52 protein-coding genes, 1 tRNA gene and 2 pseudogenes (1 of these 55 running past the window's edge) are annotated in these 56,271 nt (G+C 68.5%); 32 read left to right on the top strand and 23 right to left on the bottom strand.

What is annotated here, in order from left to right; translation table 11 throughout:
• Window positions 1-105 precede the first annotated feature (105 nt).
• The 7 genes from IPG65_RS09650 to fdnG form a co-directional block, all read right to left on the bottom strand.
• A tRNA-Sec gene (locus IPG65_RS09650) sits at window positions 106-201 on the bottom strand.
• A gap of 71 nt (window positions 202-272) precedes the next feature.
• On the bottom strand, window positions 273-2,411 hold the full coding sequence (gene selB, locus IPG65_RS09645; protein ID WP_293188991.1) for a selenocysteine-specific translation elongation factor: 2,139 nt from the start codon (window positions 2,409-2,411) through the stop codon (window positions 273-275).
• Between the two features lie 94 nt (window positions 2,412-2,505).
• Window positions 2,506-3,930, bottom strand: coding sequence for an L-seryl-tRNA(Sec) selenium transferase (gene selA, locus IPG65_RS09640; protein WP_293188990.1), 1,425 nt, complete (start codon window positions 3,928-3,930; stop codon window positions 2,506-2,508).
• Entirely contained in the window at window positions 3,927-4,868 is a 942-nt protein-coding gene (fdhE, locus tag IPG65_RS09635) for a formate dehydrogenase accessory protein FdhE (protein WP_293188989.1), read from the bottom strand. The genes selA and fdhE overlap by 4 nt, the downstream gene beginning before the upstream one ends.
• Window positions 4,869-4,951: 83 nt before the next feature.
• Window positions 4,952-5,578 carry a formate dehydrogenase subunit gamma gene (locus IPG65_RS09630; protein ID WP_293188988.1) on the bottom strand — a complete coding sequence of 209 codons (627 nt, stop codon included), beginning with the start codon at window positions 5,576-5,578 and terminating at the stop codon, window positions 4,952-4,954.
• Window positions 5,575-6,513 (bottom strand): formate dehydrogenase subunit beta, encoded by a 939-nt coding sequence (fdxH, locus tag IPG65_RS09625; RefSeq protein ID WP_293188987.1) that lies wholly within the window; start codon window positions 6,511-6,513, stop codon window positions 5,575-5,577. Before fdxH ends, IPG65_RS09630 begins: the two co-directional genes overlap by 4 nt.
• Before the next feature lie 88 nt (window positions 6,514-6,601).
• The gene (fdnG, locus tag IPG65_RS09620) at window positions 6,602-9,667 is read right to left on the bottom strand and encodes a formate dehydrogenase-N subunit alpha (protein ID WP_293188986.1); all 3,066 of its coding nucleotides are present in this window, start codon (window positions 9,665-9,667) and stop codon (window positions 6,602-6,604) included.
• 198 nt (window positions 9,668-9,865) lie between these two features.
• On the opposite strand from fdnG, the gene fdhD reads away from it, so the two are divergent.
• On the top strand, window positions 9,866-10,681 hold the full coding sequence (gene fdhD, locus IPG65_RS09615; RefSeq protein ID WP_293188985.1) for a formate dehydrogenase accessory sulfurtransferase FdhD: 816 nt from the start codon (window positions 9,866-9,868) through the stop codon (window positions 10,679-10,681).
• Between the two features lies 1 nt (window position 10,682).
• Here fdhD and IPG65_RS09610 read toward each other — a convergent pair whose 3' ends face one another.
• Both IPG65_RS09610 and IPG65_RS09605 read right to left on the bottom strand, forming a co-directional pair.
• A complete protein-coding gene (locus IPG65_RS09610) occupies window positions 10,683-11,024 on the bottom strand; it encodes a hypothetical protein (RefSeq protein WP_293188984.1) in 342 nt (113 codons plus the stop codon).
• Between the two features lie 174 nt (window positions 11,025-11,198).
• Window positions 11,199-11,591 (bottom strand): hypothetical protein, encoded by a 393-nt coding sequence (locus IPG65_RS09605; RefSeq protein WP_293188983.1) that lies wholly within the window; start codon window positions 11,589-11,591, stop codon window positions 11,199-11,201.
• 122 nt (window positions 11,592-11,713) lie between these two features.
• Here IPG65_RS09605 and IPG65_RS09600 point away from each other — a divergent pair, with 122 nt between their 5' ends.
• The gene (locus tag IPG65_RS09600) at window positions 11,714-11,992 is read left to right on the top strand and encodes a helix-turn-helix transcriptional regulator (protein ID WP_293190036.1); all 279 of its coding nucleotides are present in this window, start codon (window positions 11,714-11,716) and stop codon (window positions 11,990-11,992) included.
• Window positions 11,993-12,079: 87 nt separating this feature from the next.
• On the opposite strand, the gene ureG is transcribed toward IPG65_RS09600, so the two are convergent.
• The 3 genes from ureG to ureE are packed head-to-tail and all read right to left on the bottom strand — an operon-like array spanning window position 12,080 to window position 13,941.
• Window positions 12,080-12,733 (bottom strand): urease accessory protein UreG, encoded by a 654-nt coding sequence (ureG, locus tag IPG65_RS09595; RefSeq protein WP_293188982.1) that lies wholly within the window; start codon window positions 12,731-12,733, stop codon window positions 12,080-12,082.
• A 4-nt stretch (window positions 12,734-12,737) separates the two neighbouring features.
• On the bottom strand, window positions 12,738-13,448 hold the full coding sequence (locus tag IPG65_RS09590; RefSeq protein ID WP_293190034.1) for an urease accessory protein UreF: 711 nt from the start codon (window positions 13,446-13,448) through the stop codon (window positions 12,738-12,740).
• Window positions 13,426-13,941: an urease accessory protein UreE gene (ureE, locus tag IPG65_RS09585; protein ID WP_293188981.1), complete on the bottom strand. Its 516-nt coding sequence runs from the start codon at window positions 13,939-13,941 to the stop codon at window positions 13,426-13,428. The genes IPG65_RS09590 and ureE overlap by 23 nt, the downstream gene beginning before the upstream one ends.
• 66 nt (window positions 13,942-14,007) lie before the next feature.
• Between ureE and IPG65_RS09580 the strand changes: the two genes are divergently transcribed.
• The 8 genes and pseudogenes from IPG65_RS09580 to IPG65_RS09540 all read left to right on the top strand — a co-directional run bounded on the left by IPG65_RS09580 (window position 14,008) and on the right by IPG65_RS09540 (window position 23,786).
• A complete protein-coding gene (locus IPG65_RS09580; protein ID WP_293188980.1) occupies window positions 14,008-14,235 on the top strand; it encodes an AbrB/MazE/SpoVT family DNA-binding domain-containing protein in 228 nt (75 codons plus the stop codon).
• Window positions 14,232-14,633 carry a type II toxin-antitoxin system death-on-curing family toxin gene (locus IPG65_RS09575; protein ID WP_293188979.1) on the top strand — a complete coding sequence of 134 codons (402 nt, stop codon included), beginning with the start codon at window positions 14,232-14,234 and terminating at the stop codon, window positions 14,631-14,633. The genes IPG65_RS09580 and IPG65_RS09575 overlap by 4 nt, the downstream gene beginning before the upstream one ends.
• Window positions 14,630-16,999, top strand: coding sequence for an EcoAI/FtnUII family type I restriction enzme subunit R (gene hsdR, locus IPG65_RS09570; protein WP_293188978.1), 2,370 nt, complete (start codon window positions 14,630-14,632; stop codon window positions 16,997-16,999). Before IPG65_RS09575 ends, hsdR begins: the two co-directional genes overlap by 4 nt.
• A 15-nt stretch (window positions 17,000-17,014) precedes the next feature.
• Window positions 17,015-18,594, top strand: a pseudogene (locus IPG65_RS19335) (class I SAM-dependent DNA methyltransferase).
• Window positions 18,591-19,829, top strand: a complete 1,239-nt coding sequence (locus IPG65_RS09555) for a PDDEXK nuclease domain-containing protein (RefSeq protein WP_293188976.1) — start codon at window positions 18,591-18,593, stop codon at window positions 19,827-19,829. The pseudogene IPG65_RS19335 and the gene IPG65_RS09555 overlap by 4 nt, the downstream one beginning before the upstream one ends.
• Complete coding sequence (locus IPG65_RS09550) at window positions 19,826-20,968, top strand: restriction endonuclease subunit S (protein ID WP_293188975.1); 1,143 nt, start codon at window positions 19,826-19,828, stop codon at window positions 20,966-20,968. The genes IPG65_RS09555 and IPG65_RS09550 overlap by 4 nt, the downstream gene beginning before the upstream one ends.
• A 25-nt stretch (window positions 20,969-20,993) precedes the next feature.
• Window positions 20,994-22,316, top strand: coding sequence for a hypothetical protein (locus tag IPG65_RS09545; protein WP_293188974.1), 1,323 nt, complete (start codon window positions 20,994-20,996; stop codon window positions 22,314-22,316).
• A 21-nt stretch (window positions 22,317-22,337) separates the two neighbouring features.
• Window positions 22,338-23,786, top strand: coding sequence for a Fic family protein (locus tag IPG65_RS09540; protein WP_293188973.1), 1,449 nt, complete (start codon window positions 22,338-22,340; stop codon window positions 23,784-23,786).
• Between the two features lie 52 nt (window positions 23,787-23,838).
• Here the strand turns inward: IPG65_RS09540 and ureC are convergent, their stop codons facing one another.
• The 5 genes from ureC to ureA all read right to left on the bottom strand — a co-directional run bounded on the left by ureC (window position 23,839) and on the right by ureA (window position 27,440).
• Window positions 23,839-25,587: an urease subunit alpha gene (gene ureC, locus IPG65_RS09535; protein WP_293188972.1), complete on the bottom strand. Its 1,749-nt coding sequence runs from the start codon at window positions 25,585-25,587 to the stop codon at window positions 23,839-23,841.
• Window positions 25,588-25,591: 4 nt separating this feature from the next.
• Window positions 25,592-26,083 carry a DUF4440 domain-containing protein gene (locus IPG65_RS09530; protein WP_293188971.1) on the bottom strand — a complete coding sequence of 164 codons (492 nt, stop codon included), beginning with the start codon at window positions 26,081-26,083 and terminating at the stop codon, window positions 25,592-25,594.
• An 83-nt stretch (window positions 26,084-26,166) separates the two neighbouring features.
• A complete protein-coding gene (locus IPG65_RS09525; protein WP_293188970.1) occupies window positions 26,167-26,472 on the bottom strand; it encodes an urease subunit beta in 306 nt (101 codons plus the stop codon).
• Between the two features lie 13 nt (window positions 26,473-26,485).
• Complete coding sequence (locus tag IPG65_RS09520; RefSeq protein WP_293188969.1) at window positions 26,486-27,073, bottom strand: HupE/UreJ family protein; 588 nt, start codon at window positions 27,071-27,073, stop codon at window positions 26,486-26,488.
• A 64-nt stretch (window positions 27,074-27,137) separates the two neighbouring features.
• A complete protein-coding gene (gene ureA, locus IPG65_RS09515; RefSeq protein WP_293190030.1) occupies window positions 27,138-27,440 on the bottom strand; it encodes an urease subunit gamma in 303 nt (100 codons plus the stop codon).
• Window positions 27,441-27,690: 250 nt separating this feature from the next.
• On the opposite strand from ureA, the gene urtA reads away from it, so the two are divergent.
• The 14 genes from urtA to IPG65_RS09445 all read left to right on the top strand — a co-directional run bounded on the left by urtA (window position 27,691) and on the right by IPG65_RS09445 (window position 41,038).
• Complete coding sequence (urtA, locus tag IPG65_RS09510) at window positions 27,691-28,968, top strand: urea ABC transporter substrate-binding protein (RefSeq protein ID WP_293188968.1); 1,278 nt, start codon at window positions 27,691-27,693, stop codon at window positions 28,966-28,968.
• Between the two features lie 185 nt (window positions 28,969-29,153).
• The gene (gene urtB, locus IPG65_RS09505; protein ID WP_293190028.1) at window positions 29,154-30,665 is read left to right on the top strand and encodes an urea ABC transporter permease subunit UrtB; all 1,512 of its coding nucleotides are present in this window, start codon (window positions 29,154-29,156) and stop codon (window positions 30,663-30,665) included.
• The gene (urtC, locus tag IPG65_RS09500; RefSeq protein ID WP_293188967.1) at window positions 30,662-31,846 is read left to right on the top strand and encodes an urea ABC transporter permease subunit UrtC; all 1,185 of its coding nucleotides are present in this window, start codon (window positions 30,662-30,664) and stop codon (window positions 31,844-31,846) included. Before urtB ends, urtC begins: the two co-directional genes overlap by 4 nt.
• Entirely contained in the window at window positions 31,843-32,718 is an 876-nt protein-coding gene (gene urtD, locus IPG65_RS09495; RefSeq protein WP_293188966.1) for an urea ABC transporter ATP-binding protein UrtD, read from the top strand. Before urtC ends, urtD begins: the two co-directional genes overlap by 4 nt.
• Before the next feature lie 73 nt (window positions 32,719-32,791).
• Window positions 32,792-33,496: an urea ABC transporter ATP-binding subunit UrtE gene (urtE, locus tag IPG65_RS09490; RefSeq protein ID WP_293188965.1), complete on the top strand. Its 705-nt coding sequence runs from the start codon at window positions 32,792-32,794 to the stop codon at window positions 33,494-33,496.
• 108 nt (window positions 33,497-33,604) lie between these two features.
• Complete coding sequence (bfr, locus tag IPG65_RS09485; RefSeq protein ID WP_293188964.1) at window positions 33,605-34,081, top strand: bacterioferritin; 477 nt, start codon at window positions 33,605-33,607, stop codon at window positions 34,079-34,081.
• 332 nt (window positions 34,082-34,413) lie between these two features.
• Window positions 34,414-36,582 carry a TonB-dependent siderophore receptor gene (locus tag IPG65_RS09480; RefSeq protein ID WP_293190026.1) on the top strand — a complete coding sequence of 723 codons (2,169 nt, stop codon included), beginning with the start codon at window positions 34,414-34,416 and terminating at the stop codon, window positions 36,580-36,582.
• Window positions 36,583-36,653: 71 nt separating this feature from the next.
• Window positions 36,654-37,343, top strand: coding sequence for a Fe2+-dependent dioxygenase (locus IPG65_RS09475; RefSeq protein ID WP_293188963.1), 690 nt, complete (start codon window positions 36,654-36,656; stop codon window positions 37,341-37,343).
• A 56-nt stretch (window positions 37,344-37,399) separates the two neighbouring features.
• On the top strand, window positions 37,400-38,551 hold the full coding sequence (locus IPG65_RS09470) for an alpha-hydroxy acid oxidase (protein WP_293188962.1): 1,152 nt from the start codon (window positions 37,400-37,402) through the stop codon (window positions 38,549-38,551).
• Window positions 38,552-38,567: 16 nt separating this feature from the next.
• Window positions 38,568-38,792 carry a (2Fe-2S)-binding protein gene (locus IPG65_RS09465; protein WP_293188961.1) on the top strand — a complete coding sequence of 75 codons (225 nt, stop codon included), beginning with the start codon at window positions 38,568-38,570 and terminating at the stop codon, window positions 38,790-38,792.
• A gap of 172 nt (window positions 38,793-38,964) precedes the next feature.
• Window positions 38,965-39,672, top strand: coding sequence for an energy transducer TonB (locus IPG65_RS09460; protein ID WP_293188960.1), 708 nt, complete (start codon window positions 38,965-38,967; stop codon window positions 39,670-39,672).
• 7 nt (window positions 39,673-39,679) lie between these two features.
• The gene (locus tag IPG65_RS09455; protein WP_293188959.1) at window positions 39,680-40,396 is read left to right on the top strand and encodes a MotA/TolQ/ExbB proton channel family protein; all 717 of its coding nucleotides are present in this window, start codon (window positions 39,680-39,682) and stop codon (window positions 40,394-40,396) included.
• A gap of 4 nt (window positions 40,397-40,400) precedes the next feature.
• The gene (locus IPG65_RS09450) at window positions 40,401-40,823 is read left to right on the top strand and encodes a biopolymer transporter ExbD (protein ID WP_293188958.1); all 423 of its coding nucleotides are present in this window, start codon (window positions 40,401-40,403) and stop codon (window positions 40,821-40,823) included.
• Window positions 40,824-40,831: 8 nt separating this feature from the next.
• On the top strand, window positions 40,832-41,038 hold the full coding sequence (locus tag IPG65_RS09445; protein ID WP_293188957.1) for a hemin uptake protein HemP: 207 nt from the start codon (window positions 40,832-40,834) through the stop codon (window positions 41,036-41,038).
• 243 nt (window positions 41,039-41,281) lie between these two features.
• Here the strand turns inward: IPG65_RS09445 and IPG65_RS09440 are convergent, their stop codons facing one another.
• Window positions 41,282-42,112: an urease accessory protein UreD gene (locus tag IPG65_RS09440; protein WP_293188956.1), complete on the bottom strand. Its 831-nt coding sequence runs from the start codon at window positions 42,110-42,112 to the stop codon at window positions 41,282-41,284.
• Between the two features lie 172 nt (window positions 42,113-42,284).
• Window positions 42,285-43,400, bottom strand: a complete 1,116-nt coding sequence (gene apbC / locus IPG65_RS09435) for an iron-sulfur cluster carrier protein ApbC (RefSeq protein ID WP_293190024.1) — start codon at window positions 43,398-43,400, stop codon at window positions 42,285-42,287.
• A 102-nt stretch (window positions 43,401-43,502) separates the two neighbouring features.
• Between apbC and IPG65_RS09430 the strand changes: the two genes are divergently transcribed.
• The 3 genes from IPG65_RS09430 (at window position 43,503) to IPG65_RS09420 (ending at window position 48,693) form a co-directional block, all read left to right on the top strand.
• Complete coding sequence (locus tag IPG65_RS09430) at window positions 43,503-44,660, top strand: patatin-like phospholipase family protein (RefSeq protein WP_293190022.1); 1,158 nt, start codon at window positions 43,503-43,505, stop codon at window positions 44,658-44,660.
• A gap of 85 nt (window positions 44,661-44,745) precedes the next feature.
• Window positions 44,746-46,830, top strand: a complete 2,085-nt coding sequence (metG, locus tag IPG65_RS09425) for a methionine--tRNA ligase (protein WP_293188955.1) — start codon at window positions 44,746-44,748, stop codon at window positions 46,828-46,830.
• 168 nt (window positions 46,831-46,998) lie between these two features.
• Complete coding sequence (locus IPG65_RS09420; protein WP_293188954.1) at window positions 46,999-48,693, top strand: SulP family inorganic anion transporter; 1,695 nt, start codon at window positions 46,999-47,001, stop codon at window positions 48,691-48,693.
• Window positions 48,694-48,709: 16 nt separating this feature from the next.
• Here IPG65_RS09420 and panB read toward each other — a convergent pair whose 3' ends face one another.
• Window positions 48,710-49,600: a 3-methyl-2-oxobutanoate hydroxymethyltransferase gene (panB, locus tag IPG65_RS09415; protein ID WP_293188953.1), complete on the bottom strand. Its 891-nt coding sequence runs from the start codon at window positions 49,598-49,600 to the stop codon at window positions 48,710-48,712.
• Window positions 49,601-49,649: 49 nt separating this feature from the next.
• The gene (locus tag IPG65_RS09410) at window positions 49,650-50,168 is read right to left on the bottom strand and encodes an outer membrane protein assembly factor BamE (RefSeq protein WP_293188952.1); all 519 of its coding nucleotides are present in this window, start codon (window positions 50,166-50,168) and stop codon (window positions 49,650-49,652) included.
• A 94-nt stretch (window positions 50,169-50,262) separates the two neighbouring features.
• Here IPG65_RS09410 and IPG65_RS09405 point away from each other — a divergent pair, with 94 nt between their 5' ends.
• The 4 genes and pseudogenes from IPG65_RS09405 (at window position 50,263) to panD (ending at window position 53,462) form a co-directional block, all read left to right on the top strand.
• Entirely contained in the window at window positions 50,263-50,484 is a 222-nt protein-coding gene (locus IPG65_RS09405) for a DUF3460 family protein (RefSeq protein WP_293188951.1), read from the top strand.
• 96 nt (window positions 50,485-50,580) lie between these two features.
• Window positions 50,581-51,432, top strand: a complete 852-nt coding sequence (locus IPG65_RS09400) for a ScpA family protein (RefSeq protein WP_293188950.1) — start codon at window positions 50,581-50,583, stop codon at window positions 51,430-51,432.
• A 37-nt stretch (window positions 51,433-51,469) separates the two neighbouring features.
• A pseudogene (nadB, locus tag IPG65_RS09395) lies at window positions 51,470-53,045 on the top strand (L-aspartate oxidase).
• A 36-nt stretch (window positions 53,046-53,081) separates the two neighbouring features.
• Window positions 53,082-53,462, top strand: coding sequence for an aspartate 1-decarboxylase (gene panD / locus IPG65_RS09390; RefSeq protein WP_293188949.1), 381 nt, complete (start codon window positions 53,082-53,084; stop codon window positions 53,460-53,462).
• 79 nt (window positions 53,463-53,541) lie between these two features.
• Here panD and nadA read toward each other — a convergent pair whose 3' ends face one another.
• Window positions 53,542-54,660, bottom strand: a complete 1,119-nt coding sequence (nadA, locus tag IPG65_RS09385; RefSeq protein WP_293188948.1) for a quinolinate synthase NadA — start codon at window positions 54,658-54,660, stop codon at window positions 53,542-53,544.
• Window positions 54,657-55,526 (bottom strand): carboxylating nicotinate-nucleotide diphosphorylase, encoded by an 870-nt coding sequence (nadC, locus tag IPG65_RS09380; RefSeq protein ID WP_293188947.1) that lies wholly within the window; start codon window positions 55,524-55,526, stop codon window positions 54,657-54,659. Before nadC ends, nadA begins: the two co-directional genes overlap by 4 nt.
• 139 nt (window positions 55,527-55,665) lie before the next feature.
• Here nadC and panC point away from each other — a divergent pair, with 139 nt between their 5' ends.
• A protein-coding gene (panC, locus tag IPG65_RS09375; RefSeq protein ID WP_293188946.1) for a pantoate--beta-alanine ligase crosses the window boundary here: on the top strand, window positions 55,666-56,271 show its 5' portion. Its footprint extends 249 nt past the window's final position; the window shows 606 of its 855 coding nt (coding positions 1-606); the start codon lies at window positions 55,666-55,668; its stop codon lies off the right edge, out of view.

Here is a 56,271-nt window from a genome sequence, read left to right as displayed (position 1 = left end):
ATCGCTGCAAATCGGAAGTTTGTTCCCACTGCTCCAAACAAGCGCTCCAACAACCAATCAACCGCGCGGGTATCGGCCAGGCCCCCAATCCGTCTTTGCGTGTATTGGCGGAAAGCAGCCGGAGTCGAACCGACCAGGAAGCGGCTGGCGCCCCCTACCGGGTTTGAAGCCCGGGCGCACCACCGGGTGCGTTTGCTCTCCTGAAGAAGCCAACCCCAGGCGGCTTCGCCGCTCTGAGATGGGTGCGCCTGTGCGGCGCGACGAAGCGGATTCTAGGGGCCCGTGACGGTCCCCTCCCGCGCCCAACGCGTATTCGGCCGCAACAGGTGCGCGTCGCCCACGCGGCGGGTGTAGCCGATGCGGTCGAAAAACTCGAGAATCTGGATGGCGCGCTTGCGGCCAAGCTGCACGGCGTCGCGGAACGCGCGGGCCTCGACGGCGCCGGGGGGCAAGCGCGGACCTTGTCGCCCCCTCTCCCCAGCCCTCTCCCGCGAGGGGAGCGGGGGCGACGCCCCGGCGTCCCTGGCCTGGGCAGAGAGGCTGGCGAAGGTGTCCGCCAGTTCGGCCATGCGTTCGGCCGGGTAGAACAGGTCCTTCACCACCTGGTGGAGCGCGCCCAGCCGGGCCTGCTTGCGCAGCAGGCCGCGCACGGCGTCTTCGCGCGCGCCGGTCTGGCGCGCCAGGTCGCGTACCCAGGGCGGGTCGTTGCCGCCAGCCAGCAGCAGCGGGTGCAGGCGGTCGGCCAGGGCCTGTTCGGCCTCGCTCAGGCTGACGCGGTGGCCGGGCAGGTGCAGCCAGTGGCCGGTGCGCTCCAGCACGGGGCGGCCCTCGGCGTCGCGTTCGGCCAGCAGGCGGTCGATCCAGGCCTGCCAGCCTTGCACGGGCAGGCGCGCGAAGCTGGCCTGGGCGCCGCCGGACTGTGACGCGAGGGCCGGGAAGGCCATGCGCTGCAGGCGGGCGCCGTTCAGGCCGGGTTCGTCGGGGGCGCGGGCGTGGTGGCGCTCCAGCGCGCCGGTGATGCGATCGCGCACGGCGGCCCAGGCGGCGGGGGCCAGCCACAGTTCGTCGGCATCGCCGGCTATCGATCCCGCGAGCGGGCCGGGCTGGCCGATGGCGAACGCAGGCGCATCGTCCCCCGCCCAGCCGGGCGCGGGCAGGCGGCCCAGCAAGCGGGCCAGCGCGCTGCGCGTGAGGCCGGCCGGTACCACGGCCAGCAGGGGGCGCGCGTCGCCGGTGGCCGCCAGGGTGTCGAGGGCGTCGAGCCACTGCATGCGCTCGGCGCTGCGGCGGCGGCGCTCGGGCGCCAGGGGGTCGAGCACGGCGCCGCCGCCCACGGTGCGCGTGCCCTGCGCGTTGCGCACGATGAAGCGGTCGCCGGGCACGACGAACACGGGCACGTCGAAGACGAGCTGCACGCGCGCCTCGGTGCCGGGGGCGACCGTGTCGGCCTGCAGCGGCACGGCGTGCGCCTGCCGGTGCGCGGCGCCCAGGTGCACGTGCAGCGGCGTCCACGAGCCGAGGGGCGCGGCCCCCGGCAGCAGGCGCAGGCGCACGTCGATGCGCTGGGTGGGCTGCAGCACGCGGGCGTCGGCGATCCAGTCGCCGCGGGCGATCTCGTGCTTGTCGATGCCGGCCAGGTTGAGGGCGACGCGCTGGCCGGCGCGGCCGGCCTCGCCGGCGCGGTTCTGCGCGTGCAGGCCGCGGATGCGCACGCCGCGGCCGGTGGCCGAGTGGGTGAGCGTGTCGCCCACCCGCACGCTGCCACCGAAGACGGTGCCGGTGACGACGGTGCCGTGGCCGGCCAGGGTGAAGACGCGGTCGACGGCCAGGCGGAACAGGCCGTCGCCGCGGCGGCGCTGCCGCGCCTCCCAGGCGCGGGCCTGGGTGAAGAGGTGCTCGCGCAGCGCCTCGATGCCGAGGCCGGCGGCGTCCACCTCGGGGGCGAGGGCGGTCTCGAAGAGGGGCGCGCCGCGCAGGGGTGATGCGGCCAGCAGCGCGGCGATCTCGGCGCGCACGGCGGCGATGCGGTCGGCATCGGCGCGGTCGCACTTGGTCAGGGCCACGGTGCCCTGGGTGATGCCGAACAGCAGGGCGATGGCCAGGTGCTCGCGCGTCTGCGGCATCACGCCGTCGTCGGCGGCGACGACCAGCAGCGCATGGTCGATGCCCGCCGCGCCAGCGGCCATGGTGTGGACGAACTTCTCGTGGCCGGGCACGTCGATGACGCCCAGAACCTGCGCGCTCTCGCCGCCCTGCCCGCCTTCGGGCGGCACGGGCAGGTAGGCGTAGCCCAGCTCGATGGAGATGCCGCGCGCCTTCTCTTCCTTCAGGCGGTCGGTGTCCACGCCGGTGAGCGCGCGCACCAGCGTGGTCTTGCCGTGGTCGATGTGGCCGGCGGTGCCGATGATCATGCGTGCAGTCTTCCGAATGCTATAAAATCAATAGCTGTTGGCGCAATGATGACGCTGGCTGAAGGCCGATTTCTCTTGAAAACCGCCGCTCGCGTCAGGCCGGGGCGAGCGCCGCTTGCAACGCGCTCAGCTGCGCGGCGAAAGCGGCTTCGTCGGGTGCTTCGAGGCAGCGCAGGTCCAGCCACAGCGACTGGTCGGCGATGCGGCCGATCACCGGGCGCGGCAGGCTGCGCAGCGCGGCTTCGAGCCGGGCGAGCTGGCGGCCGGCGCGCTTGCCCTCGCGCGGGGCGATGCGCAGGCCGACGCTGGGCAGCGTCTCGACCGGCAGGGCGCCGCTGCCGATCTGGCTGGACATGGGCGCGGCGCTCACGTCGAAATCGGGCGCCACGGCCTGCTGGACCAGGGGCTGCAGCCGTTCGGCCTGCGCCTGCATCCGCGCGCGCGGGCGGGTGAACAGGCGCAGCGTGGTCAGCCGCTCGGCCAGGTGCTCGGGCGCAAGGTACAGGCGCAGCACCGGCTCCAGCGCGGCCAGGGTGAGCTTGCCCACGCGCAGCGCGCGCTTGAGCGGGTTCTTCTTGATTTTGGCGATCAGGTCCTGGCGGCCGACGATCAGGCCGGCCTGCGGGCCGCCGAGCAGCTTGTCACCGCTGAAGGTGACGAGGTCGGCGCCGGCGGCCACCACCGAGCGCACGGTGGGCTCGTGCGGCAAGCCCCACTGCGCCATGTCGACCAGCGTGCCTGACCCCAGGTCCACCGCCAGCGGCAGGCCGCGCGCGTGGGCGATGGCCGCCACTTCGGCCTCGCTCACGGCCTTGGTGAAGCCGCTGACGGCGTAGTTGCTGGTGTGCACCTTCATCAGCAGCGCGGTGCGGTCGGTGATGGCCTCGGCGTAGTCCTTGGCGTGGGTGCGGTTGGTGGTGCCCACCTCGACCAGCCGGGCGCCGGCGCGCGACATGATGTCGGGGATGCGGAAGGCGCCGCCGATCTCGACCAGTTCGCCGCGCGAGACGATCACTTCCTTGCGCTGGGCCAGTGCATTGAGCGTGAGCAGCACGGCGGCGGCGTTGTTGTTGACGACGGTGGCGGCCTCGGCGCCGGTCAGCTCGCGCAGCAGGCCGTCCACGAGGTCGTCGCGGTCGCCGCGGCCGCCGGTGGTCAGGTCGAATTCCAGGTTGGCCGGCGCGGTGAGCGCGCGCACCACCGACCGCACCGCCTCGTCGGGCAGCAGCGCGCGGCCCAGGTTGGTGTGCAGCACGGTGCCGGTGAGGTTGAACACGGCCTTCAGGCGCGGCGCGAAGCGCGCGGCCAGGCGGCGCTCGCAGGCGGCGGCGAGGGCGTGGTCGGCGATGGCCTCGGCCGTCAGTTGGCCGGCCAGGGCCTGCGGGCGCAGGGTGTCGAACTCGGCGCGCAGGGCATCGGCGAGGGCGCTCTGGCCGTAGCGCCCGGCCAGGGCGCGCATCGCGTCGGTGGCCAAGGCCCGGTCCACCGAGGGCAGGCGCGGCGGCGCTGGACTGCTCATACCGCCAGCGGCCTTTCGATGGCCAGCAGCGGGTTGCCGCTGGCGCGCGAGAAGGCCGTGTCGCCCATCAGCAGATCGAGCGTGAGGCTGGCGAGGTCGTCGGCCAGGGGCTCGGCGTAGGGGTCTTTTTCCTGGCTGACGAGCTTGCGGTAGGTGTGGCACTGGCTGCAGGTCTCGGCCTGCACCACTTCGCCGATCCTGCCGTCGGCGTCTTCGGCGCTCTGGTAGCGCACGCCCTGGGTCGATTCGCAATGGCTGCACTTGACGCGCACCATGTGCCATTCGGTGGCGCACAGGCCGCAGTGCAGGTAGCGGTGGCCGGCGATGTTGCCGCCGATGCGCAGCACGCTCGCCACGGGCGCGCTGCCGCACACGGGGCACAGGGTGGCGGGCTCGGTGTAGGGCACGGCTTTTTCGGGAACGGCGGCCGCGCGCACCGCGAAGACCACTTGCAGCGCCGCCATCACGAGCGGAGCGGCCGCCAGATCCTCGCGGCCGATGTTGTCGGCCAGCGCCTGGCGGGCCAGGGCATCGAGCGCGCCGTCGCCGGCGGCGGCCAGGCTGTCGAGCACGGGCCGCAGCGGCGCGGGCACGGCGGCGTCGGCCTGCAGGTCGGCCAGCAGCGCGCGCAGCGTGTCGCGCCACGGTCCGGGCAGCGCGTCGGAGGCCGGCATCAGCGGCATGCCGTGGGCGCCGGCGCGCTCGATCACGTCGGCGGACGGCGCCTGCGCGGCCGGGGCCTGCGCCGCCACGCGCTGCTGTGCCTGCACCAGACGCGCGGCGAAGCGCAGGTAGTCGGCGATGGGATGGCCGTCGGCCAATTGCGCCAGCCGCGCGGCGCGCTCCTGGAAGAGCGCGGCCGGCTGCGGCAGGCGCACGCGCGGAAAACTCACATGGTCGAGGGCCTCGATTTCGCCGGGCTGGAGGATGCGTTGCACAGAAGTTCTTCCTTGGTCCGAAAACGAAGATACCGCCCTGAGGCGGTATCCGAGGGTATCACCGGGCGCTTGCGAAAGACGCGTCAGGAGTTGTCGCCGGTCATCTTGCGGTACCAGCCGCGGTGATGCTGCTTGGCCCAGGCGCGCGTGACGGTGCCGTAGAGCATGGCGCGGATGGTGCCGCGCGTCCAGATGGCGGCATACACGTGCATGATGATCAGGCCGATCATCCACACGCCGGCCGCGGCATGCACCACCGAGGCGATGCGCACCACCGTGATGGGCGGCGTCCACCACGCGCGCCACATGAACACGCCGCTGGCGGTGATGGCCAGCATGCCGGCCACCAGCCCCCAGAACAGCACTTTCTGGCCGCCGTTGTACTTGCCCTGTTCGGGCATGTCGTGGTCGTTGCCGTCCACCATCTTGTTGACGTTCTTCAGCCACTCGACGTCGCGCTTCTCGATCATGTTCAGCCGCCAGAAGCGGAAGAACATCATGATGAAGAAGAACATCATCACGAGCCCGACATAGGGGTGCAGGATGCGCGTCCACGGCCCGCCGCCGAACAGGTGCACCAGCGGGAAGAAGGCCGGGTGGAAGAAGGCCAGGCCCGAGAGCACCAGCAGGATGAAGCAGATGCCGACGATCCAGTGGTTGGCGCGCTCGGAGGCGTTGTAGCGCTGCAGGTCGCGAGGGTTGCGGTTCATCGCACGTTCTCCTTGTCAGCGTCCGCGGCGGCCAGGGCCTCGCGGTCCTTGCGCTCCATCTCGTCCTCGAGTTCCTTCGACACGTCGTTGGGCCCCTTGGTGATGTAGTGGAACAGGCTGCCCACCGCGGCCACGCCCAGCGCGGCCACCGCCAGGGGCTTGGACATGCCCTTCCACAGCGCGACCATCGGGCTGATCTTCGGCTCCTTGGGCAGGCCCGCATACAGCCCCGGCTTGTCGGCATGGTGCAGCACGTACATGACGTGCGTACCGCCGACGCCGGCCGGGTCGTACAGGCCCGCCTGCGCGAAGCCGCGCTCCTTCAGGTCGGCGATGCGCTCATCGGCGTGGTCCTTCATCGCCTTCTTGGTGCCGAAGACGATGGCGCCCGTGGGACAGGTCTTGACGCACGCGGGCTCCTGCCCCACGGCCACGCGGTCGGAGCACAGCGTGCATTTGTAGGCTTTGTTGTCCTTCTTGCTGATGCGCGGCACGTTGAACGGGCAGCCGGTCACGCAGTAGCCGCAGCCGATGCAGTTCTCCTCGTGGAAATCCACGATGCCGTTGGTGTACTGCACGATGGCACCGGGCGAAGGGCAGGCCTTCAGGCAGCCCGGGTCCTCGCAGTGCATGCAGCCGTCCTTGCGGATCAGCCATTCGAGGTTGCCGCTGTCCTCGTTCTCGTATTCGGTGAAGCGCATCACCGTCCACGCGTTCTCGGTCAGGTCGTTCGGGTTGTCGTAGACGCCGTGGTTCTCGCCGGGCTCCTGGCGCAGGTCGTTCCACTCCATGCAGGCGGTCTGGCAGGCCTTGCAGCCGATGCACTTGGAGACATCGATCAGCTTGGCCACGTCGCCCGACTGCGGCGAGCGCACCTGCGGCGGCGGCGTGGTGGTGGCCGAGCGCCGCTTGATATCAAGGGATTGCAGGGACATATCAGTACCGCCCGGCCGTTCCGAAGGTACTGAGCGCCCCCTTGGGGGGCAGCGAACGAAGTGAGCGTGGGGGCTTCATTTTTTTCTCCTAGACCTTCTCGACCTTCACGAGGAAGGTCTTGAATTCCGGTGTATTGGTGTTGCCGTCGCCGACGAAAGGAGTCAGCGTATTGGCCAGGAAGCCGGGCTTGGTCACGCCCTTGAAGCCCCAGTGGATGGGAATGCCCACGTGGTGCACGTTGCGGCCCTCGATCTTCATCGGCTTGATGCGCTTGGTGACCACTGCCACGGCCTTGATGAAGCCGCGCTTGGAGCTGACCTTCACGCGGTCGCCCGCCTTGATGCCCAGCTCGCCCGCCATCGCCTCGCCGATCTCGACGAATTGCTCGGGCTGGGTGATGGCATTGACCAGCGCGTGCTTGGTCCAGTAGTGGAAGTGCTCGGTCAGGCGGTAAGTGGTGCCCACGTGCGGGAAGTCCGCCGCCTTGCCAAAGGTCTCCCAGATGTGGGGGAACACCCGCGCGGCCGGTGAACTGGTGGCCTTGGCGTTGTCCGGGTACATCGGGTTGAAGCCCAGCGGCGTGTCGAAGGGCTCGTAGTGGGTCGGGAACGGCCCCTCGTTGAGCCCCTTGCGGGCGAAAAAGCGCGCCACGCCCTCGGGGTTCATGATGAACGGGCCGGCGCCGGTTTCGGGCGCCAGGCCGACGCCCATGTCGGGCACGTCGGCACCCGCCCACGCCTTGCCGTTCCATTCGATCAGCTTGCGGTGCGGGTTGAAGGCTTTGCCCTTCAGGTCGGCCGAGGCGCGGTTGTAGAGCACGCGGCGGTTGGCGGGCCAGGCCCAGGCCCAGTTCAGCGTGTTGCCGATGCCCGTGGGGTCGGCGTTGTCGCGCCGGCCCATCTGGTTGCCCGCCTGCGTCCAGGCGCCGGCATAGATCCAGCAGCCGCTGGCCGTGGTGCCATCGTCGCGCAACTCGCCAAAGCCCGACACTTGCTGGCCGGCGGGGCGCAGCACCTTGGTGGGGTCTTTGGGGTCGGTCAGATCGACGAGCGCCTTGCCGTTGTATTCCTTGGCGATTTCCTCGGAACTCGGGTGGTCGGGCTCGGCGTAGGGCCAGTCGATCTTCAGGATCGGGTCGGCATAGGCGCCGCCTTCCTTCTTGTAGAGCGCGGTCAGGCGGTGGTGCAGGGCCGACATGATGGCCACGTCGGTCTTGGCCTCGCCCGGGGGCTCGGCCGCCTTCCAGTGCCACTGCAGCACGCGCGAGGAGCTGACCACGGCGCCTTCTTCCTCGGCGAAGCAGGTCGTCGGCAGGCGGAACACCTCGGTTTGCACGGACGCGGTGTCGATGTCGTTGAACTCGCCGAAATTGCGCCAGAACTCGGAGGTCTCGGTCGCCAGCGGGTCCATGATGACCAGGAACTTGAGCTTGGCCAGGCCGTCGCGCACGCGCCCGCTGTTGGCCAGCGCCGCGATGGGGTTGAAGCCCTGCGCGATATAGCCGTTGACCTTGCCCTCGTTCATGAGTTGGAAGAACTGCAGCATGTCGTACTGCTTGTCCAGCTTGGGCAGGTAGTCGTAGCCCCAGTGGTTCTCGGCCGTCGCGTTGGCGCCGTACCAGGACTTCATCAGGCTGACGTGGAACTTGGGGTAGTTCTGCCAGTAGCTCATCTGCCCGGCGCGCAAAGGCTTTTGCGTGCGCGCGGCGATGTAGGCCGGGTAGTCCTGCTCCTTCTCATTGGGCAGCGTCAGGTAGCCCGGCAGGCTGGCCGACAGCAGGCCCAGGTCCGTCAGGCCCTGGATGTTGGAGTGCCCGCGCAGCGCATTCATGCCGCCGCCGGCCACGCCCATGTTGCCGCACAGCAGTTGCACCATGGCGGCGCAGCGCAGAATCTGCGCGCCGATGGAATGCTGCGTCCAGCCCAGCGCATACAGGATGGTCGCGGCGCGGCCCGGCACGGCGGTGGACGCGAACTTCTCGCACACGTGCAGGAACTTGGCCTGGGGCGTGCCGCAGGCGCTCTCGACCTTCTCGGGCGTGTAGCTGGCGTAGTGCTTCTTCAGCAACTGGTAGACGCAGCGCGGATCCTGCAGCGTCGGGTCGGTCTTGACGTACCCGTCTTCGCCCAGCTCGTAGTCCCAGCTCTTCTTGTCGTAGGTGCGCTTCTGTTCGTCGTAGCCCGAGAAGATGCCATCGACGAACTGGTAGTCGTCGCGCACGATGAAGCTGAAGTCCGTGTAGTTGTGGACGTACTCGTGGTGGATCTTGTCGTGGGTCAGCAGGTAATTGATCATCCCGCCGAGGAAGACGATGTCGCTGCCCGAACGGATGGGCGCGTAGAAGTCCGCCACCGAGGCCGAGCGGTTGAAGCGCGGGTCCACCACCATGAAGTGCGCCTTGTTGTGCGCCTTCGCTTCGGTCACCCACTTGAATCCGCAGGGGTGCGCTTCGGCGGCATTGCCGCCCATGATCAAAATAACGTCCGCGTTCTTGATGTCGACCCAATGGTTCGTCATCGCTCCACGGCCAAACGTCGGGGCAAGACCTGCCACCGTCGGGCCGTGTCAAACACGGGCTTGGTTATCGAATGCCAGCAGGCCCCAGGAACGGGCCACTTTGTGGGTGATGTAGCCGGCCTCGTTGCTGGCGGCCGAGGCGGCCAGCATGCCGGTGGAGAGCCAGCGGTTGACCTTCAGGCCATCCGCCGTCGTCTCCTGGAAGTTGGCGTCGCGGTCCGCCTTGAGCAGCTTGGCGATGCGGGTGAGCGCGTCGTCCCACGAGATGCGCTGCCACTTGTCGGAGCCCGGCGCGCGGTACTCGGGGTACAGCAGGCGGTTGGGGCTGTTGATGAAGTCCAGCAGGCCCGCGCCCTTGGGGCACAGCGTGCCGCGGTTGACGGGGTGGTCGGGGTCGCCCTCGACGTGGATCACCGACGCCTTGGCGTTCTTGGAGCCATCGCCTAGCGCGTACATCAGGATGCCGCAGCCGACCGAGCAGTACGTGCAGGTCTGGCGTGTGACGGTGGTGGCGGCGAGCTTGTACTGACGGACCTCGGCCAGCGCGGTGGCCGGCGAGAAACCCATCAGCGCCAAGCTCGAGCCCGCCAGGGTGGAGCCAGTCACTTTCATGAACTGGCGGCGGGAGAGTTGCATCGTGGCGGCCTTTTTTTTTGGTAGCTGGAGTGTGCCGAACCATTCTAGAGTGAAACAACAAAATGACAACTCCGCAGTGGACCAGCGGCGGCCGGCGCTCATCCATGCGGTCTAATGGCCCCTGCCTCGGGATCGGCGCGCAACGCTTCCGCGCATCCCGCACGATCGACCGCCGTGAAATCGCAGTCCGCCCTCCGCATGTCGCAAAACCCCTCCGACCACACCGGCAGCATTGCCCAGACCGTCACGCGCCACCGGCACGGCAGCGCCCGCCAAGCCGCCGACCACGTCGTCGAGGAACTCCCCGTCGCGCTGGTCTTCAACGGCATCTCGCATGCCGTGATGATGGCCACGCCCATCGATCTGGAGGTGTTCGCCCTGGGCTTCGCGCTCAGCGAAGGCATCGTCGAGGGCATGCCGGACGTCTTCGACATCGAGGCGGTCTGCGCCGCCGACAGCGCCGAGGTGCGGCTGACCGTCTCCCAGCAGGCCTTCGCGGCGCTCAAGGGCCGACGGCGCGCGCTGGCGGGCCGCAGCGGCTGCGGCGTGTGCGGCGTCGAGAGCATTGCGCTGCTGGACTTGCATCCCCCGCGCATCGGCGCCGCTGGCGCCGCCGCGGCCATCGACGCCAGCGCCATCGAGCGCGCGGCGCGCGATCTGCCCGCGCACCAAAGGCTGATGCGCGAGACCGGCGGCATCCACGCCGCAGCCTGGTGCGACCGCGACGGGGCGGTACTGGACGTGTTCGAGGACGTGGGCAGGCACAACGCGCTCGACAAGCTGATCGGCCAGCTCGCCCGCGAGCAGACCGACACGCGCTCGGGCTTCGTGTTCCTGTCCAGCCGCGCGAGCTACGAACTGGTGCGCAAGGCGGCGCGCAGGGACATCCCGATGATCGCGACGATCTCGGCCCCCACGTCCCTGGCGATCAAGGTCGCACGGCAAGCGGGGATCCGGCTGCTGGGCTTCTGCCGCGGGGACGGCTTCGTCGAATACGTGTCGCCCCAGGGCTGAATCAGCCCGTACCGAGCTTTCTTTTGGCCAGCCAGCCCAATGCCAGCATCACGGGAAAAAGGGCCAGGGGATGGTTTGCGGGTACGGGCACGTTCAGGTTGCCAACGATGGTTTGGCTGGGAATGATCCCAAACGCCGCCGCTTGCCGACTTCCGTGGGTCTCCGGTCCGCCGGGAAGATCAGAGCCATAGGTGAACGTGACGCTTGACGGGCTTGACGTGCCCAGCACGTAGGCACCACCTTCAGGCGAGGTGATCGCGTCCGTCTGAATTCTGGCAACACTGGGCGATCCGCTGATTTGCAGCGTGCCAGGGTTGGCGGCGTTGTCGGCAGGTCGGTTCAAGGATGCGATCCGCGTCCAGGCGGTGCCATTCGATTTGAACTCGATGAACTCCTACCGCGTGATGGAATGTCCCGTTGATTCGGCATCTGCCGCGACCCACTCGAAAGCAAACAAGTTGCCGCTTGCGTCCGAGACCTGGATATTGGAGATTTCAACGACGCCTCCACGGCGGCCCTAGATGATGGGCTGGCCCGCAATCCCGAGATAGCCGGTACGCCCGAAGGATGCGGGATCGAAACTGATTGGCGAAGCAGCTACACCGTAAGTGGCCGCCTCAGGCTCACCATTGGTGTACTTGAGCCGAAAGCGCAGTTTTCGTCCATTCAGGAGATCGATGGTGATGGGTTGCCCGTTGCCTGTAGACATGGCTTGCGCGGCGTCGTAATCGGACAAGTCGATCCATTCGATCTCGCTCGCCCTTGGGGCCGCGTCGGTGGCCCTGGATGTTCCCGCCGCCTGGGCGAAATGCCCAAAGGACACCAGCGCCAGCGCAACATGCCTGAGCGAACCCACGCCATCCCCGGCCCATCGCTGATGCACCGATTTGTTGGAGATCGAAACCCTCATTGAGAACCCCTTTCATGGAAACGTTGTGATGACTCGCCTCGAGCGCCGGGTCAGGGGCTTCACGCTTCAGATGTGAAGCAAACTCCGTGGATGCAAATGTATCAAACATCCATGCTGTCGAGGTGTCAGCCAAGCCTCAACCGCCCACGTCGTTGCCGAATTCAGACGATTTGCGTGAAATCCTTGCGTACTGGCTGCGCCTGCGCCGTGTGGAGAAGGGATGGTCCCAGGAGCGCCTGGCACTGGAGTGCGAATTGGACCGGACCTACGTCTCAGCGGTGGAGCGCATGCGCTGGAACGTCTCGCTGTCCAACCTCGAGCGTTTCGCCAAAGCCTTGGGCGTGCCGCCCTGGACACTCCTCGCACCTCCGCGGCAGCTTTCTCAAGATGCGTTGAAGTGAGTACGGCGTGAACCAGGTTGGGATGAACATCCTGAGTGCCCGCCCCTACTTCGGCCGCTCACGCCGCCCGGCCCGAGCCCGCGCGGCTCACCCCGACTGACCCGCCCGCAACATGCCGCGCTGCTCGATGAACGCCACCACGTCGGCCAGGCCGCTCAGCGTCTTCAGGTTGGTCATCACGAACGGCTTCGCGCCGCGCATGCGCTCGGTGTCGGCGCGCATCACGTCCAGGCTGGCGCCCACGTGCGGCGCCAGGTCGGTCTTGTTGATGACGAACAGGTCGCTCTTGGTGATGCCGGGACCGCCCTTGCGCGGGATCTTTTCGCCAGCGGCGACGTCGATCACATAGATCGTCAAATCGCTCAGCTCGGGGCTGAAGGTGGCGGCCAGGTTGTCGCCGCCGCTCTCGACGAACACCACGTCGGCGTCCGGAAACTGCGCCAGCATGCGGTCGATGGCCTCCAGGTTGATGGAGGCGTCCTCGCGGATGGCGGTGTGCGGGCAGCCGCCCGTCTCCACGCCCATGATGCGCTCGGCCGGCAGCGCGCCGGCCACGGTGAGCAGGCGCTGGTCTTCCTTGGTGTAGATGTCGTTGGTGATGGCGACGAGGTCGTACTTCTCGCGCATCGCCTTGCACAGCATCTCCAGCAGCGTGGTCTTGCCGGAGCCGACGGGGCCGCCGATGCCCACGCGCAGCGGCGGCAACTTCTTCGTGCGGTTCGGGATGTGGTGCAGGGCCATGGATTCAACTCCGGAAAAGGCGGGAATACTGGGTTTCGTGCCGCGCCGAGAGGATGGCGAGCATCGGGCTGAAGGCCTGCCGCGTATCGTCGGTGCGGGCCAGCGCGTCGTCCACCGCGGCGGGGATTTCGCGCGCCAGCCGCGCCAGGATGCGCTGGCCGGCGCTCTGGCCCAGCGGCACGGCCTTGACGGCGGCGGCGGTCATGTTCTCGGCCCAGCCGAAGGCGAAGGCCAGGCAGCCGTCCACCACGCTGGCGCCGCTCCTCGCGGCGGCGAAGGCGAAGGCGACCGGGTAGGTGACGGGCAGGCCATCGAAGCAGGCGGCGGCGTCTTCGTGGTGCAGCTTGAGCCATTCGACGAAGGAGCGGCCCATTTGCTCGGTCTGCAGCAGGAATTCGGCGGACTCGCGCGTGGCGAGCACCCAGGCGTTGAGCGCGCGGATGCGTTCGCCGCCGCCGGCCGGCCAGGCGCGGATGCCTTCGGCCACCACGGCCAGATCGCCCGGCGCCAGGCTCAGGCGCAACTGGTCGACCAGCCAACCGGCGGCGGTGGCCTCGCTGTCCACGCCAGCCCACTCGACGGCGGCCTCCAGGCCCTCGGAATACGAGAAGCCGCCGACGGGCAGCGCGGGCGAGGCCAGCCAGATCAGTTGCAGCAGGCCGTGCGCGCCGAGCGATGCCGGGGCGCGGTCGTCAGTGGGCGTGACCGTGGTCATGCCCATGGTGGTGATGGCCGTGGCCGTCGTTCGTCACGTGGCCGCCGTAGGCGCCGCCCTCGGGTTCGAAGGGCGCCTGCACCTCGCTGACGATCAGGTGCATGGCGCGCAGCATGTCGGCCAGCACGTGGTCGGGCTCGATCTGCAGGTGCTCGGGCGTGAGCTCGATCGGCACGTGCCGGTTGCCCAGGTGGTAGGCGGCGCGCGTCAGGTCGAAGGGCGTGCCATGCTCGCGGCAGTGCGTGATGCGCAGCACCGTCTGCTTTGCCGCGATCACGCGAATCAGCGAGCCGTCCTCGGCCACCAGCACGTCGCCCCCGCGCACGGCGGTGCCGCGCGGCAGGAACACGCCGATCTGCCGGCCCAGCGAATCGGTGGCGTCAAAACGGCTCTTCTGCCGCACGTCCCAGTCGAGTTCGACCGTGGCGGCGCGTTTGAGCAGCACGGGCGCGAGGCCGCGGCCCTGGGGCATGCGTTTGTTGACGGTGAGCATGGGCTTGCGGAGAGATTGGAGCGCCGATAATATAACGATTGTTATAACTTCAGTGCAGGGGCCACCATGTCCGCCATCAAACTGACCCAGATCGGGAATTCCGTCGGCGTGATCTTTCCCAAGGAGATGCTGACCAAGATGAACGTTGGCAAGGGTGATGTGGTGTATGTCACCGAGATGGCCGAAGGCGGATACCACCTGACGCCCTACGACGCCGAGTTCGAACAGCAGATGGAGATCGCCCGTGGCGTGATGAAGAAGCGCCGCAACGTGCTGCGCGAGTTGGCCAAGTGAGCGGCGCGGCCCATCCAGCCTGGGTGTGGTTGAGCGAGCGCCTCGTCCATGCGGCGCATGAAGAGCAACTGGCGGAACACGGCGGACCTGGCGGCGTGCGCGATGCGGGCATGCTGGCTTCAGCGCTGAGCCGGCCGCAGCAACGCGCGCATTACGGCGCGCCCGACGCGGCGGAACTGGCGGCCTGCTACGCATTCGGCATCGCCCGCAACCACCCTTTCGTCGATGGCAACAAGCGCACGGCCTTCGTGGCGCTCGAAGTGTTTTTGGATCTCAACGGCTTTTGTTTGGAAGCCGACGACGAGGACTGCGTACGGGTCATGCTGAATTTGGCAGCCGGAGAGTTGGAAGAAGACGCGCTTGCCGCATGGATTCGCATGCGCAGGAAAGCGCGATGACCGAAGCAGATACCTGCCGCGAGTTCGTCACCCCCAAGCTGGTCGAGGCCGGCTGGGGCAACGCGCCCCATGCCATCGGCGAGCAACGCAGCTTCACCCATGGCCGCATCATCGTCGCGGGCGGCAAGGTGCGGCGCGGCCCGCAACGGCGCGCCGACTACCTGCTGTACTACCGCCGCGACGTTCCACTGGCCGTGGTCGAGGCCAAGGAGGCGAGCCTGCCCGCTGAAACCGGCGTGCAGCAGGCGCGCGAGTACGCCGAAATGCTCGGCCTCAAGTTTGCCTATGCGACCAACGGCCACCGCATCATCGAGATCGACTACACGGCAGGCACCGAGCGCGAGGTGGACCGCTACGCCACGCCGGAAGAGCTGTTTTCCCGCCTGACAGCCGCCACGCACCTGCCACAAGCCGCCACGCCGCACCTGCTGGAACCCTTCAATCTGGTCTCCGGCAAAGTGCCGCGCTACTACCAGCAGATCGCCATCCAGCGTGTGATCGAGGCCGTCCTGCTGGGCCAAAAGCGCATCCTCGCCACGCTGGCCACCGGCACCGGCAAGACCTGCGTGGCGTTCCAGATCTGCTGGAAGCTGTGGAACAGCCGATGGAACCGCACCGGTGAATACCGCCGCCCCAAAATCCTGTTCCTGGCCGACCGCAACATCCTGGTCGACGACCCGATGGCCAAGATGTTCGCGCCCTTCGGCGACGCCAGGCACAAGATCTCGGCCGGCGACGCCCGCCAGAGCCGGGACATGTACTTCGGCATCTACCAGGCGCTCGCCACCGCCAACGCCGACGTGTTCCGCCAGTACCGCCCCGACTTCTTCGACCTCATCATCATCGATGAATGCCACCGCGGTTCCAGCCGAGACCAAAGCGCATGGCGCGCGGTGCTCGACTACTTTTCACCCGCCGTGCAGTTCGGCATGACGGCCACGCCGTTGCGCGAAGAAGCGCGCGACAGCTACGACTACTTCGGCAACCCCGTCTACACCTACAGCCTGCGCCAAGGCATCGAGGACGGCTTTCTCGCGCCCTACCGCGTGCATCGCGTCATCACCACGGTGGACGCGGCGGGTTGGCGCCCCAACAAGGACGAACTGGACCGCTACGGCCGAGAGGTGCCCGACGACGAATACGAGACCCGGGACTTCGAGCGCATCGTCGCGCTGCGCGCCCGCACCCGGGCGATGGCGCGGCACCTGACCGATTGGCTCAAGGGCACCGACCGCTTTGCAAAAACCATCGTGTTCTGCGTCGACCAGGAGCACGCCGCCGAGATGCGGCAGGAGCTTGTCAACCTCAACAGCGATCTGGTCCGGCAGTACCCGAACTACGTCTGCCGCGTCACCGCCGATGAAGGCGATGTCGGCCTTGCGCATCTGGCCGATTTTCAGGACGTGGACGAGCCCGCGCCCGTCATCCTCACCACCTCGCAGTTGCTGACCACCGGCGTCGATGCCGAAATGGTCAAGAACGTGGTGCTGGCCCGCGTGGTCGGCTCGCGTTCCGAGTTCAAGCAGATCATCGGCCGGGGCACGCGGCTCAAGGTGGACTACGGCAAGGAATACTTCAACATCATCGACTTCACCGGCACCGCCACGCAGCACTTTGCCGACCCGGACTTCGATGGCGAGCCCGCGCGCATCGAGGACGTGGTCGTTGATGAAGACGGCGTGCAAGTTGCCGTCATCGCTGTTGAGGAAGATGGCGAGCCGCTTGAACTGCAAGCTGAGCATCGGATCGCCGACGCAGGCGTCGCGCTTGCCGGCGATGATCACGTCGAACCCCGCAAGTTCTACATCGACGGTGGCGAGGTCGAGGTCATTGGCCACCTGGTCTACGACCTCGATGCCAATGGCAAGAAGCTGCAGGTCGTCAAGTACACCGACTATTCGGGCCGCGCCCTGCGCACGCTCTACCCCACGCGCGAGGCGCTGCAGTCGAAGTGGGCCAACCCCGACACGCGCGCCGAGGTGTTGCGCGAACTGAGCGAGCGCGGCATCAGCTTCGAGGAACTGGCGTCCAGCAGCGAACAGCCCGACGCCGACCCCTTCGATCTGCTGTGCCATCTGGCGTGGAACGCACCCCTGCGCACGCGCCGCCAGCGCGCCGAGCAAGCCCGAAGCAAGACGCAGGATCTGTTCGCACAGTACAGCGACACCGCGCGCGAAATCCTCACGCTGCTGCTCGACCGCTACATCGAGCGCGGCATCATCCAGTTCAGCGCGTTGTCTGAATTGATGAAGGTTCAGCCCTTCGACCGCTACGGCTCCCCGTCAGAAATCGCCGCCCGCCACTTTGGCGGCGTTCATGCCATGCGGGAGGCCGTCACCCGGCTCCAGACCGCGATCTACCAATAAGAAGACGTTGACCCGATGGCAAAAACCAAGACTCAGGCCAAAACCAAAGCACTGCTCACCACCCGCGACAACCTCTCCGCGCTGATCGGCAGCGCGCGCAAGATTCTGCGCAAGGACAAGGGCCTGAACGGCGACGCGGATCGCCTGCCGCTGCTCACCTGGGTGATGTTCCTCAAGTTCCTCGACGATCTGGAATTCAAGAACGCGCAGGAAGCCGAACTCGACGGCAAGCCCTGCCAGCCCATCATCGAAACGCCGTACCGCTGGCGCGACTGGGCCGCGCGCGAGGACGGCATCACCGGCGACGAACTGCTGGCCTTCATCGGGCAAGAGCACACGCACCGCGCCGACGGCAGCCGGGGGTGGGCCTCTTTGCTTACCTACGCAGTCTGGCGGGAGAAGGCGAGAAAGGCAGCCAGCGCGAAGTCATCGCCAACGTCTTCAAGGGCGTGCAGAACCGCATGGTCAGCGGCTACCTGCTGCGCGACATCGTCAACAAGATCAACGGCATCCACTTCAGCGCCAGCGAGGAAATCCACACCCTCTCGCACCTCTACGAATCCATGCTGCGCGAAATGCGCGACGCGGCGGGCGACAGCGGCGAGTTCTACACCCCGCGCCCGGTGGTGCGCTTCATGGTGCAGGCGAGCGACCCGCGTCTGGGCGAAACCGTGCTCGACCCGGCCTGCGGCACCGGCGGATTTCTCGTCGAAGCCTACGACCACATCGCCCCGCAGGTGACCCACACCGAGCAGCGCCGCAGCCTGCAGCGCGACACGCTGTATGGACAAGAGGCCAAGCCGCTGCCCTACATGCTGGCGCAAATGAACCTGCTGCTGCACGGGCTGGAAGCGCCGCAGGTCGCCTACGGCAACACGCTGGAGCGCCGCATCAGCGAAATCGGCCACGCCGAGCGAGTGGACCTCATCCTCACCAACCCGCCCTTCGGCGGCGAGGAAGAAGCCGGTATCAAGGCCAACTTTCCGCCCCACATGCAAACCAGCGAAACCGCGCTGCTGTTCCTGCAATACATCATGCGCAAGCTGCGCGTGGCGGGCGCGCCCGTGCCGGGCAAGAAGGCGGCGCAGCGCGGTGGCCGCGCGGCCGTGGTCGTGCCCAACGGCACCCTGTTCGGCGACGGCGTGGCCGCCACCATCAAGGCCGAACTGCTCAAGGAATTCAACCTGCACACCATCGTGCGCCTGCCGCAAGGCGTGTTCGCGCCCTACACCGACATTCCGGCCAACCTGCTGTTCTTCGAACGCGGCGGCCCCACCGAAAGCATCTGGTACTACGAGCTGCCTTTGCCCGAAGGCCGCAAGAAATACAGCAAGACCGCGCCCTTGCAGTTCGAGGAATTCGCACCCGTGCTGGCGTGGTGGAACGTGCGGGAAGAATGCGCCCGGGCTTGGCAAGTCAGCGCCGCCGACATCGCAGCCAGCGGCTACAACCTGGATCGCAAGAACCCCAACGCCAAGGTGGGGCTGGAGCATGCCGACCCGAGGGACTTGATCGCCTCCATGCGCGGGCACGAAGCGGAGGTGATGCGGCTGCTGGGGGAGATCGAGGTGCTGGTGAACGAGGTGCAGGCATGAGCAAGCGTGTGCCGGCCAAGACTGCCAAAGTCGACGACGAAACTGTGTACAGCGGCATCCGTACCCACATCGTCACCCTGCTGGAAGAAGCGCGCCGCGCCGCTGCGCGCAGCGCCAACGCGCTGATGACGGCCAGCTACTGGGAGATCGGCCGACGCATCGTGGAATTCGAGCAAGGGGGAAAGCAGCGTGCAGGCTACGGTGAGACATTGCTTCTGCGTTTGTCGCTTGACCTCACAGCCCGATTCGGCAGGGGATTCTCCGAGCGCAACCTTGAGCAGATGCGGCTGTTTTACCTGGCCTGGCCACCACGGAAGATTTCGCAGACGCTGTCTGCGAAATTGGCCGCCGCCGAGATTTCGCAGACAGCGTCTGCCAAATCTTCCGAGCTCCCCATTCGCCAGACAGCGTCTGCCAAATCTGCTCTGGCATTGAATTCCGAGACGCAGTCTCGGAATTCAATCGACCTGTCCACCATCGCCCAAGCCTTCCCCTTGCCCTGGTCAGCCTACGTGCGCCTGCTGTCGGTCAGAAGCGAGAACGCCCGCGCCTTCTACGAAACCGAAGCCCTGCGCTGCGGCTGGAGCGTGCGCCAGCTCCACCGCCAGATCGGCAGCCAGTTCTACGAACGCATCGCCCTCTCGCGCAACAAGGCCGCCATGCTGCAGAAGGCCGAAGTGGCCGAGCCCGGCGACGCCATCACACCCGAACAGGCCATCAAAGACCCCTTCGTGCTGGAATTCCTCGGCCTCAAGGACGAATACTCCGAATCGGAACTGGAAGAGGCTTTGATTCAGCACCTGGCCGATTTCCTGCTGGAGTTGGGCGACGACTTCGCCTTCGTTGGCCGCCAGCGGCGACTGCGATTGGACGACAGCTGGTTCCGCATCGATCTGCTGTTCTTCCACCGCCGCCTGAAGTGCCTGCTGGTCATCGACCTCAACGTGGGCAAATTCACCTACGCAGACGCCGGCCAGATGCACATGTACCTCAACTATGCCCGCGAGCATTGGACCAAACCCGGCGAAAACCCGCCCGTGGGCCTGATCCTGTGCGCTGGAAAGGGCAGCGCCGAAGCCCGGTATGCGTTGGAGGGCTTGTCCAACAAAGTGCTGACGGCCGAATACCAGACCGAACTGCCGGACGAGAAGTTGCTCGCGCAGGAGATGGACAGGACGCGGCGCGAACTGGAGGCGCGGCGGATCGGGCGCGGCGGCGGAGATGGCGTCCAATGAAGGCGTGGCCGAAAGTACCGCTCGGTGAACTGCTGAAGCGTTCCGACGAATCCGCTGTCATCGACTCCGCAGCCGAATACCACGAAGTCACCATCAAGCTCTGGGGCAAGGGCGTCATCAGTCGCGGCAAGGTGCGCGGCAGCGACGTTGCCACCTCTCGGCGTGTGGTGCGCACCAACCAGTTGATCCTCTCCAAGATTGACGCGCGCAACGGCGCGATCGGCCTGGTACCGCCCGAGCTGGACGGCGCCGTCGTCAGCAATGACTTTCCATCTTTCGCGTTTCGTGATTCCGGTACGTGCGACCCGGCGTTCATGGGCTGGCTGGTGCGTTCAGCCCCGTTCGTCGAACTGTGCAAGGCCGCCAGCGAAGGCACGACCAACCGCGTTCGCATCAAGGAAGATCGTTTCCTGGCCCAGCAGATCGCGCTGCCACCGCTGGCCGAACAACAAGCCCTGGTCGCCCGCCTCGACGCGCTGGCCGAGAAAGCCCGGCAGGTCGGAGCGCATCTGGATGTCGTCGAGCGCGATGCCGAACATCTCCTGGCGTTGCGCTTTCGCGATGCCATCGCTGACGCGCCGCTGCGGTCCATGTCGAAAGTTGCACCGCTGGTGAGGCGTGAGGCGCAAATCACCTTGGACGGAAGCTATCCCGAATTGGGCATCCGTTCCTTCGGCAAGGGCACGTTCCACAAACCGTCGCTTTCCGGTGGTGAGGTCGGAACCAAGCGCCTCTACCGCATCGAGCCAGGCGACCTGCTGTTTTCCAACGTGTTCGCATGGGAAGGTGCGATTGCCATTGCGCAGCCCGAAGATGCGGGGCGCTTCGGTTCGCACCGCTTCATGACCTGCCGCGCTGAATCTGCAGTGACCACAGCAGCATTCTTGCGCTACTACTTCCTGACCGACGAAGGTTTGCACAAGATCGGCGAGGCATCGCCGGGTGGGGCGGGTCGCAACCGCACGCTCGGGCAGGAAAAGCTGATGGCGATTGCAGTCCCTGTCCCGCCCTTGGCCGGTCAACAATCCTTCGACCGCCTGCAAGCCGAAGTCGTTGCACTCAAAGCCAAGCACACCGCCATCCGCGCCGCCAACGCCGCCTTGCTGCCCGCAGCGCTGGAGCGGGTGTTCTCACACTGATGAAATTTATAAAGGAGCAAGCTGAATGCTGTTAATCACGGGCGCTGGCGTTGACCGCACGGCAGGCATTGATTTCCCATTGGCAAATACGCTGCTGGCCGATGTGACACGTTATCTGGACGGCCCGGGGAAGATGGTGGACCAAGCCTTGCGAGCCATGCTTCCCGGCTTGCGTTTCAGCTTCAACAGCATGATCGCGCGCGCGGTGGACAAGATTGCCATCCGCGAGCCGCACGAGCAGAAGGCCATGGTTCAGCGGGTGCAGTTGGCCATTGCTGGATTGGCTGCCGAGAAGGACCACATCCGCAAGCACGGCGAGTTGATCATCCGTCTGTTCAACAAGTTGGCAACCATTGCGGAGCACAGCCAACTCGACGAAGAAACGGAGGGCTTGATCCGGGAGGTGTTCCCGAAAGATGCGGACGACCTGATCGATAGCGACTCGATTCTGGACATTCACAAGCTGTCGCTGTCCGACACTTTCAAGACCGTTCTCAAGCGCACCTTGAAGATGGGGCTCAGCGGGGACAGGCATGAAGTGGCCGCAGCGCTGGGCGCCGACATGCTGAATATCGAAACGCTGCTCATCGAGAAGTTCCTGGGCTTCTATAACGACAAGCCTGCGGACATCAAGAACTACCTCTACATCGCCTGGTCGCTGTGGGCCTACTTGGTCGCCAAACAAAACGAAGTCTTGAAGGCGCACGAGGCGGGCAAGTTGCCGTTCTATGGCCGCATTCCAGACGGTGTTCGCGCGATCACGCTGAACTACACAGCCTTCCTGGAAAACCGACTCGGGAATGACAAGACTCTGTACTTCCACGGCGGGCTGGCGGAGTACGTGAGGATGGACACACGCGACCTGTTGCCCATCGAAAGCATTCGCGGTTGCGATCCGGCGCAATTCATCCGCGACTGCGTGGCACCGAATGTCGATGTCACCCACGACGATTGGCGGCAGCAGCGACACGTCATTCCGGCCCTTGTGCCGCCGCTACGGCTGAAGCCCATTCTGTCGCATCGCTACATCGAACTCTGGGCGCAAGCATCTGATTGGATCAAGAGCGCGCGGCACATCGTCGTGGCGGGTTACTCCTTCAACAATGCGGATGAGCACTTCAACGACATCTTGCGCTGCCACCCGGACCGAAAGGTCGATGTGGTGGTGCCGGAAGCAATTACACCGGAGTTCGTTGCTCGCATGGAGAAGGTGTTCGGCACCTCGGCCAGCCAGTACACGAAGGTAAAGGTCAGCGGGCGTGATGCGCTGCAAGCGAAGAAGATTCGTCTGATCCCTGCGAGGGCCGACGAGGTGGACGTGGCTGCATTGTTCAAAGTTGGCGCGTAGCCAACTGCTCGATTGCGTTCCATGACAGAAGCCGGTTTCCAGCAAATCCTCGCGCGCGGCGAAGACAGCCGCCACCAGTTCAAGCGCGACGAATCCAACGCCGACAGCATCGCGGCGGAACTGGCCGCCTTCGCCAACAGCGGCGGCGGCCTGCTGTTGCTGGATGTGAACGACGATGGCAGCGTCGTCGGACTGGATGCCGCCAACGTGCGGCGCTTGAACCAATTGATCTCGAATGCCGCGTCGCAGAACGTCCGCCCGCCGATCCATCCGATCACCGAGAACATCCAGACGGCCCAAGGTGTGGTGATCGCCGTCACCGTGCCCGATGGCCTGAGCAAACCCTATTTGGACAACCAGGGCCGCATCTGGGTCAAGAGCGGTTCGGACAAGCGCCACGTCACCGCGCGCGAGGAAATCCAGCGGCTGTTCCAACGCGCGGGCCTGGTCTACGCCGACGTGGTGCCGGTCGAGGGAACCTCTGTTGCCGACATCGACGAAAAGGCGTTCGACGCCTATTTCAGCCGCCGCTACGGCCAATTGCCCGACCTACTCTTGCCGCAGACCTTGCAGAACATTGGCCTGGGTGACGGGCAGGAACTCAACCTCGCGGGCCTGCTGCTGTTCGGCAAGCGCCCGCAGCGTTACCGGCCTGCGTTCATGGTCAAGGCCGTGGCGTTTCCGGGCACGGTGCTGCACGACACCCGCTATCTGGACAGCGAAGACATCGACGGCACCTTGCTGGAGCAGTACCAGCGCAGCCTGGCGTTCATCAAGCGCAACCTGCGCCATGTGCAGGCGGGGCGCGACTTCAACACCATCGGCCAGTTGGAGGTGCCCGAGCCGGCCATCGTGGAATTGCTCGTCAATGCCTTCATTCACCGGGACTATTTCACGAGTGCGTCGATCCGCATCATGGTCTTCGCCGACCGCATCGAGATCGTCAGCCCCGGGCACCTGCCCGACAGTCTGAACATCGACGCCATCCGCCACGGCGTGACCAACCGGCGCAACCCCACCCTGACCGAACACGCCACGCACATCCTCCCGTATCGCGGCCTGGGCTCCGGCATTCCCCGCGCCTTGGGCGAATGGCCGGACATCCGGTTTGAGGACGAAGGGGCGGGCAATCAGTTCAAGGCGGTGATTGCGAGGCCGCAGTCACCGGCACAGATCGTGGCACCTGTTGGCATCGGGTCGGCGGATACCCGAGTCACCCCGGAAGTCACCCCGGAAGTTGGACGAGTTCTGCGCGCGCTGTCTGCCGACTTGTCCCGCCAGGAACTACAGAACGCCCTGGGCCTGAAAGACGATGAGCACTTCCGCAAGGCCTACCTGCTGCCCGCTCTTGCCTCCGGTTGGGCGGAAATGACCCTGCCCGACAAGCCCCGCAGCAGCAAGCAGCGCTATCGCCTCACGGCCACCGGGCGGCAATGGCTGGAGGCGCACCGCAGCGGCGGTTCAAACTGAAGCCGGTGGGCGTCCTACGCAACCGGCATGCGGTTGCATATCGCTGGCGGCGTCAAAACAGGAAATACCGCTGCGCCATCGGCAGCACCTTGGCTGGCTCGCAGGTCAGCAGCACGCCGTCGGCGCGCACGGCGTAGGTCTGGTGGTCAATCTCCATCTTCGGCGTCAGGCCGTTGTGGATCAGGTGCTGCTTGCGCACGCCGCGGATGTTCTTCACCGCGCTGAGCGTCTTGGCCAGGCCGTAGCGTTCCTGGATGCCTGCATTCATTCCCGCCTGCGACACGAAGGTGAGTGAGCTGCGCGCGTTGTTGCCGCCGTACGCACCGAACATGGGCCGGTAATGCACGGGCTGCGGCGTCGGGATGCTGGCGTTGGGGTCGCCCATCGCGGCCAGGGCGATGCTGCCGCCTTTCAAGATGCAGAAGGGCGTGACGCCGAAGAAGGCCGGCTTCCAGATCACGATGTCGGCCCACTTGCCGGGCTCCAGGCTGCCCACCTCGTGGCTGATGCCGTGCGAGATCGCGGGGTTGATCGTGTACTTGGCCACGTAGCGCTTGGCGCGGAAGTTGTCGTTGCGCGCGCTGTTGTCCGGCGAATCCGCACCCGTGCCGGGCGCGGGTGGCAGCCAGCCGCGCTGGGCCTTCATCTTGTGGGCGGTCTGCCAGGTGCGGATGATGACTTCGCCCACGCGGCCCATGGCCTGCGAGTCGCTGCTCATCATGCTGATGGCGCCCATGTCGTGCAGGATATCCTCGGCCGCGATGGTCTCCTTGCGGATGCGCGATTCGGCAAAGGCCAGGTCCTCGGCAATGGACGCATGAAGGTGGTGGCACACCATGAGCATGTCCACGTGCTCGTCGAGCGTGTTCACGGTGTAGGGCATCGTCGGGTTGGTGGAAGAGGGCAGGAAATTCGCCTCGCCCACCACGCGCAGGATGTCGGGCGCGTGGCCGCCGCCCGCGCCTTCGGTGTGGAAGGCGCAGATGCCGCGCCCGGCCACGGCGGCGATGGTGTCTTCCACAAAGCCCGACTCGTTGAGCGTGTCGGAGTGGATCGCCACCTGCACGTCCTCCTCGTCCGCCACGTCCAGGCAGTTGCTGATGGCGCTGGGCGTGGTGCCCCAGTCCTCGTGCAGCTTCAGGCCGATCACGCCGGCCTCGACCTGCTCGTGCAGCGCCTCGGGCCGGCTGGCGTTGCCCTTGCCCAGAAAGCCCAGGTTCATGGGGAAGGCGTCGGCCGCCTGCAGCATGCGCTCGATGTTCCAGGGGCCGGGCGTGCAGGTGGTGGCGAAGGTGCCTGTGGCCGGCCCGGTGCCGCCGCCGAACATGGTGGTGACGCCGGAGGCCAGCGCTTCCTCGATCTGCTGCGGGCAGATGAAGTGGATGTGGCTGTCGATGCCGCCAGCGGTGACGATGTTCCCTTCGCAACTGATGATTTCGGTGCCGGGGCCGATCACGATGTCCACGCCGGGCTGGGTGTCGGGGTTGCCGGCCTTGCCGATGGCGGCGATGCGGCCGTCCTTCAGCCCGATGTCGGCCTTGACGATGCCCCAGTGGTCGAGGATCAGCGCGTTGGTGAGCACGGTGTCCACCGCGCCCTGCGCGCGCGTGCGCTGCGATTGCGCCATGCCGTCGCGAATGGTCTTGCCGCCGCCGAACTTCACCTCTTCGCCGTAGCCGCCGGCGCGCAGGGTGTAGTCGGTCTCGACCTCGATCACCAAGCCAGTGTCGGCCAAGCGCACGCGGTCGCCGACGGTGGGGCCGAAGATTTCCGCGTAGGCGCGGCGTGAGATGGTTGCCATGGCCTTACTTCTTGGGGATAGGTGGGTCCGGCAGGCGGGTGGCCTGGCTGGCAGCGAGTTTCCAGCCGGCGGGTGTTTTCACGAAGGTTTGCACCCAGCGGAACTGGTAGAGCTGCTGCTCCTTGACGTTCAGGATCAGCCCCTTGCCCCGCACGATGGCGGTCTGGCCACCGTAGCCGAGGATGACAAGCTCGTGGTCGTCGGCCATCTCGACCGTGGGCTCGCCGGTGAGCAGGCTGACCACGCGCGCATCGCGCTCGTCGAGCTTGCCGGAGCCGTGCGTGTGCGTGAAGTCGTCGGTGTAGAAGCCCTTGATCCGGGCGGCGTCCTTCGCCTGCACCGCGGCGGCGATGGCGTGGTACACGTCCAGCACGGCCGCGCTCACCGCGGGATCGGTCTGCGTCTTGACGACCGGATGGGCGGGCGCCATCAGCGGCGCGCACAGGCAAGCCAGTGCGATCAACCAACGGGCGGCAACCTGCAAGGGATGGGTCATCACGAATCCAGTGATATTGAATTGATAGCGGCCTGCGCATGCGGGTCCTGGGCTATCGGCCGATTTGTCTTGAAGGAAGGAGTTCACAGCGGCCCCTGCACCAGCCCCCGGAAGCCGTACACCACGCGCTCGCCGCCCAAGTCCACCAGGTCCACCGTGCGCTGCTGGCCGGGCTCGAAGCGCACGGCCAAGCCGGAGCCGATGTTCAGCCGCATGCCGCGCGCGGCGGCGCGGTCGAAGTCCAGCGCCGCGTTGACTTCGGCGAAGTGGTAGTGCGAGCCGACCTGGATCGGCCGGTCGGCGGTGTTGCGCACCACCAGCGTCGCGCCGCGGCGGCCAGGGTTGAGGACGTGCTCGCCGGGGTCGGTGAACAGTTCGCCGGGGGTCATTTCGTCCGCCCTTTCACAGGGCCATGCGCAGCAGCAGCGCCGAGCCCAGCAGCGCGACGGCCGCGCCGGCCAGCGCGCCCAGCCAGCGGCGGCGGCGCAGCACCCACTCGCCCAGGCCAATGCCGGCGGCGTGCAGCAGCGCGGTGCCCAGGGCCATGCCGGCCAGCACCGGCCAAGCGCCGGTGCCACCAGCCAGTTCCGTGCCGTGCGCCGCACCGTGGAAGAAGGCGAACGCGCCGGTCAGCGCCACGGCCGCCGCCGCCGGCAGCCGCACGCGCAGCGCCACCAGCAGGCCGACGGCCAGCAGCGACGCGGCGATCATGCGCTCCACCGCCGGCACCTGCCAGCCGGCGAACGCGGCCAGCGCGCCCAGCACCAGCATCGCCACGAAGGCCAGCGGCGCCACCCACACCGGGCGCACGGCCAGCGCGCTCCACACGCCGACGGCGACCATGGCGGCCAGGTGGTCCGCGCCGCCCAAGGGGTGCAGCAGCCCGCTGGCGAAGTTGGCGTGCGTGTGCGCGTCGCCCGCGCCGGTGTGCGCCAGCGCCAGGGCGGGCACGGCCAAGGCCAGGGCGGCGCCCAGGCGTTTTACTATCATATTCATAGCTTTCACCGTAATATCCATGCGGTCAGATGGCATAAAAGACTAAAAAACTTTACCGTCACTCGATCGGCTGGTGCACGGTCACCAGCTTGGTGCCGTCGGGGAAGGTGGCCTCGACCTGGACCTCGTGGATCATCTCGGGCACGCCCTCCATCACCTGGTCGCGGGCCAGCACCGTGCGGCCGGCGCTCATCAGCTCGGCGACCGTGCGGCCGTCGCGCGCGCCCTCCATGATGGCGGCACTGATCAGCGCCACCGCCTCGGGGTAGTTGAGCTTCAGGCCGCGCGCGCGGCGCCGCTCGGCCAGCAGGGCGGCGGTGAAGATCAGCAGCTTGTCCTTTTCGCGCGGCGTCAGTTCCATGGGCGTGTTCTCGTGGTCCACCGTGGTGCATGCAAGTTGCGCGCCAGCCTGGTGCATGCCCTCGCGCGCCGCCGTCACGCCAATTTGGTGCATCGAGGCGCAACCCATGCGCCGAAACCGTGCACGGCGCACCGATGGCCGCCCGGCGCCGCGCGCGCCGTCCTCGCGCGGCCGGGGCTGGCACGCCCTTTGCGTGAGGGGGTGGGTGAGGCCATCGTCGGCCCCGCTCAACACTTCTGGAGTCACGCACATGCATCGCCGCTTCCCCCTCAAGACCCTGGCCGCCGCCACGGCCCTGGCCGGCTTCGCCGCCCTGCCCGCGCACGCCCAATCGGGCGGCACCATCAAGGTCGGCGTGCTGCATGCGCTGTCGGGCACGATGGCCATCTCGGAAACGGCGCTCAAGGACATGGCGCTGATGACCATCGAGGACATCAACGCCAAGGGCGGCGTGCTGGGCAAGAAGCTGGAGCCCGTGGTGATCGACACCGCCTCCAACTGGCCGCTGGCGGCCGAGAAGGCCAAGCAGCTCATCGGCCAGGAAAAGGTGGCCGTCACCTTCGGCTGCTGGACCTCGGTGTGCCGCAAGTCGGTGCTGCCGGTCTACGAGGAGAACAACGCGCTGCTGTTCTACCCCGTGCAGTACGAGGGGGAAGAGCTGTCGAAGAACGTGTTCTACACCGGCGCGGCGCCCAACCAGCAGGCCATCCCGGCGGTCGAGTACCTGATGAGCAAGGACGGCGGCGGCGCCAAGCGCTGGGTGCTGCTGGGCACCGACTACGTGTACCCGCGCACCGCCAACAAGATCCTGCGCGCGTTCCTCAAGACCAAGGGGGTGAAGGACGCGGACATCATGGAAAGCTACACGCCCTTCGGCCACAGCGACTACCAGACCATCGTCGCCGACATCAAGAAGTTCTCGCAGGGCGGCAAGACGGCGGTGATCTCCACCATCAACGGCGACTCCAACGTGCCCTTCTACAAGGAACTGGGTAACGCCGGCATCAAGGCCACCAACGTGCCGGTGGTGGCCTTCAGCGTGGGCGAGGAAGAGCTGCGCGGCCTCGATCCCAAGCCGCTGGCCGGCCACTTGGCCTCGTGGAACTACTTCATGAGCGTGAAGAACCCCGCCAACACCGCCTGGATGAAGCAGTGGGCCGACTACGCCAAGGCCAAGAAGCTGCCCGGCCAGTCCACCAAGCCGCTGACCAACGACCCGATGGAAGCCACCTACGTCGGCATCCATATGTGGAAGCAGGCGGTGGAGAAGGCCAAGAGCACCGACGCCGACAAGGTGATCGCCGCCATGGCGGGCCAGACCTTCAAGGCGCCGAGCGGCTTCACGCTGACCATGGACGCCAAGAACCACCACCTGCACAAGCCGGTGCTGATCGGCGAGATCCGCCCCGACGGCCAGTTCAACGTGGTGTGGAAGACCAAGGCACCCGTCAAGGCCCAGCCCTGGAGCCCCTTCATCGAGGGCAACAGCGCCAAGAAGGACGAGCCGACCGGCAAGACCGTGATGTGACGGCCTGGGCTCTCGCGCGCGGCCAGCGGCGAGACCCGGCGTGACCCGAGCCCGGCCCGCGCCCGCGCGGCCGGGGGCCTTTTGCCCAATGGATCGAGGATGACGTGAAGAACCCCCTGCACCGATGGCTCCAGGCCGCGTGCCTGCTGCTGTGCGCCGCGGCGGCGCCCGCCCAGGCCCTGACGATGGAGCAGGCCTTGGCGATGGCCTCCGGCGACGCGCAGTCGCGCACCGCCGCGATCAACGAGGCGGCGGCGAGCGCCGACGAGCGCGCCGCCGCCCTCATCCAGGCGCTGGCAGACGACGCGGTGCGCCACACCGACACGCAGGTCTTCGTGATGGACGGCGAGCAGGGCCGCGACCCCGTCACGGGCGCGGCCGTCGCCGTGCCGGACGCGGCCGAGGACGTCGTCAACAACAACGTGATGCGCCGCGCCCTCGAAGCGGCGCAGTCCGCGCTGCGGTTGGCCAGCCCCGACGCCAGCGCGCGCGCCGCCGCCGCCGACGTGCTGCTCAAGGACCCCGACCCCTCGCGCCTGCCGCTGGTGGAAGCGGCCCTGGCGCGCGAGCAGGACGCCGGCGTGAAGGCCCGGCTGGAGCTGGTGCGCGCCGCCTCCGCGCTGGCCAGCGACGACCCTGCCCAGCGCCTGGCCGCCGCCCGCGCCCTGGGCGAGCAGCGCACGCCCGCGACCAAGCTGCTGCTGAACGACCGCCTGGCCGAGGAGCCGGACGCGGCCGTGCAGGCCGCCATTCGGGAGGCGATCCGCCACATCGACGACACGCTGGTGTGGGGCGACCGCCTCAACGCCGTGTTCAGCGGCGTGAGCCTGGGCTCGGTGCTGCTGCTGGCGGCGCTCGGGCTGGCCATCACCTACGGGCTGATGGGCGTGATCAACATGGCGCACGGCGAGCTGATCATGATCGGCGCCTACGCCACCTACGTGATGCAGGGCCTGTTCCAGCGCTTCGTGCCCGAGCCGCTGTTCGGCTGGTACCTCGTCGCGGCGATCCCCGCGTCCTTCCTGGCGTCGGCGCTGGTGGGCGCGGTGCTGGAGCGCGGCGTGATCCGCTTCCTGTACGGCCGGCCGCTGGAGACGCTGCTGGCCACCTGGGGCATCAGCCTGATGCTGCAGCAGCTCGTGCGCTCCATCTTCGGCGCGCAGAACGTCGGCGTGGAGAACCCGGCCTGGATGAGCGGCGGGCTGCAACTGATGGCCAACGTGACGCTGCCCTGGAACCGCATCGGCATCATCGTCTTCGCCGCGCTGGTGCTGGCCGCCATGGGCTGGCTGATCGCGCGCACGCGGCTCGGCCTGTTCGTGCGCGGCGTGACGCAGAACCGGCCTATCGCCTCCTGCATGGGCGTGAACACGGCGCGCGTCGACACCTACGCCTTCGCGCTGGGCTCGGGCATCGCCGGGCTGGCGGGCTGCGCGCTCAGCCAGATCGGCAACGTCGGCCCCGACCTGGGCCAGGGCTACATCGTGGACAGCTTCATGGTGGTGGTGATGGGCGGCGTGGGCCAACTGGCCGGCACCGTGTACGCGGCGCTGGGACTGGGCGTGCTCAACAAGTTCATCGAGGGCTGGGCCGGCGCCGTGCTGGCCAAGATCGCCGTGCTGGTCTTCATCATCATCTTCATCCAGAAGCGGCCGCAGGGCATCTTCGCGATGAAGGGCCGGAGCGCCGAAGCATGAGCCACGTGCAACTACCTTCCAAGGCGCCGCTGCTCGGCGGCAAGGGCTGGACGGCCTTTTTCGCCGCCCTGATCGCCGTGTGCGCCGTGGCGCCGGTGCTCAACCTGTGGGTCCCCGCCGGCAGCCCCCTGCACCTCAGCGACTACGCCGTGGCGCTGCTGGGCCGCATCATGTGCTACGCCATCTGCGCGCTGGCCATGGACCTGATCTGGGGCTACGCCGGCATCCTGTCGCTGGGCCACGGCCTGTTCTTCGCGCTGGGCGGCTACGCGATGGGCATGTACCTGATGCGCCAGATCGGCCGCGACGGCAACTACAAGAGCGACCTGCCGGACTTCATGGTCTTCCTCGACTGGAAGGAGCTGCCCTGGCACTGGCTGCTGTCGGACAGCTTCGCCGCCACGCTGATCCTCATCGTGCTGGTGCCGGCCGCGGTGGCCTTCGTGTTCGGCTGGTTCGCCTTCCGCTCGCGCATCAAGGGGGTGTACTTCTCCATCATCACGCAGGCGCTGACCTATGCGGCGATGCTGCTGTTCTTCCGCAACGAGACGGGCTTCGGCGGCAACAACGGCTTCACCGACTTCAAGCGCATCCTGGGCCAGCCGCTGGCCACGCAGCAGATGCGCATGCTGCTCTTCGTGCTCACCGGCGCCACGCTGCTGGGCTTCTTCCTGTTCGCGCGCTGGCTGATCGCCAGCAAGTTCGGGCGCGTGCTGCAGGCCATCCGCGACGCCGAGTCGCGCACCATGTTCTGCGGCTACAACCCGCTGCCCTACAAGCTGACGATCTGGGTCATCTCGGCCGTGATGTGCGGCGTGGCCGGCGCGCTGTACGTGCCTCAGGTGGGCATCATCAACCCGGGCGAGATGAGCACCGCCGCCTCCATCGAGATCGCCATCTGGACGGCGGTGGGCGGGCGCGCCACGCTGGTCGGCCCGGTCATCGGCGCGTTCCTGGTCAACGGCGCCAAGAGCTGGCTGACGGTGGCGGCGCCCGAGTACTGGCTGTACTTCCTGGGGCTGCTGTTCATCATCGTCACGCTGTTCATGCCGCAAGGCGTGGTCGGGCTGGCGCGCCGGCTCGGCCGCCGCCCGCCGGCGCCGGCCGAGCCGGCCCGCGCCACGGCGCCCCGCCCCGCCGCGAGGGACGCCGGCCTCGACGCCGAAGGAGCGCGCGCATGACCCCCGACCTGCTGGCCCAGGGCGCCGAGCGCCACGACCGCCACCTCGCGGCCACGCGCGAGCGGCAGACCGAATCGGGCGACCGCAGCGCCGTCTTCGCGCGCCCCGTGGTGCCGGGCGAGGTGGACGTCACGCACGGCCGCATCCTGTACCTGGACGACGTGAGCGTGAGCTTCGACGGCTTCAAGGCCATCAACAAGCTCAGCCTGGACATCGCCCCCGGCGAGCTGCGCTGCATCATCGGCCCCAACGGCGCCGGCAAGACGACGATGATGGACATCATCACCGGCAAGACCCGGCCCGACGAGGGCACGGTGTTTTTCGGCAGCACCATCGACCTGCTGCGCCACCGCGAGGCCGAGATCGCGCAACTGGGCATCGGCCGCAAGTTCCAGAAGCCCACCGTGTTCGAACACCTCACGGTGTTCGAGAACCTCGAACTCGCCCTCAAGACGGACAAGGGCGTGACGCACTCGCTGTTCTTCCGGCTCGACTCGGCGCAGGCCGACCGGCTGGCCGAGGTGCTGCACACCATCCACCTGGCGGGCAGCGTGGGCCGCCTGGCCGGCACCCTGAGCCACGGCCAGAAGCAGTGGCTGGAGATCGGCATGCTGCTGATGCAGGACCCGAAGCTGCTGCTGCTGGACGAGCCCGTGGCCGGCATGACCGACGAGGAGACGGCGCGCACGGCCGAGCTGTTCCTCACCCTCAAGGGCAAGCATTCGCTGATGGTGGTGGAGCACGACATGAGCTTCATCCGCACCATCTCCGAGATCGTCACCGTGCTGTGCGACGGCGCCGTGCTGGCGCAGGGCACGCTGGACCAGGTGCAGGCCGACGAGCGGGTGATCGAGGTGTACCTGGGGCGTTGACCGATTACTATTAAAAAAATAGCTATCAGCGCAATATCCACACCGGCCAACGCTTTATTTCATTCAAAACACCATGCTCAGCGTCCAGCACATCCACCAGTACTACGGCGGCTCGCACATCCTGCGCGACGTGAGCTTCGAGGCCCGGCCCGGCGAGGTCACGGTCCTGCTGGGCCGCAACGGCGTGGGCAAGACCACGCTTCTGAAGTCGCTGATGGGCCTGGTGCCGATCAGGAGCGGCCACATCACCTTCGACGGCCGCGCGCTCGACCGCGCCACGCCCTACGGGCGTGCCCGCGCCGGCATGGGCTTCGTGCCGCAGGGGCGCGAGATCTTCGCCCGCCTGACGGTGGAAGAGAACCTGCGCATGGGCCTGGCCTACCGCCCCGCCGGCACGCCGATCGCGCCCGAGCTGTTCGAGCTGTTCCCTGTCCTGCAGCAGATGCTGCACCGGCGCGGCGGCGACCTGTCGGGCGGGCAGCAGCAGCAACTCGCCATCGCCCGCGCGCTGGCGCCGGGGCCCAGCCTGCTGATCCTGGACGAGCCGACCGAGGGCATCCAGCCGTCCATCATCAAGGACATCGGCCGTGCCATCCGGCGGCTGGCCGAGCACGGCTGGCAGGGCCGCCGCATGGCCATCGTGCTGTGCGAGCAGTATTACGATTTCGCGCAGGAGCTGGCCGACCACTACCTGGTGATGGAGCGCGGCGAGATCATCGCCCGCGGCCTGGGCCGCGACATGGAGGACGACGGCGTGCGGCGGCTGGTGGCGATCTGAACCTGGAAACGACATGGGAAGCCTTCGCATTACGAAAGTCCCCGCACTTGCCGCTGCCCGCGCGACTTCTAGAATCTCGCCCCACTCAAGCACACAAGGAGAGCGCACATGAAGGGCGACCCGAACGTCATCAAGCACCTGCAGGCGCAGTTGAAGAACGAGCTGACGGCCATCAACCAGTACTTCCTGCACTACCGCATGCTCAAGCACTGGGGCCTCGACAAGCTGGCCAAGAAGGAATACGAGGAATCCATCGGCGAGATGAAGCACGCCGACCAATTGATGGACCGCATCTTCATGCTCGACGGCCTGCCCAACCTGCAGGACCTGGGCAAGCTGAGCGTGGGCGAGGACGTGCCCGAGATCCTGCGCTGCGACCTGCAGGCCGAGGTCGGCGCGCAGGCCACCATCAAGGACGGCATCCAGCACTGCGAGCAGGCGCGCGACTACGTCTCGCGCGATCTGCTGCAGGACATCCTCGACGACACCGAGGAGCACATCGACTTCCTCGAAACGCAGATCGAGCTGATCGACAAGGTCGGCGTGCAGAATTACCTGCAAAGCCAGATGGGCAAGCTGGACTGACCCGGCCGCTCTTCGGCGCACTCACATTCAGGGGCCACGCGGCCCCTTTTTTGTGCCTGGAAGTTGCCTATTTGCAACAATCACAATGAAAATCATTCTCATTTTTCCTTAGAATCAGCCTCTGCGCTGCATGTCAGCGAGCGGCCGTCCGGCGGATTTCCCCTGCTCGGCGCGTGACCGGATCACCAGAATTCCTTTTTGCAACTCGTTGAGCCCTCACCATGTCCATGACACCAGATTCGAAGCCAAATCAGCCCCTGGCCCGCACCCATCAATCTCCAAAAGCTATCATTACTGAAGCAGGCGGCACGGCCCTGTTGCCGCTGGGCGCCATGCTGCTGGCCGGCTCGCTGAGCTCGGCCGCCTTCGCCCAGGCCACGCCGCCGGCCGGCGCGGCGGCCACGCTGCCCACCGTCACGGTGCAGGATTCGGCCCTCGACGGCGCCACCCACAGCAAGACCCAGTTGCGCGCGACCCGCACCGAAATCGGCAAGGGCAACCAGGAGTTGCGCGACATCCCGCAGAGCGTCACGGTGATGACCGAGAAGCTGATCCAGGACCGCAACATGGACGACTTCCGCGAGGTGCTGCGCGCCACCGCCGGCGTCACCTTCCAGGCCGGCGAGACGGGCGAGGAAGACGTGCGCCTGCGCGGCTTCTCGCTCGGCCAGGCCGGCGACATCTACCGCGACGGCATGCGCGACGCGCCGCTGTACGAGCGCGACACCTTCAACGACGACCGCGTCGAAGTCATCAAGGGCTCGGCCTCCATGCTGTTCGGCAAGGGCTCCACCGGCGGCGTGGTCAACCAGGCCAGCAAGCAGCCCTTCCTGATGGACCAGCACGAGGCCAACGTGACGCTGGGCACCGGCAACACGGTGCGCCTGCAGGGCGACTTCAACTTCAAGACCGGCGACGACGCCGCGCTGCGCCTGAACGTGATGGGCCACGACGCCAAGAACTGGGGCGCCAAGCAGCGCAAGTTCGGCATCGCGCCCACCTTCCGCTGGGGCATCGGCACGCGCGACGAGTTCTCCGTCGGCCTGTACTACCTCGACATCGAGGGGCGCTCCAGCTACAGCCACCCCTGGATCATCACCAACAACCAGATCAACCCGACGCTGAAGGCCAAGAACTTCTACGGCCTGACGGGCGACCACCTGGACACCTCGGCCAAGTACGCCACCCTCGGCCACACCCACCGCTTCGACAACGGCGGTGAGCTCAAGACCCGCCTGCGCGCCGGCCAGTACGAGCGCGACCTGCTGGGCAGCCCCATCGGCTTCGCCGCGGCCACGCGCCCGACCATCGTGAGCGACATCACCGACGCCACCGAGCTGACGCGCGGCTCCAAGGGCCGCATCGGCAAGAGCGACGTCATCCTGCTGCAGAGCGACTATGGCAACACGTTCGAGCTGGGCGGCAAGAAGCACCACGTCCTGACCGGCATCGACTTCTACGACGAGGACGCGCGGCGCAACAACAACTACCCGCTGCCCGCCACGCCGGCCCGCCCCAACACCACCGTGGGCACGCCCAACGATGGCGCCTGGGTACCCGACACGCGCGCCACGCCCGTGCCCTACAACACCTTCAAGGCACGCAGCATCGGCGCGTACCTGCAGGACACCATCGCGCTGAACGACACCTTCAAGTTCGTCGGCGGCATCCGCTTCGACCACTTCAAGGCGTCCTACCGCAACGCCGACGGCTCGCTCAGCAACGAACGCACCGACAACATGTGGAGCCCGCGCCTGGGCCTGCTGTACCAGCCCAGCGACACGGCGTCGTACTACGTGTCCTACGGCCAGTCCTTCAACACCTCGGGCGACGCCTACCAGTACGGCGTGAGCGTGGGCGCCAACACCGGCCGGTCGGCCCGCACCCCGCCCGAGAAGAGCCGCAACTTCGAGATCGGCGGCAAGTGGGACCTGTTCGACAAGCGCGCGCTGGCCGGCGTCGCCCTGTTCTACAGCGAGAAATACAACGAGCGCAACACCGACCCGGACAGCGCCGCCATGCAGGAGCTGCTGTCCGGCAAGCGGCACGCCGCCGGGATGGAGTTCAACTTCGCCGGGCGCGTCACCCCCGCCTGGGAGGTGTTCTGGAACCACACCTGGATCCCCAGGGCCAAGATCGACAAGAGCAACGTGGTGCTGAACCCCGCCGGCACCGGCGCGCAGGTCGAGGGCGACCGCCCCGGCCTCACGCCCCGCCACAGCGGCAGCGTGTGGACCACCTACCGCGTGCTGCCCCAGTTGCGCCTGGGCCTGGGCGCCAACTACCGCGGCAGCCAGAACCCCGACGGCCAGCGCACCTACAAGGCCAAGGGCTTCATGACCTTCGACGCCATGGTTGAATACGCGTTCACCGAGAAGACCACGCTCAAGCTGAACGTCTCCAACCTGACCAACAAGCTCTATGCCGACGCGCTGTACCGGGGCTTCTATGCCCCCGGCGCGCCGCGCCGGGTGGAGCTGACGCTGAAGACCCTGTTCTGATGCGCCCCGCGACGCCGTGACCACCCCGCAGCCGCCCCCAGGGCGGCTGCGGTCTTTTCCGCGCACGCCCCATGCCGATCCACCTCAAGCAATTGCTCACCCCCGACGAACTGGCCCAGGCGCGCGCGCTGCTGCAGGCCGGGGACGCCCCGTGGATCGACGGCCGCCGCAGCGCCGGCGAGCAGGCCCTGCGGCAGAAGAACAACCTGCAGCTCGCGCAGGACAGCCCCGCCGCCACCGCGCTGCGCGCGCTGGTGCTGGCCGCGGTGCAGCGCGACGCGCTGCTGTTCTCCGCCGCGCTGCCCAAGAAAATCTTCAACCCTCTGTTCAACCGCTACGGCGACCAGGCCAACCACTACGGCGCCCACGTCGACGGCGCCGTGCTGCACTCGCGCGCCACCCAGCAGTGGGTGCGCACCGACGTGTCGTGCACGGTGTTCCTCAGCGCGCCCGACGAATACGACGGCGGCGAGCTGGTGGTGCAGGACACCTGGGGCGAGCAGGCCATCAAGCTGCCCGCCGGCGACGCCGTGCTCTACCCCGGCACCAGCGTGCACGAGGTGCGCCCCGTCACGCGCGGCACGCGCCTGGCCAGCTTCTTCTGGATCGAGAGCATGGTGCGCGGCAGCGAGCAGCGCCGCCTGCTGTTCGACATGGACATGGCCCTGCTCGCCCTGCGCCAGCGCCACGGCGAAAGCGAGGAAGCCACGCGCCTGGCCGGCACGTACCACAATCTGCTGCGCCTGTGGGCCGACACCTGATTTCAGGCGTTTTTGCACCGTAGCCCGTACCCGTATTGCGCCAAAAGCTATCAAAAATGCAGCAATCCGTCCCTCTCGACGCCACCCTGGCCGACCAGGCCGCCGAGGCCCGGCGCCGGCTCGACCCGGCCGCCTGGGCCTACATCGAGGGCGGCGCGGGCGACGAGCTGACCCTGCGCGCCAACCTGGACGCCTGGCAGCGCCTGCCGCTGTGGCCGCGCGTGCTGCGGCCGCTGGCCGGCGGCCACACCCGCACCCAGCTGGCAGGCCGCGCGCTGGCGCACCCCATCCTGCTGGCGCCGGTCGCCTTCCAGAAGCTGGCCCATGCCGACGGCGAATGGGCCAGCGTGCTGGCCGCCGCCGCGCAGGGCGCCGGCGTCATCCTTAGCACCCAGTCCAGCGTGCCCATGGAGCGCGTGGCCCAGGCCGCGCTGGGCGAGCCGGGGCGCGGGCCGCTGTGGTTCCAGCTCTACTGGCAGGCCGACCGCGGCTTCAACCTCGCCCTCGCCCAGCGCGCCGAGGCCGCGGGCTACGAAGCCCTGGTGCTCACCGTGGACGCCCCCGTCCACGGCGCGCGCGACCGCGAGCGCCGCGCCGGCTTCGCGCTGCCGCCCGGCATCAGCGCCGTGCACCTGCAGGGCGCCCCCGCCGCCCTGGGCGACCCCGGCACCTTCTGCGCCGGCCTGCCCGCCGCCGCGCCCACCTGGGACGACGTCGCCTGGCTGCAGGCGCGCACGCGCCTGCCCGTGTGGCTCAAGGGCGTGCTGCACCCGCTGGACGCGCGCCAGGCGCGCGCGCTCGGCGTCGCCGGCCTCGTCGTCAGCAACCACGGCGGCCGCACCCTGGACACCCTGCCCGCCACCGCGCAGGCGCTGCCCCTGGTGCGCGACGCCGTCCAGGGCGCGCTGCCCCTGATCGTCGACGGCGGCATCCGGCGCGGCACCGACGTGCTCAAGGCCATCGCCCTGGGCGCCAGCGCCGTGCTCATCGGCCGCCCGGTGATGAACGCCCTGGCCGCCAACGGCGCCCTGGGCGTGGCGCGCGCCCTGCGCCTGCTGCGCGACGAACTGGAGATCGCCATGGCCCTGACCGGCTGCCGTACCCTGGCCGAGGCCGGGCCGGCGCTGCTTTCCCCTATCGGCAACATAGCTGTTGACAATGAGAATAGCTCTCATTTAATATCACCCCCATCGATGGGAAACCCCTGATCCAGCCCGCTTCATCATGATCGTCTGTGTCTGCAACCGAGTGTCCGACCGCGAGATCGCGCGCCATGCCCACGTCGGCATGAGCTTCGACGACATCCAGCTCGAGCTGGGCGTGGCGACCTGCTGCGGCCGCTGCGAGGGCTGCGCGCGGGATCTGGTGGCCCAGTGCAACGCCAGCCGCCCGGTCGCGGCGCTGCACGACGCCGGCGCGGCCGACGGCAGGGCCTGGGCGCATGCCTGACCCGGTGGGCCGGCCATGCACCTGTCCGCGATGATCGCCACCCTCGGCGCCCTGGCCCTGGTGGTGGGCGCGCTGCTCTGGGTGCTGCGCCGCTGACCGCTCCTTTCTTTTTTCGGGCGGGCCGGGATATCCCTCCACGGCCTGCCCATCGATTGTTCGATTCTTGTCCCTGATGTCGCCCTCGACGCTCCCCGCCCTGCCCCGCCTGAGCCGCAACGCCGTGATCATCGGCGGCGTGGTGCTGATGCATGGCGCCGCCTTGTGGGCGCTGCAAAGCGGCCTGCTCAAGCGCGCGGTGGAGGTGGTGGTGCCGGCCGAGATCCTGGCCGAATTCATCGCCCCGCCGCCGCCCCCGGCCCCGCCCGCCCCGGCGCCCCTGCCCGTGGCGCAGCCGCCCAAGCCCGAGCCGCCGAAGCCGCGCGTCGCCGCGCCCGCCCCCAAGCCGCGCCCCGCGCCGCGCCCGGAGCCCGCGCCGCTGGCGGTCCAGGAGGCGGCGCCGACGGCGCCGGTCGTGGCCGCCGCGCCGCCCGAGCCCCCCGCACGCGCCCCCGTGGCCGCGCCGGTCAGCCCGCCGGCGCCCCCGGCCCCGCCGGTGGTGGTGCTGCCGTCGTCCAACGCGTCCTACCTGAACAACCCGAAGCCGTCCTATCCCGCCATGAGTCGCCGCCTGGGCGAGACCGGCCGGGTGGTGCTGCGCGTGCTCATCGGCACCGATGGCCGCGCTCAGGAGGCCCACATCCAGCGCTCCAGCGGCTACGAGCGGCTGGACCAGGTGGCGCTGGAGACCGTGCGCGACCGCTGGCGCTACCAGCCGGGCACGCGCAACGGCGTGCCGGAGGCGATGTGGTTCAACGTCCCGATCAATTTCGTACTGGAGTGAGTGGAGAATGAATTCCCAATTTGGACTTTTGCACGTCTGGACCCAGGGCGACTTCGTCACCCGGGCCGTGCTCCTGGCGCTGGTCGGCATGTCGCTGGCGTCGTGGATCGTGATCCTGATCAAGGCGCTGGACGTGGTGCGCGCCAAGCGCCAGGCCGCCCGCGTGGAGAGTTTCTGGCACTCGTCCGACATGGCCGAGGGCCTGGCCAAGCTGGGCCAGGGCGAGGGCAACCCCTTCCGCGACCTGGCCGTCGAAGGCCGCGAGGCCGCCGCCCACCACCGCGCCACCAAGGCGCAACTGCACGACACGCTGGACGTGAGCGACTGGATCTCCAGCGCGCTGCGCAACAGCATCGACCACACCACGTCCGGGCTTCAGGTGGGCCTGGCGATCCTGGCCTCGGTCGGCTCCACCGCGCCCTTCGTCGGCTTGTTCGGCACCGTCTGGGGCATCTACCACGCGCTGATGAACATCGGCGCCGCCGGCCAGGCCAGCATCGACCGCGTGGCCGGCCCCATTGGCGAGGCGCTGATCATGACCGCGCTGGGCCTGGCGGTGGCCATCCCCGCCGTGCTGGGCTACAACGCGCTGGTGCGCGGCAACAAGTTCATCCTGGGCAAGTTGAACCGCTTCGCGCACGACCTGCACGCCTACTACGTGACGGGCGCGCGCATCACCGCCGCGTCCAGCGACGGCAACATCGTCGCCATGAAGAAAGGCTGAAGCCATGGCCGGATTCACCGCCGACGACCAGGACGAGATGATGGGCGAGATCAACATGGTCCCGTTCATCGACGTGATGCTGGTGCTGCTCATCATTTTCATCATCACCGTGCCGGTGATGAAGCACGCGGTCAACGTGGAGCTGCCGCGCGCCAGCAACGAGAAGGAAAACGTCAAGCCCGAGACCCTGCGTCTGACGGTGCAGGCCGACGGCACCTACTTCCTGGGCGACGAACGCGTCGACGACGACCAGTTCGCCCGGCGCCTGCAGGCCGAGGGCCAGAAGAACCCCCAGCCCGACCTGCACATCCGCGGCGACCGCGACGTGCGCTACGAGCGCGTGGCCCAGGCCATGGCGACCGCGCAGCAGGCGGGCCTGAAGAAGATCGGCTTCATCACCGAACCGCCGCGCGACGCGCTGCCCTGAGGAGCACCATGCGACACACCGCCGACTCCACCGCCGCCACCACCGGCCGCCGCACCCTGACGCTGCCGCCGCAGCCCATCCAGGTCGAGGCCGCGCCGGCGCCGCTGCCCAGCGACCACCTGCTGCAGGGCCGCCGGACGATCGAGATCAGCCACAACGGATCGGTCTACCGCCTGCAGACCACCCGGCTGGGCAAGCTGATCCTGACGAAATAGCGCGCCGCCGGCTGGGCGGGTCCTCCCGGGATTCGCCGCCGGCCTCGCCCACCCGCTCATCGTGGGAAGCGCCGCAGGGCGCTTTTTGACAGAGTCAGCCAGGTAGGCCCTTCCAGGCCGGCCCAGCCAGCTCTCTTTTCCCAAACCCAGCCGATTTCAAGTCAAAACATCCTCTAGCCAGCACCGGCATTGCGTTGGCAGCTATATCAACGATAGCAAACGGCGAGACGATATCGCCCCCGCTCACATCGCCCAGATGCGCGGCGCGGCGTCCGGCAGCCCCCACAGCGCCTGTCGCCACGCGCCGCGCACGCGGCGCAGCAGGTCGAAAGCCGGCTCCACCACCGGTGCCAGGGTGCGCACCACCACCACGCGCGGACCGGGGCGGGTGGCGCCCGCGAAGGCTTCGAGCGCGTGCCCGGCGATCGCGCCGCGCGCCGCCTCCAGCGCCTGCTCCGCGCGCCCGCGCGCCAGCGGCTCGCCGGCGACGAAGAAGACGCTCGCCAGGCAGCGCCGCCCCGCCAAACCCAGCGGGCCGTCGAGCAGGCGAGCATCGTCCGCGCCGATGCGGCCGCGCTCCAGCCACGCGCCGGGCACTTCGACGTGCTGCAGCACGCTGCCGCGCACGAAGGGCTTGCCGGCGTGCGGCAGGCCCAGCGCGGCGATGTCCCAGCCGATCAGCTCGCCGCCCGGCGCCACGTCGATGCGCAGCCGGTTCTCGGCCAGGCAGCCGCTGTAGTACAGGGCTTCGAGCGGCAGCCATTCCAGGCGCGCCCGCTCGGCCACCGACAGCTCGGCGCGCTGCACGCCGGGCAGGCCCTCGCTGGCGTAGAAGCGCGTCGCGCCGGGCGTGGTCACCAGGCCGTGCGCGCCGGGCGCCGCGCGCACCCGCAGGTCCAGCGTGTCGCCGCCCACCACGCCGCCGGGCGGGTGCACCAGCACGTTGTGGCACACCGCGTCGCCCTCGGGGTACAGGCTCTGCAGGATGCGCAGCGGGCCGTCGTGGCGGTGCCGCGCCACGCTACGGCCGGCGTGCACGGTGTAGTCGAGTTGCAGGGCGGCGGGCCAGACCATGCGGCGAGGATAACCGCCGCCCGCCACTATCGGAAAAGAAGCAGGCGGCGGTTCAGGAACGCTTGCTCACCGTGGTTGAGGGAACGCCATCGCCGTAATTTCAAGCCGAATCGGCCTACAGCCCGCGCCAGATCTACACCATCAGCTACCAATAAAGTAGCGCCCTTCCGGCTCAGGTATCGCGCGAGATGGTGATCGACGGGAACTTGCTGGAGAAGTCCTTGGACCGCGCCGCGATGCGGACGGCGACCTGGCGCGCCATGGCCTTGTAGATGGCGGCGATCTCGCCGTCCGGCTCGGCCACCACGGTGGGGCGGCCCGAGTCGGCCTGCTCGCGGATCGACAGCGCCAGCGGCAACGCGCCCAGGTAGTCGATGCCCTTCTCGGCGGCGTAGCGCTTGCCGCCGTCGGCGCCGAAGATGTGCTCGACGTGGCCGCAGTTCGAGCACACGTGCACCGCCATGTTCTCCACCAGTCCGAGGATGGGCACGCCCACCTTCTCGAACATGGCCACGGCCTTGCGCGCGTCGGCCAGGGCGATGTCCTGCGGCGTGGTGACGATCACCGCGCCGGTCAGGGGCACGCGCTGGCTCAGGCTGAGCTGGATGTCGCCGGTGCCGGGCGGCAGGTCGATGACCAAGTAGTCCAGGTCGCGCCAGTTGGTCTGGCGCAGGAGCTGGTCGAGCGCCTGCACCACCATCGGGCCGCGCCAGATGACGGCCTGGTCGGGGTCGATCAGGAAGCCGATCGAGTTGGCCTGCACGCCGTGGTTGCTGAGCGGCTCCATGCTCTTGTCGTCCACGCTCTCGGGCCGGCCGCTGATGCCCAGCATCATCGGCTGGCTGGGGCCGTGGATGTCGGCGTCCAGCACGCCCACGCGCGCGCCCTCGGCGGCCAGCGCCAGCGCCAGGTTGGCCGCCGTCGTGCTCTTGCCCACGCCGCCCTTGCCCGAGGCCACGGCGATGATGTTCTTCACGTTGGGCATCAGGGGCACGCCGCGCTGCACGGCGTGGGCGATCACCCTCGTCGACACGTTCACCGACACGTTGCCCACCCCCGACACGCCACGGACCGCCGCGATCAGCGCCTGGCGCAGCGCCGGCACCTGGCTGGCGGCCGGGTAGCCCAGCTCGACGTCGAAGGACACGTCGCCGCCGTCGATGCGCAGGTTCCTGAGCTGCTTGGTGGACACGAAATCCTGCCCCGTGTTGGGGTCGATCACGGCCGCCAGGGCCTGCCGCACGTCTTGTTCCTGAATGCCCATTTGATTTGCTCGACTCCGGTTCAGCCGGTAGTCTAAGGCGCTGCCCGCCCCTGCCACGCCAGCACCTCGCCCGATGCCCACGAAAGCCCGCCTCGCGACCTCTCCCCCGCCCCCGGCACGGCCCTCCTGCTGACCGGCGGCGGCGCGCGCGCGGCCTACCAGGTGGGCGTGCTGCAGACCGTGGCCGCGCTGCGGCGGCAAAGCGGCGACGGCCGCCGCGGCTCGCCCTTCGACGTCATCGTGGGCACCTCGGCCGGCGCCATCAACGCCGCGGCGCTGGCCTGCGACGCCGACCGCTTCCCAGCGGCGGTCGCGCGGCTGGCCCGCCTGTGGAGCAGCTTCCGGGCGCGGCAGGTGTACCGCGCCGACGCGCTGGACGCCGTGCGCGCCAGCGCGCGCTGGCTCGGCCTGATGTCGGCCAGCTGGGTACCCTCGCGCTGGGGCTCGCCGCAGCCGCGCTCGCTGCTCGACAACGAGCCGCTGCGCGCCCTGCTGCACGCGCAACTGCCGCTGCGGCGCCTGCCGGAGATGCTGGCCGGCGGCCACCTGCGCGCGCTGGCGGTCACCACCTCGGGCTACACCAGCGGCGAGCACGTCACCTTCTACGACGCCGTGGGCGACATGCAGGACTGGACGCGCGCCCGGCGCCGCGCCGTGCGCACCCGCATCGAGGTCGATCACCTGATGGCGTCGGCGGCCATTCCCTTCGTGTTCCCCGCCGCGCGCATCACGGCCGAGGGGCAGCCAGGCTACTACGGCGACGGCTCGATGCGGCAGGTGGCGCCGATCTCGCCCGTGATCCACCTGGGCGCCGAGCGCGTGCTGGTGATCGGCGTCGGCCGCGCGCACGAGCCGCCGGACGAGCCGCCCCTGGGCGATCCGGGCTACCCGTCGCTGGCGCAGGTGGCGGGCCACGCGCTGTCGAGCATCTTCCTCGACACCCTGGACGCCGACGTGGAGCGCGTGCGGCGCATCAACCACACGCTGTCGCTGATCGCGCCGGAGCGCCGCGCGGAGACCACGCTGCGCCCGATCGAGCTGCTGGTGGTGACGCCCTCGCGGCGCCTGGACGAGGTGGCCGCGCGCCACGCGCACATGCTGCCGCCCTCGGTGCGGGTGCTGCTGTCGATGCTGGGCGTGCGCGGCGGCACGCGCGCCGCGCGCGGCGCCATGCTGGCCAGCTACCTGCTGTTCGAGGCCGGCTACACGCGCGAGCTGATCCGCATGGGCCGCGCCGACGCGCTGGCGCAGCGCGAGGCGATCTGCCGGTTCTTTGGCTGGTGACGCGGCGGACGCGGCGCGGCGGACGCGGCGCGGCGCCCCGGAAAACTAGAATGCATGGTTTTGCCGCGCCACCGGGAACGCCGCCATGACCGCACGCCGCCAGCTCTTCGTCACCACCGCCCTGCCCTACGCCAACGGCAACTTCCACATCGGCCACATCATGGAGTACATCCAGGCCGACATCTGGGTGCGCTTCCAGCGCATGCAGGGCCACGCGGTGAACTTCGTCGGCGCCGACGACGCGCACGGCGCGCCGATCATGATCGCGGCCGAGAAGGCGGGCAAGACGCCGCGGCAGTTCGTGGCCGACATCGCCGCCGGCCGCAAGCCGTACCTGGATGGCTTCCTGATCAGCCACGACAACTGGCACAGCACCGACAGCCCCGAGAACACCGCGCTGGCGCAGGCGATCTACCAGGACTTGCAGGCGGCCGGCTTGATCGAGACGCGCACCATCGAGCAGTTCTTCGACCCCGACAAGGGCATGTTCCTGCCCGACCGCTTCATCAAGGGCGAATGCCCCAACTGCCACGCCAAGGACCAGTACGGCGACAACTGCGAGGTGTGCGGCGCCGTCTACGCGCCGACCGAGCTGATCGAGCCCTATTCGGCGCTGTCGGGCGCCCGGCCGCGGCTCAAGACCAGCGAGCACTTCTTCTTCAAGCTGTCCGACCCGCGCTGCGTCGAGTTTTTGAAAGGCTGGACACAGGACGGCCGCCTGCAGCCCGACGTGGCCAACAAGGTGCGCGAATGGATCGCCCCCGGCGAGGACGGCCAGCCCAAGATGGGCGACTGGGACATCTCGCGCGACGCGCCCTACTTCGGCATCGAGATCCCCGACGCGCCGGGCAAGTACTTCTACGTCTGGCTGGACGCGCCCATCGGCTACCTGGCCAGCCTGAAGAACCTGCTGGAGAAGCGCGGCCAGAGCTACGACGCCTACATGGCCCAACCCGATCTGGAGCAGGTGCACTTCATCGGCAAGGACATCATCACCTTCCACACCTTGTTCTGGCCGGCCATGCTCAAGTTCAGTGGGCGCAAGGTGCCGGACAACGTGTTCGTGCATGGCTTTCTCACCGTCAACAACGGCGAGAAGATGAGCAAGAGCCGCGGCACCGGGCTGGACCCGCTGAAGTACCTGGAACTGGGCATGAACCCCGAGTGGCTGCGCTACTACCTGGCGGCCAAGCTGTCGGCGCGCAACGAGGACCTGGACTTCAACGCCGAGGATTTCATGCTGCGCGTCAACAGCGACCTGGTGGGCAAGTACATCAACATCGCCAGCCGCGCCGCCGGCTTCATCAACAAGCGCTTCGCCGGGCGCCTGTCGGTGGTCGGCGACGACGGGCTGGCGCTGCTGCACACCCTGCGCGACGCGCGGCCGGCCATCGCCGAGCTTTACGAGCAGCGCGAGTTCGGCAAGGTGGTGCGCGAGATCATGCAACTGGCCGACCGCGTGAACGCCTACGTGGACGCCAACAAGCCGTGGGAGCTGGCCAAGCGGCCCGGCCAGGACGAGCGCCTGCACGACGTCTGCACCGCCTGCATCGAGTCCTTCCGCATCCTCACCATCTACCTGCAGCCCATCCTGCCCCGGCTGGCGGCCGAGGTGGCCTACTTCCTCATGGTGCCGCCCGAGACCTTCGACGACGTCGTCCGTCCGCTGGGCGCGGGCTCGCAGATCGGCGAATACAGGCACCTGATGCAGCGCGTGGACATGAACCAACTCGAAGCGCTTTTCGAGCCTTCAGCCGTCGCCAATACTGCGCTGTCAGCTATCAAATCAGAAGCATCCGTGGACCTGCCCGGCGGCGAGGCGCTGGCGCCCGCGATCACCATCGACGACTTCGCCAAGATCGATCTGCGCATCGCCAGGATCGTGAACTGCGAGGCGGTGGAAGGCTCGACCAAGCTGCTGCGCCTGACGCTGGACGTGGGCGAGGGGTGCACGCGCAACGTCTTTTCCGGCATCGCCAGCGCCTACCAGCCCGACCAGTTGACGGGCAAGCTCACCGTGGTGGTCGCCAACCTGGCGCCGCGCAAGATGAAGTTCGGCGTCAGCGAAGGCATGGTGCTGGCGGCCGGCCACGCCGACGAAAAGGCCAACCCCGGCATCTTCGTGCTGGAGCCCTGGCCCGGCGCGCAGCCGGGCATGCGCGTGCGCTGAACGCCCACCGATCGGCGCGCGGCGTACACTGCCGCGCAGACATGGACCACAAGCACCTCCTGCCGCTGTCACGCCGCAGGCGCTTCATCACCCGGCTGCACCACTGCGGCCCTCCGGGGAAGAACTGAAACCGCACGCCGTTTTCAGTTCACTTCTCCGGAGTCGACCTTGGCCCATCCCTTCACCTTCCGCCCCCGCCTGCTGGACGCCCTGGCGGGCTACGATCGCGCGCGCTTCCTCGGCGACCTCAGCGCCGGCCTGACGGTGGCCGTGGTGGCGCTGCCGCTGGCCATGGCGTTCGCCATCGCCTCCGGCCTCAAGCCCGAGGCGGGCTTGTTCACGGCCATCATCGCGGGCTTCCTGATCTCGCTGCTCGGCGGCAGCCGGGTGCAGATCGGCGGGCCGGCGGGCGCCTTCATCGTCATCGTCTATGGCATCGTGCAGCAGTACGGCGTGGCCAACCTGATCATCGCCACCGCGCTGTCGGGCGTGCTGCTGTTCGTGATGGGGCTGCTGCGCCTGGGCACGCTGGTGCGCTTCATCCCGATGGCGGTGGTGATCGGCTTCACCAACGGCATCGCGGTGCTGATCGGGCTGTCGCAGGTGAAGGACTTCCTGGGCTTGTCCATTGCCAAAATGCCGGGCGATTTCTTCGGCATCCTGGGCGCGCTGTGGGCGCACCTGGACACCTTCAACCCCTGGACCTTCGGGCTCGCCCTGGCCTCGCTGGCGCTGATCGTGGCCTGGCAGCACGCCCTGTCGGCGCTGGGGGCGCGCGTGCCGGGCCTGGCCTGGCTGGCGCGGGTGCCGGGCTCCATCGTGGCGCTGGTGCTGGCCACGGCGGCGGTGGCGCTGCTGAAGCTGCCAGTGGAGACCATCGGCAGCCGCTTCGGCGGCATTCCGGCCGCGCTGCCGGCCTTCGCGCTGCCCGACTTCAGCTGGGAGTCGGCCCGCTTCATGCTGATGCCGGCGGTGACCCTGGCGCTGCTGGGCGCCATCGAGTCGCTGCTGTGCGCGCGCGTGGCCGACGGCATGATCGGCGACCGCCACGACCCCAACCAGGAGCTGATGGCGCAGGGCGCGGCCAACTTCGTGGTGCCCTTCTTCGGCGGCATGCCCGCCACTGGCACCATCGCGCGCACCGTCGTCAACGTCAAGAGCGGCGCCACCAGCCCCGTCGCGGGCATCGTGCACGCGGGGGTGCTGCTGCTGGTGATCCTGGCGGCGGCGCCGCTGGCGGCGTCCATCCCGCTGGCCACGCTGGCGGCGATCCTGATGTTCGTGGCCTGGAACATGGGCGAGTGGCGCGAGTTCGCGCACCTGCGCCAGCTCACCGTGCCCTACCGCATCACGCTGCTGTCGGTGTTCTTCCTGACGGTGGTGTTCGACCTGACGGTGGCGGTGCAGTTCGGCATCTTCGCCGCCTGCGTGAACTTCATCTGGCGCATCTCCAGCCTGTCGCACGCCGAGCGCCTGACGGCCGCGAGCCACCCGCCGCTGGCGGGACTCGAGGAGGCGGTGCAGGTGTGGCGGCTGTACGGCGCCATCTTCTTTGGCGCCACCAAAATGGCGGAGGCGCTGGAGGATCAGTTGCCGCGGCGCGTGCTGGTGCTGGACTTCAAGAACGTCATCTACATGGACACCACCGGCGCCGACTCGCTGCGCAACCTGGTGGACGCCTGCCGCGAACGCGGGGTGCGCCTGATCGCCGCGGGCTTCATGGCCCAGCCGCTGGAAATGGCGCGGCGCACCGGCCTGCTGGCCCAGGTGCAGGCTGACCTGCAGCCCGACGTGACCAGCGCCATCGCGGCGGCGATCGCGGCGCTGCCCGAGGCCGGCGCGCCCCCGCCGCGGCCGGCCTGAGGCCGCCCGGGCCGCGCTACCAGGCGTGCTCGGCGTCCACCGGGAAGCTGCCATCCTTGACCGCCTGCACGTAGGCGCGCATGGCGCCCAGCACGTCGGCGCTGCCGGCCATGAAATTGCGCACGAACTTGGCGTTGCGGCCCAGGTTGATGCCCAGCATGTCGTGCATCACCAGCACCTGGCCGGCGGTGCCCCGCCCGGCGCCGATGCCGATGGTGGCGCAGCGGGGCAGCGCCTGCGTCAGCTCGGCCGACAGCCGAGCCGGCACCATCTCCAGCACCATCATGGCGGCGCCCGCGTCCTGCAGCTCCAGCGCCTGCGCGCGCAGCGTGGCGGCCGCCTCGTCGCCGCGCCCCTGCACGCGGTAGCCGCCCAGCGCGTGCACGGTCTGCGGCGTGAGCCCGAGGTGGGCGCAGACGGGAATGCCGCGCTCGACCAGGAAGCGCACGGTCTCGGCCGTCCAGCCGCCGCCTTCGAGCTTGACCATGTGCGCGCCGGCCTGCATCAGCACGGTGGCGCTGGCCACCGCCTGCTCGCGCGACTGCTGGTAGCTGCCGAAGGGCAGATCGGCCACCAGCCAGGCGGTGCCCTGCACGCGGCGCAGGCCCCGCGCCACGGCCTCGGTGTGGTAGCGCATGTGCTCCAGCGTCACGCCCACGGTGCTGTGCAGGCCCTGGCAGACCATGCCCAGTGAGTCGCCCACCAGCAGGCAGTCCACGCCGCCGGCGTCGGCCATGGCGGCGAAGGTGGCGTCGTAGGCGGTCAGCATGGCGATCTTCTCGCCATGGGCATGCATGTCGGCCAGGCGCGGCAGGCTCACGGGCTTGCGCGCGGCCGGCTGGCTGGCGGTGGGCAGGCTGCCGTAGGGCGTGGCCGAGGCGGGGGCGGGGGAGGTTGGGGTGCTCATGGGGGCGGATTCTGCAGGAATCCACCGGCGCGCGCATCCCCGGACGGCCTCAGCCGCCGCGCATGTCGAGGCTGTCCGGATCGGGGCCGATCTCGGTGCGGATCACGCGGTAGTCGGGGCTGAAGACGACGTTGAAGGCTTTCTGCTCGCTCGGCGGCTCCAGGAAGCGCCAGGTCCACACCACCTCGCGCTTCAGCGCGTAGGGCACCTGCCGGGCGGGCTTGCCGAGCAGGCGGCGCACGTCCTCGACGCCCATGCCGGGCTGCACGCGGCGGAAGGTCTCGGGCGTGAGCACCTGGCGCAGCGCGCTCATCCGGCCGTCGGGGCCGATGGTGATCATGTAGTTGCGCACACCAGCCGGCTGGCGGTTGTACTCGAAGGTGCGGGCGCCGCCGGGCTCGTCCCACACGCGCTCGGGCTGGCCGAAGCGCTGCACCACGTCGGCCTCGGTGGAGACGCCCTCCTCCAGTTCGCTGATGGCCTGCGGGTCGCAGGCGGCCAGGCCGAGGGCGGCGCCCAGCACGGCACACAGGCCCAGCGTGCGCCAGCGGTGTGAGACGGTCTTCATGGATGGGATGCCCCGGTAGAATGGATGGACCTGCTTTGTAACGCAGCGCGCGCGTCGCGCGCCGTCGGACCAGGCCGACAGATTCGCCAAAACCATGCCCATCGCCAACATTTTCCGCCGCCCGCATTACACGTCCGACACCACGGACTTCATCGCGCAGCTCAAGCAGGCCCAGCCGGGCCTGGACCAGGCGCAGCGCCAGGGCCGCGCGCTGCTGTGGGACAAGAACCTCGACCGCGAGCAGCAGGCCGAGTTCGGCGCCGGCCGCGTGCCGCAAAAACCCTACGTCTACCAGACGGCGCCCACCGGCGATTGACCGCGCGCCGCCTGGCGCTGGCCTGGGTTTTTCAAGCAAAATCGGCCTTCAACCCGCGCCAATATTGCGCCATCAGCTCCTGTATAGATAGCATCCATGGCGATCGCCGATCCTGACGTGCTGTTGGCCGCCGGCCCCGCCGGGGCGGCGCTGCCCGAGGTGATGGACCACGTGGCCGTGGCGCGCCTGTACGGCGAGCCGCTGTTCGCGCTGCCGCGGGACCTGTACATCCCGCCCGACGCGCTGGAGGTGTTCCTGGAGGCCTTCGAGGGGCCGCTAGACCTGCTGCTCTACCTCATCCGCAAGCAGAATTTCAACATCCTCGACATCCCCATGGCGACGGTCACGCGCCAGTACCTGAGCTACGTGGACGAGATCCGCGGCCGCAACCTGGAGCTGGCGGCCGAGTACCTGCTGATGGCGGCGATGCTGATCGAGATCAAGTCGCGCATGCTGCTGCCGTCCCGCAAGACGGCCGAGGGCCAGGAGCCCGAGGACCCGCGCGCCGAGCTGGTGCGCCGCCTGCTCGAATACGAGCAGATGAAGCTGGCCGCCTCGCGCCTGACCGAGGCGCCGCAGTTCGGGCGTGACTTCCTGAAGGCGCAGGTCCATGTCGAGCAGGCGCTCAAGCCGCGCTTTCCCGACGTGGCGCTGGCCGACATCCAGGCCGCCTGGGCCGACATCCTGCGCCGCGCCCGGCTGGTGCAGCACCACCGCATCACGCGCGAGGAACTGAGCGTGCGCGAGCACATGGGCCTGGTGCTGAAAAAGCTGCAGGGCCGCCGCTTCGCCCCGTTCGAGGACCTGTTCGACCCCGCGCGCGGCGTGCCCGTGCTGGTGGTCACGCTGATCGCCCTGCTGGAGCTGGCCAAGGAAACCCTGGTCGAGATCACCCAGGCCGAGGCTTACGCGCCGATCTACGTGCGCCTGGCCTTCACCCCCGCCTGACGCCAGGCGCGACCCACGCCCCCATCCACCGCGCGCCATGGCCTCACACGACTTCGATGTCCTCATCGTGGGCAGCGGCCTGGCCGGCCTGTCCACCGCCCTGCACCTGGCGCCCACGCACCGCGTGGCCGTGATCACCAAGCGCGCGCTGCAGGACGGGTCGAGCGGCTGGGCCCAGGGCGGCATCGCCGCCGTGCTGGCCGACGACGACAGCTTCGCCGCCCACATCGACGACACGCTGGTGGCCGGCGCCGGCCTGTGCGACCTGGCCACCACCCGCTTCGTGGTGGAGAACGCGCCCGAATCCATCGCCTGGCTGCGCCGGCTGGGCGTGCCCTTCACGCTGGAGGGCGACCAGCTCCACCTGACCCGCGAGGGCGGCCACAGCGCCCGCCGCATCGCCCACGTGACCGACGCCACCGGCGCCGCCGTGCAGCGCACCCTGATCGAGGTGGTGCGCGCCACGCCGGGCATCACGCTGTTCGAGCAGCACACGCTGGTGGACCTGATCACCCCGCGCAAGATGGGCCTGCCCGGCCACCGCTGCGTGGGCCTGTACGCGCTGAACAGCGAGAGCGACGAGGTCACCACCTTCCGCGCGCCGCACACCGTGCTGGCCACGGGCGGCGCGGGCAAGGTGTACCTCTACACCACCAACCCCGACACCGCCACCGGCGACGGCATCGCCGCCGCCTGGCGCGCGGGCTGCCGGGTGGCCAACATGGAGTTCATCCAGTTCCACCCCACGGGGCTGTACCACCCACACGCCAAGTCCTTCCTCATCAGCGAGGCGGTGCGCGGCGAGGGCGGGCGGCTTTTGCTGCCCGACGGCACCCGCTTCATGCTCGAGCACGACCCGCGCGCCGAGCTGGCGCCGCGCGACGTGGTAGCCCGCGCCATCGACTACGAGATGAAGCGCCACGGCCTCGACTGCGTGCACCTCGACATCTCGCACCAGAGCCCCGCGTTCCTGCACGAGCACTTTCCCAACATCCTGGCGCACTGCGCGTCGCTGGGCATCGACATCACCCGGGAGCCCATCCCCGTGGTGCCCACGGCGCACTTCACCTGCGGCGGCGTGCCGACCGACCTGGCCGGCCGCACCGACCTGCCGGGCCTGCACGCCGTGGGCGAGGTGGCCTGCACCGGCCTGCACGGCGCCAACCGGCTGGCCAGCAACTCGCTGCTCGAATGCATGGTGTTCGCGCGCCGCCGCCCAGGCCATCGCCGCGGCGCCCGGCGTGGCGCTGCCCGCCCTGCCCCCCTGGGACGACAGCCGCGTGACCGACGCCGACGAATCCGTCGTCATCTCGCACAACTGGGACGAGCTGCGCCGCTTCATGTGGGACTACGTGGGCATCGTGCGCACCAACAAGCGGCTGGACCGGGCCGCGCACCGCATCGCGCTGCTGCAGGCCGAGATCCAGGAGTTCTACGCGCACTTCCACGTCACGCGCGACCTGCTGGAGCTGCGCAACCTCGTGCAGGTGGCCGACCTGATCGTCAAGAGCGCGCAGATGCGCCGCGAAAGCCGCGGCCTGCACTACAGCCGCGACTACCCCGAGCTGGCCGCGCCCGCCGCCCCCACCATCCTCGTGCCGCCGGCACCCTGAGGCGCACGTTTTTTCCTTTCGACGGAGGCTATTTCCATGTTCCGCACCCTGCTCAAATCCAAGATCCACCGCGTCGCGGTGACCCAGTGCGAGCTGCACTACGAAGGCTCCTGCGCCATCGACGAAGACCTGCTGGACGCCGCCAACATCGCCGAGAACGAGCAGGTGCACATCTGGAACATCAACAACGGCGAACGCTTCGTCACCTACGCCATCCGGGGCCAGCGCGGCAGCGGCATGATCTCGGTCAACGGCTCGGCCGCGCGCCGCGCCGCCGTGGGCGACCTCATCATCATCGCGGCCTTCGCCCAGGTGCAAGAGGACCAGGTCGCCACGCACCGCCCGCAACTGGTGTTCGTGGACGAGCAGAACCGCCAGACCGCGCTGCGCCACGCGGTGCCCACCCAGGCACGGTGAGCCCGCGATTCGATTTTTTGCATCAAATCGGCCGACAGCCCGTACCAGTCAAGCGCTGGTAGCTATCAAACCAGAAGCATCACACCGCCCCGAAGTGCGGCACCAGCGCCCCCGGCGCCTGCCCGCTCCTGAGCGCCGCCGTGAACGCCAGCATGCGGTCGATGGGCTGGCGCGCGCGCGGAATGAGGGCCGCATCCACGTGGATGGCGTTGGCGCCGGTCTCCAGCACCCGCGCCACGTCGGCCAGGCCGTTCATCGCCATCCAGGGGCAGTGGGCGCAGCTCTTGCAGGTGGCGCTGTTGCCGGCGGTAGGCGCCTCGTAGAAGGTCTTGCCGGGGTTGAGCGTGCGCAGCTTGTGCATCATGCCGTTGTCGGTGGCGACGATGAATTCGGTCGCGTCCATCTCGCGCGCGGCCTTGAGGATGGCGCTGGTGGAGCCCACGGCGTCGGCCAGGGCCACCACGTCGGCGGGACTTTCGGGGTGCACGAGCACCTTGGCACGGGGGTGCTCTTTTTTCAACGCCTCCAGCTCGAAGGCCTTGAACTCGTCGTGCACGATGCAGGCGCCGTTCCAGAACACCATGTCGGCGCCCGTCTCCCGCTGGATGTAGGCGCCCAGGTGGCGGTCGGGCGCCCACAGGATCTTGTGGCCTGCGGCCTTCAACGCACCCACGATGTCGAGCGCGCAGCTCGACGTGACGAGCCAGTCGGCCCGCGCCTTCACCGCCGCGCTGGTGTTGGCGTAGACGACCACGGTGCGGTCGGGGTGCGCGTCGCAGAAGGCGCTGAATTCGCCGATGGGGCAGCCCAGGTCGAGTGAGCAGGTGGCGTCCAGGTCGGGCATGAGCACGGTCTTCTCGGGGCTCAGGATCTTGGCCGTCTCGCCCATGAAGCGCACGCCGGAAACGACGAGGGTCTGCGCGGCATGGTCGCGGCCGAAGCGGGCCATCTCCAGCGAGTCGCTGACGATGCCACCGGTTTCCTCGGCCAGGTCCTGCAGGTCGGGGTGCACGTAGTAGTGCGACACCATGACGGCGTTCTTTTCTTGCAGCAGGCGGCGGATGCGCGCCTTGAGTTCGGCGCGCTCAGGTAGAGAGGGCTCGGGCGGCACGCGTGCCCAGGCGTGCCGGGTGGAGCAGAGGGCGCCTCCCGCTTCGGCGGGCTGCTCGTATTCGATGTCGATGACCGTGGTCTTCATGACAGCTCCTGCAGGCGCATCGAGAAGTCGGTGGCCTTCACGTCTTTCGTCAAGGTGCCGATGGAGATGCGGTCGACGCCGGTTTCCGCAAGGGCGCGCAGGCCGTCAAGGGTCACGCCGCCCGAGATTTCGAGGATGGCGCGGCCTTGGTTGATGTGCACGGCTTCACGCAGCATGGGCAAAGGCATGTTGTCGAGCAGCACCATCTTCGCGCCCGCGTCCAGCGCCTCGGCCAGTTGCTCCAGCGTCTCCACCTCGATCTCGATGAAGGCGGCCCGGGCCGCCACCTGCTGCGCCGCCTGCAGCACGGCGGTGACGCCCCCGGCGGCGGCGATGTGGTTTTCCTTGATCAGCACCGCATCGTGCAGGCCGATGCGGTGGTTGGTGCCGCCGCCCACGCGCACCGCGTACTTCTGCGCCAGGCGCAGACCCGGCAGGGTCTTGCGCGTGTCCACGATGTGGGCGCGCGTGCCCGCCACCACGTCCACGTAGGTGCGCGTCTTGGTCGCCACGGCGGACAGCAGCTGCAGGAAGTTGAGCGCCGTGCGCTCGGCGCTCAGCAGGGCGCGGGCGTTGCCTTCGATGGTGAGCACCACCTCATCGGGCGCGCAGCGCTGGCCCTCGGCCACGTGCCAGGCGAGCTGCACGCCGGGGTCCAGCGCGCGCAGGGCCGCCTCGGCCCAGGGCGCGCCGCAGATCACGGCGGCCTCGCGCGCGAGGATGCGGGCGCGGGCGCGCCGCGCGGGGTCGATGAGGCCGGCGGTCAGGTCACCGGCGCCGACGTCCTCCGCCAGGGCCCTGGCCACGTCATCGCGGGCAAGGCGGGTCACATCGGTGTCGTGGGGCTGTGGGATCGAATTCGTCATGGGGCGCCAGCATAGCGGGATTGGTGCCGCGCCGAGGCCTCGCTCTCACATAGACTCGCGGAAAATTCGCCGCCGGGGCTTTGCCTTGCATGCTTGGCAAGCGCCGCCCCTTCCGCCCACCGACCACGCCTGAGCCGTCATGCACATCGTCCACACCATCGCCGAACTGCGCCACGCGCTGCGCCACGCCCAGCGCCCGGCTTTCGTGCCCACCATGGGCAACCTGCACGCCGGGCACCTGGCGCTGATCGCGCAGGCCCGGCCCCTGGGTGACGCCACGGTGGCCAGCATCTTCGTCAACCGGCTGCAGTTCCTGCCGCACGAGGACTTCGACAGCTACCCGCGCACCTGGGAGGCCGATTGCGCCCAGCTGCAGGCCGCCGGCTGCGACGTGCTGTTCGCTCCGCGCGAGGCCGACCTCTACCCCGAGCCGCAAACCTTCAAGGTAGCGCCTGATCCGGCGCTGGCCGAACTCCTGGAAGGCCAGTTCCGCCCCGGCTTCTTCACCGGCGTGGCCACGGTGGTGATGAAGCTGCTGTCCTGCGTGTTCGCCGGCAAGCCGCACGGCGCGGCGGTGTTCGGCCGCAAGGACTACCAGCAGCTCATGGTCATCCGGCGCATGGTGCAGCAGTTCGCCCTGCCCGTCGAGATCGTGGCCGGCGACATCGTGCGCGCCGACGACGGGCTGGCCCTGTCCTCGCGCAACGGCTACCTGTCGGCCAGCGACCGCGCCCGCGCGCTGCAA

Origin of the sequence: Ottowia sp., from assembly GCF_016703145.1 — a bacterium.
In the GTDB taxonomy this organism is placed as follows: Bacteria; Pseudomonadota; Gammaproteobacteria; order Burkholderiales; family Burkholderiaceae_C; genus Ottowia.
The sequence above is the reverse complement of the archived record's forward strand: the minus strand, read 5'-3'. Positions and strand labels throughout refer to the sequence as shown.

Excerpts from the sequence above, each read along its gene's own strand:
- selB (WP_293188991.1), bottom strand. The coding sequence starts at position 2,411 with ATGATCATCGGCACCGCCGGCCACATCGACCACGGCAAGACCACGCTG.
- selA (WP_293188990.1), bottom strand. The coding sequence starts at position 3,930 with ATGAGCAGTCCAGCGCCGCCGCGCCTGCCCTCGGTGGACCGGGCCTTG.
- IPG65_RS09630 (WP_293188988.1), bottom strand. The coding sequence starts at position 5,578 with ATGAACCGCAACCCTCGCGACCTGCAGCGCTACAACGCCTCCGAGCGC.
- fdxH (WP_293188987.1), bottom strand. The coding sequence starts at position 6,513 with ATGTCCCTGCAATCCCTTGATATCAAGCGGCGCTCGGCCACCACCACG.
- fdhD (WP_293188985.1), top strand. The coding sequence starts at position 9,866 with ATGTCGCAAAACCCCTCCGACCACACCGGCAGCATTGCCCAGACCGTC.
- IPG65_RS09605 (WP_293188983.1), bottom strand. The coding sequence starts at position 11,591 with ATGAGGGTTTCGATCTCCAACAAATCGGTGCATCAGCGATGGGCCGGG.
- ureG (WP_293188982.1), bottom strand. The coding sequence starts at position 12,733 with ATGGCCCTGCACCACATCCCGAACCGCACGAAGAAGTTGCCGCCGCTG.
- IPG65_RS09590 (WP_293190034.1), bottom strand. The coding sequence starts at position 13,448 with ATGACCACGGTCACGCCCACTGACGACCGCGCCCCGGCATCGCTCGGC.
- ureE (WP_293188981.1), bottom strand. The coding sequence starts at position 13,941 with ATGCTCACCGTCAACAAACGCATGCCCCAGGGCCGCGGCCTCGCGCCC.
- IPG65_RS09580 (WP_293188980.1), top strand. The coding sequence starts at position 14,008 with ATGTCCGCCATCAAACTGACCCAGATCGGGAATTCCGTCGGCGTGATC.
- hsdR (WP_293188978.1), top strand. The coding sequence starts at position 14,630 with ATGACCGAAGCAGATACCTGCCGCGAGTTCGTCACCCCCAAGCTGGTC.
- IPG65_RS09555 (WP_293188976.1), top strand. The coding sequence starts at position 18,591 with ATGAGCAAGCGTGTGCCGGCCAAGACTGCCAAAGTCGACGACGAAACT.
- IPG65_RS09550 (WP_293188975.1), top strand. The coding sequence starts at position 19,826 with ATGAAGGCGTGGCCGAAAGTACCGCTCGGTGAACTGCTGAAGCGTTCC.
- IPG65_RS09545 (WP_293188974.1), top strand. The coding sequence starts at position 20,994 with ATGCTGTTAATCACGGGCGCTGGCGTTGACCGCACGGCAGGCATTGAT.
- IPG65_RS09540 (WP_293188973.1), top strand. The coding sequence starts at position 22,338 with ATGACAGAAGCCGGTTTCCAGCAAATCCTCGCGCGCGGCGAAGACAGC.
- ureC (WP_293188972.1), bottom strand. The coding sequence starts at position 25,587 with ATGGCAACCATCTCACGCCGCGCCTACGCGGAAATCTTCGGCCCCACC.
- IPG65_RS09530 (WP_293188971.1), bottom strand. The coding sequence starts at position 26,083 with ATGACCCATCCCTTGCAGGTTGCCGCCCGTTGGTTGATCGCACTGGCT.
- IPG65_RS09525 (WP_293188970.1), bottom strand. The coding sequence starts at position 26,472 with ATGACCCCCGGCGAACTGTTCACCGACCCCGGCGAGCACGTCCTCAAC.
- IPG65_RS09520 (WP_293188969.1), bottom strand. The coding sequence starts at position 27,073 with ATGATAGTAAAACGCCTGGGCGCCGCCCTGGCCTTGGCCGTGCCCGCC.
- ureA (WP_293190030.1), bottom strand. The coding sequence starts at position 27,440 with ATGGAACTGACGCCGCGCGAAAAGGACAAGCTGCTGATCTTCACCGCC.
- urtA (WP_293188968.1), top strand. The coding sequence starts at position 27,691 with ATGCATCGCCGCTTCCCCCTCAAGACCCTGGCCGCCGCCACGGCCCTG.
- urtB (WP_293190028.1), top strand. The coding sequence starts at position 29,154 with ATGGAGCAGGCCTTGGCGATGGCCTCCGGCGACGCGCAGTCGCGCACC.
- urtC (WP_293188967.1), top strand. The coding sequence starts at position 30,662 with ATGAGCCACGTGCAACTACCTTCCAAGGCGCCGCTGCTCGGCGGCAAG.
- urtD (WP_293188966.1), top strand. The coding sequence starts at position 31,843 with ATGACCCCCGACCTGCTGGCCCAGGGCGCCGAGCGCCACGACCGCCAC.
- urtE (WP_293188965.1), top strand. The coding sequence starts at position 32,792 with ATGCTCAGCGTCCAGCACATCCACCAGTACTACGGCGGCTCGCACATC.
- bfr (WP_293188964.1), top strand. The coding sequence starts at position 33,605 with ATGAAGGGCGACCCGAACGTCATCAAGCACCTGCAGGCGCAGTTGAAG.
- IPG65_RS09480 (WP_293190026.1), top strand. The coding sequence starts at position 34,414 with ATGCTGCTGGCCGGCTCGCTGAGCTCGGCCGCCTTCGCCCAGGCCACG.
- IPG65_RS09475 (WP_293188963.1), top strand. The coding sequence starts at position 36,654 with ATGCCGATCCACCTCAAGCAATTGCTCACCCCCGACGAACTGGCCCAG.
- IPG65_RS09470 (WP_293188962.1), top strand. The coding sequence starts at position 37,400 with ATGCAGCAATCCGTCCCTCTCGACGCCACCCTGGCCGACCAGGCCGCC.
- IPG65_RS09465 (WP_293188961.1), top strand. The coding sequence starts at position 38,568 with ATGATCGTCTGTGTCTGCAACCGAGTGTCCGACCGCGAGATCGCGCGC.
- IPG65_RS09460 (WP_293188960.1), top strand. The coding sequence starts at position 38,965 with ATGTCGCCCTCGACGCTCCCCGCCCTGCCCCGCCTGAGCCGCAACGCC.
- IPG65_RS09455 (WP_293188959.1), top strand. The coding sequence starts at position 39,680 with ATGAATTCCCAATTTGGACTTTTGCACGTCTGGACCCAGGGCGACTTC.
- IPG65_RS09450 (WP_293188958.1), top strand. The coding sequence starts at position 40,401 with ATGGCCGGATTCACCGCCGACGACCAGGACGAGATGATGGGCGAGATC.
- IPG65_RS09445 (WP_293188957.1), top strand. The coding sequence starts at position 40,832 with ATGCGACACACCGCCGACTCCACCGCCGCCACCACCGGCCGCCGCACC.
- IPG65_RS09440 (WP_293188956.1), bottom strand. The coding sequence starts at position 42,112 with ATGGTCTGGCCCGCCGCCCTGCAACTCGACTACACCGTGCACGCCGGC.
- metG (WP_293188955.1), top strand. The coding sequence starts at position 44,746 with ATGACCGCACGCCGCCAGCTCTTCGTCACCACCGCCCTGCCCTACGCC.
- panB (WP_293188953.1), bottom strand. The coding sequence starts at position 49,600 with ATGAGCACCCCAACCTCCCCCGCCCCCGCCTCGGCCACGCCCTACGGC.
- IPG65_RS09410 (WP_293188952.1), bottom strand. The coding sequence starts at position 50,168 with ATGAAGACCGTCTCACACCGCTGGCGCACGCTGGGCCTGTGTGCCGTG.
- IPG65_RS09405 (WP_293188951.1), top strand. The coding sequence starts at position 50,263 with ATGCCCATCGCCAACATTTTCCGCCGCCCGCATTACACGTCCGACACC.
- IPG65_RS09400 (WP_293188950.1), top strand. The coding sequence starts at position 50,581 with ATGGCGATCGCCGATCCTGACGTGCTGTTGGCCGCCGGCCCCGCCGGG.
- panD (WP_293188949.1), top strand. The coding sequence starts at position 53,082 with ATGTTCCGCACCCTGCTCAAATCCAAGATCCACCGCGTCGCGGTGACC.
- nadA (WP_293188948.1), bottom strand. The coding sequence starts at position 54,660 with ATGAAGACCACGGTCATCGACATCGAATACGAGCAGCCCGCCGAAGCG.
- nadC (WP_293188947.1), bottom strand. The coding sequence starts at position 55,526 with ATGACGAATTCGATCCCACAGCCCCACGACACCGATGTGACCCGCCTT.